This window comes from Suipraeoptans intestinalis, assembly GCF_034091795.1.
GTDB lineage: Bacteria > Bacillota > Clostridia > Lachnospirales > Lachnospiraceae > Suipraeoptans > Suipraeoptans intestinalis.
The window spans coordinates 57,672-110,449 of the sequence record NZ_JAXFXH010000002.1; the positions used below are offsets into that span (position 1 = coordinate 57,672).

Here is a 52,778-nt window from a genome sequence, read left to right on the forward strand (position 1 = left end):
CCCTTTTTTCTTATCAATCCCGTGTTTTCTTCCGTTTACCAGGCAATGGGCAACAGCAGGCTGCCTTTTTTGATCAACGCAACCGCTCTTTCGGCAAATCTGGCACTGAATCTTCTCCTCATCTTTGGTCCCGGTCCCTTCCCTGCTCTGGGGGTATTTGGCGCCGCTCTTGCCACTGCCCTGTCTCAGTGTCTTATGACGATTCTGTTTTTTCTCATCATGTTTCGCTCCAGGGAACTTCCGGTCAGGCTTCACCGGCAAGCCCCCATTGATCTCTCCAAGGCAAAGGAGATCGTCCGCATCGGGCTTCCCTACGGAATCCAGGAAGCTTTGTTTGCCCTGTTTTCCATTGTCCTTTCCCGCCTTGTGACATCTTTTGGCAACCAGGAAGTAGCCGCTTACCGGGTAGGCGCCCAGGCAGAAGCCATCTCCTGGCAGACCGCCGTCGGATTTTCCTCTGCCCTGACCGCCTTCGTCGGACAGAACTTTGGCGCCGGAAAGCCGGACCGGATCCGCGCGGCATACAAAAGCGCCCTCCTCCTGTCTGCTTCTGTAGGACTGTTTGCATCGCTTCTCTTTTTCCTTTTTGGATCGGAGATCTTTGCACTCTTTTTCCCCACAGAACCCTTTACCGTAGAGGCGGGCGCCTTGTATTTAAAAATATTAAGCTATTCTCAGATCTTCATGTGTATAGAGATCACTACTGCCGGTCTGTTTGGCGGTCTGGGAAATACCCGCATTCCCTCTGCGATCGGGATCGTCTTTACTTCTCTTCGGATCCCCGGTGCCTATCTGCTGTCTTCCTTTCTTGGTGTCCGGGGGATCTGGTGGATCATTACCCTTAGCAGCATTGTAAAAGGCATCTGCGCACTGCTTGCTGTTTTTTATCTGAAGCGCTTTCGTCCCCGGGTCTTTTTCTCTCCCAGAAGCTGACGCCCGATACAGGGTTCTATGCTATGACGACCGTTTCCGCATCCCTCTTTTCTTCTTCCCCGTATCGATCACGTCTCATACAGGTGTCTGCGTCAGAACAGAAGCTTCTGTTTACACTTCTCCTGTGGTCTGCGCGCAGAATCGGCGGGCGATCTCTACGATCAGTGCGGAGGCGTTCCGCATTTCCTCTATGGCTACCAGTTCAAATCTTCCGTGAGGATGATAGTCTCCTACGAAAAGATTCGGACAGGGCAGCCCCATGTAGGAAAGTCTGGATCCGTCTGTCCCTCCCCGGATCGGCTTCACCAAAGGTGTGATTCCCAGCTGCTTCATGGAATCCAGAGCCAGTTCTACAATTTCTTTGTGCGGCTCTACCATTTCCCGCATATTGTAGTAGGAATCCTTCATATCCAGCTCCAGGATGCCGCCGTACTTTTTGTTCATATAGTCCACTGTATCTCTCATCAGCTCTTTTTTCTTTTCGAACTTCTCCCGATCATGATCCCGGACCAGATAATCCATCTCCGTATAGTCAATGGTGCCCCGAATCTCATTCAGCATAAAGAATCCCTCATATCCTTCCGTATGCTCCGGGCGCTGCGCCTTTGGCAGCATTTGCTCCAGTTCCATCCCCACATACATGGAATTGATCATCATATTTTTAGCCGACCCGGGATGTACGCTTTTTCCCTGAATTTTTATCAGTGCAGACGCGGCGTTGAAGTTCTCGTATTCAAACTCTCCTTCTTCCCCTCCATCCAGTGTGTAGGCAAACTTTGCCCCAAAAGCTTCCACATCAAAATGATCCGCTCCTGCTCCGATCTCTTCGTCCGGCGTAAATCCCACCGCGATCTTTCCGTGTTTGATCTCCGGATGTGCCACCAGGTACTCCAATGCATCCATGATCTCTGCGATCCCCGCCTTGTCGTCTCCTCCCAGCAGCGTCGTTCCGTCTGTGGTGATCAGCGTCTTTCCGTGCAGCGCTTTCAAAGCCGGAAACTCTTCTTCCGTCATGACGATCTTATCATTCAGACGAATGTCTCCTCCCTCATAGGACAGGATCCTGGGATTTTTGCACTCTCCCCCCAGAGCAGGGCTGGTGTCCATGTGAGAAATAAATCCTATGACCGGCACCTCCTGGTCCACATTCCCGGCAAGGCTTCCGTACACATAGCCGTACTGATCCATCGTTGCCTCCAGTCCCAGTTCTAAAAGCTCGTCTCTTAAACGTTCTGCCAGCTTCAGCTGCTTTGCCGTGCTGGGAACCGTGTCACTTCTTCCATCCGACATGGTATCCATTGCAATGTACGACAAAAACTGTTCTACTAATTTTTCCATTGCCAAACCTCCTTGTGCTATTTCTCTCATTATAGCACTTCTTCCGGGGTTTCTCCAGAAACCGCGGGATTTTTTCTTTCTGCTTTTTCCGCAGTCTTCAAGTCTTCAGTTGGATGCAAAGTAACCTGTTCCCGAAGAAGCCCGCAAGGCCCCGCACTCTTTCCCATGTAACAACTGGTCTGACTATAAGATCCTCGTCAAATTTTTCTATACGATTTCTCTGTTTCTATTTTCCAAGAGTAAAAAAGAGGACATCTACACTCTGGCGTGCCATGTCCTCTTGCATGAAAAACTGATATTTATATGATTTTATTTTGTTGGTTTCGGTAAAGCGATATTTCTATGTGTAAGCAAATCCAATGGGAAGCCCTTGTATAAGGACTGTTCTATTCTTGCTTGCTTATTAATCTCATCCCGCATACTGCAAGTACCAACGAAACAACTGACATTGCCAGCATCGGAATCACCTCGATTCTTCCGCTAATAACTGAGTTTTGCAAATAATAGAGTGGCGATATCTGCGCAACGAGCTTCATCCAATTCGCCATATGTTCCATCGGAAATAACATCCCGGAAAACAACCCCAACGGAAAGATAATTCCTGTTGACACAATCCAGATATATCCCTCATTCTTCATTAGAGCTGATAAAAAAATGTACAGTCCTGTTGAAAGGAACAAGGTGACGATAAACAAAATACCAAGCTGAAAAATATCAGATTTTCCCAAATCAAATCCCGCAAATTTATAGAACAGCAGAATCAGTAAACTTGCAATCCCGTAGACAAATAGGATTGCCAGACTTTTGCCTAGGATATAGGAGCCGAGTTTTATCTTGGAATTTCTGACTCTTAAAATAATTCCATTTCTTTTTTCACTAATCAAAACCGTAGCGAGCAGGCCTGCCGCCGTTAATAATTTAAAGAATATAATTCCTACAGAATAACTGAGTTTCGGTCTTTCGTCAAAAGCCTCACCCATCGGATTACTATTTTCAATCATTGATATTAACGGATTATGAGAAATACTGCTGTAATATTGCAGGATATTTCCCTCTTTGTCCGTCTTTACAACCAATGTTCCTTGCGAAAGTCCGAGAAAATAGTCCCTTTCGTCGGCTTCCAACTTCATCATTTTAACATTTGCTATATTTGGCGCCTTTTCTCCGATATATCCCACAACGGGAACATCGGAATAGGCAAGCGTCATACTGACAAGCACAATCATAATAACAGGCATGATCACCATAGAAGAAATAAAGCCTTTGGTATTCTTGAGGATTCTAAGAGTAAATTTAAATGCTTGCCCCATTCTTCACTCTCCTTCCCATTATGGAAATCAATATTGACATAGGTATAAGAAGCATTGAAATCCATATCCACAGATCATTTCCCCAATTTACATGGATTAAATCTTTGAATATCAACCTGTTTGCCATTGTCAAAGGGGATATGTACATAAGCACATTCATACATTTCGTATTTGACAAAACAGAAGTCAAACTCAATGCTCCTCCGAAATAGCCCATCATCATTACAATCATCAAGACAGTATTGGAAAGCATTGCTCTATTAGAGACTAAAAGCCCTACAGACAAGCCTAAAATAATACTGATGACGGGAATACTGAAAAAGACACATGCAGACTTTACTGAAAAGCTGATGCCAAATAATATCCCATATCCAGTTGCATTCAGTGCAATCATAATAAGTGAAAAAACATAATGTGTAAAAAATTTTATCAAAACAAACTTCCCTTTCCCCACTACCCTGTCCCACACATGAAGCCTTCTTTCCTCAAAAATACTCAGCCCTGCTAAAACAGCATACATCATCAGCATAAAACCAAGTTCGCTTACTCCAAACTGGATTTTTGAATTCAACAACATCCCGTCATACATGATGATTTTTTTTGCGGTATTTACCGCCATGGTATTTTGACCATACTGTGATAAATACCCTTTGGTACCTTCACTCATAATAAAAGTAAGAAGCAGCGGCAAGAACATGATGACGAAATAGATCGGGTTTTTGATAATTCCTTTTATTTCCTTTTTCAGCATATCATTCACCGTCTTTACGCAAGACCTTTACAAAAACATCTGACAGATCTGCTTCCTTATTTTCTGCATCGGACATTTCTCCGATAAGCTTCTTTGTTGCTCCTTCCAATACAAGCTTCCCTTTATCTAAAAACACGATTCTGTCGCACAGATATTCAACCTCATCTAAATAGTGAGAGGTATAGATGATATTTAAGCCGCCATTTTTCAGTTCTTTAAGATATTCCAATATTTCCTTTCTGGAAATCGGATCAATTCCGACACAAACTTCATCACAAATCAGGAGTTTAGGATCGTGGACCAGTCCGGTTATCAGATTCAGCTTTCTTTTCATTCCACCAGACAACTTACTTGCCTTCGTCGATATCTTCTCCTTCAGTCCTGCTTTTTCAATTAGTGCAACGCTTCTTTCTCTTGCTTCTCCTTTGTCTACTTTATACACAGATGCAAAAAACAACATATTATCCATTACGGAAAGTTCCGGGTATATAGCCAGCTCCTGCGGAACATAGCCAATATCCCAAATGCTTAAATCAGTATAATTAAGTTCTCCGTCAAAGGATACGTTTTGGATGATGCAATTCATCAGTGTACTTTTACCTGCACCATTCACCCCCAATATCCCATAAGCATTTCCATTTTCAAAATGATATGAAAAATCTATAAGAGCAAGAGACTTTTTATATTTCTTTGTTACATGTTTTAGCTCCATCATATCTATACCTTTTCTATCGAAAAATGTTTTTTGCAGAATTTTTTAGAAATGTGAGTTCCTATAACCGAAACAACAATGATAGCTACTGCAATTACAGCCATCATGGGAATTGTCCTGAGCTCTTGCATTTTCATTGCATAGCCCTGTCCGTACATTTGCTTTACCATGTCTAATTGCTGTTCTCTCGTAATCATATAAGGAATTACAGTGCCACCTACATAATGGAAGAGCATAGCTAAAACAAAGGACAGACTAAGACCTTTAAATCTGTTTTTTGATTTTGATACCAGCAACTCGGCAATGATTCCTGCAGCAACCATCATCCCAATGTAATAGGGCATAATTCCACCTATCCCCCATATTACACAGTAAATTAACATGGCCCATTTCTTTTGAACTTTAGCTCCTGTCAATACAAATGGCAATGCTAAAAATAAGCTTTGTACAATTGGTGAAATCAGAATGGTATATGGTGTAAACAAGAAAGGCATTGGTATCAAGTACATAAATAGAATTCCTAATACTGAAAAAGCTGCTACTAACACTAAATCTTTCACTCTTAATTTGTTATCCATTTTATTCCTCCTGTCATTAAAAATGTGTAAACCGATATATATAGTACACACAACATATAATCGGTGATCTTGAAACTGGCTTCTGTCAATACTGTTCTTTTTTTACCTATGACCATCCCCTTTGTTTCAATTCCCAGTGATAAATTTTCTGCACTTCTTATTAAGCTGAAAACAACAGGGACAATGATAAATCTCCAGATCACTACCGGATTTTTATTTTTAATTAGCTTTCTGGTTTTAAGACTCATATAAGATATGGAAAAGTCGTATCGCAGCGCCGGAAATAATCTTATAAATGAAATAAGCGGTATGAGAATATAGTCTGTTATATTGGCCTTCTCTAATGCTTCTATGATTGTTATAAGTTTTGTATTGCCTGTTACATTTTTTAATGCATACCCGCACATCATGCCTCTTATGATAAAAATCTCAATAAAAGCCTGATAATATAAAGGGCAAACCATCCTCAGTTTGCTTAACACAAAATAAGTAACTGCCATTTTTACTGAAAGCATATAATTTTTATTAAACAAACATACTGTCGCTACTATTCCCATGAAATATATTGAATTTTGTTTTGACGGATAGAAAAATACAGCATTCGCAGCCGTAAAAAATACAATCAAATTCACAATAGGATTCACCTTTGAATATCCTGCTTTTTTGTTTTCTGCAGAGCCTTTGAGTTCCGCCTTCCTCACAGATTGAAGCTTACATATCATCTCACTAAAATCATTTTGATTGCTGAGTTTTCTATGTACAGTTGCTTTTCCATCCTCTAAAAGAATATATTCATCCGCAACTTTTGACAGAAGTTCCAAATCATGAGAAATCAAAAGTACAAATCTTCCTTCCTCCCTCATTTTTCTTATCAATGCACAGATACAATTCATTCTTTTAAAGTCTAACCCGCTGGTAGGTTCATCCAGGATCACAATCTTATCATTACTTGTATATGCCAAAAGCACCGCCAGTCTTAACGCTTGTCCTCCTGAAAGTTTAGACGGATGCCGATCTTCTAATCCATCCATATCCACCATTTTAAGAAGATTATGAATTTCCAAATCGCTTAATTTATTATTTTGAAGAAGAATCTCATCTTTCACCGAAGCCGTAACCATCTGATGATAGCTATCTTGCATACAAAAATATGAATGATCTATTCTTTCTTTTTTTGAAAGAATGCTGTTGTCAAAGGCAAAAACCGCTTTTCTGTTCTCAAGAAGTCCTGCAATCAATTTGCCTAATGTACTTTTCCCCGAACCATTCCTGCCGATAATCGCCGTTACCTTATTTGATTTGATTGATAAAGATATATGATTTAATATTGTTTTATCTTTGATATCGTAACTAAGATTTAAAATTTCCAATGCTCTTCTTGATTTTCTGTCAAAATCCTCTTGATTATTTGAGAAAAATATATTTTCACTTCTAACTTCAAATCCATCCCCTTTTATCAACGCTCCATCCTGCATCACATAAACCTTATCGCAGATATCTTTTAGATAACCGACCCTATGTTCCGCAATCACTATTGTTACTCTTCTTTTCTTAAGTTCATAAATATGTTTTTTTAACTCCTCTATCTCGTTCATATCCAAATTAGCTGTAGGCTCATCCATAATAACTATTTTGGGGGTTTTCATATAGGAGCTTAACACGCTGAGCGTCTGGGCTTCTCCACTTGATAAATTCAAAATATTTTTATGCAGCAGTAACTCCTGATACTGATCTTTTAGACAAGAAAATTTATCTTCTATTTCTTCTTTCCTATTGCCAATACATTTTGAAGAATACTTGCACTCATCGTCCGCATTGGAAAATAAAAATCCACTTTTAGGATTTTGCAGAATACTGCCGACGTATTTTGAATTGAGTCCAGCAAAACTGTTTTTATAATCATAAAAATCTGTTTGAAAACTACCCGTAGCTACCCCCTGAAATACACTGGGACAAAGTCCATTTATAACTCTCAGCAATGTAGTTTTCCCACATCCACTCAGCCCTGTAAGGACAACGCACTCACCCGTCGTTATCTGTAAATTTATCCCTTTCAAAGCCGGATTTATTTCTCCCTCATAAGTGAAACAGAAATCCCTGAACTCAATCACGTTTCCACCTCTTTCTTCAGTGAATATTTTATCTATTTCATTCATTGGACTGATTATAGCACCGTCCGGAAGCAAAGTCAATGAATTAAAATACATTTTAGTTCATTGACTTCCTCTCATGTACTTGCTAAAATATGGGTATAATTTCTCGATTGGAGGTGAACAGATGCCGGCTAATTTCACAAAAGAAGAAAGAGATATTTTACTAGAAAAGTTCTATAAGGAAGGATATATTCTTCTAAAAAAATTTGGATATAAAAAATTAAAGATCGTTGATATTGCCTCTTCCGTCGGAATTGGCACAGGGACTTTCTATCATTTTTTCAAGAGCAAAGATGCGTTTATCATTTGGCTTATAAAGAAGAGAAAATACGAAACAAGGGAACAGTTCTTGGCACTGTCCAAAGAATATCCAACCGGAATTCCCATGGAAGTTTTTGAACAATTTTTATTTGATACAATTTCATACAATAACATTTACAGATGCCTTACCCAGGATGATTACAATATCCTGCAAAAAAAATACGGACTTCTTGATAACCGAAATGAAAAAATAGAAGAAACTGCCACATTTATGATGCGTAAACTGGCAACCACCAAATCTATCAATGATTTTCTTCTATTTTCAGAAGCCTATACGATCATCATTATCGGCACTTCCGATTTGAATAAATTAAATCCTGAACTGACTGATACTGCTGTGAAACAGCTTATTCATTCGGTCTGTCAATTTTTATATTAATCTATCTATACACCCGTCCTTTGGAACATAGAAAACTATCATTGATATTGCAGCAGCTCTGTATGGAACCGTAAAATCAATCTCTTTTTTGCAGCACAGACAATACGCCAGTGGATCAAGGCCCACTGGCGTAAAAATCATTTTGAAGCTTCTAAAATAAAAGATGCATAAATAGTGCGCTGATGGGAATCGCCAGCACTGTCCTTTCAAAGAAACAAATCACCAGTTCCTTTAATGTGACCGGAATCTTGGTTGACAGCATCACAACGATCGTTTCAGAAAAGAATATGATCTGCACCATGGACACTGTTACAACCATATACCGCGCTTCCAGTGACAGCCGTCCCACTTTGTCGGCGATCAGAAGAACCGGCAGAAACATTTCGGCAATCCCAACCGGGAGGGACGGCGCGATCTGCGCCGCATCCGGCACTCCCAATAGCACCAGCAACGGTTCAAACAGCTTTCCGATCCAGTGAAATACCGGCGTATAGGTTGCTATGATCATAGCCACAATACCGGCTGCCGTCAGCAGGGAAATGACTTTCGGCAGAACAAAACAGCTGTCTAAAAGACTGGATCTGATCTCTCGAAAGAAATTCGGCGCAGTAGCCGCCTTCTTGATGGCCCGGGCGCCGCCGATCCTGACAACAGATTTCACAGGAATTTTTTCCGCCTGGATCTCTTCCCGAGTCTGTTCATGTCCATCCAGGTAAACCGATTGCTTTCTGGACAAGGGCGGAATCCTGCACATAAAGAAGCTGATGATCAGCGTGATCAGCATTGCGATAAAGTAGATCGGTAAAAAGTAGTCCGATAATCCGGCCGTTTCAATCACCTTATATGCGAATCCCACACTGACGGCGCTGAATCCGGTGGCGATCAACGCCGCTTCCTTTTTCGTATAGACGCCGCTTTTATAGAGCTTGCTGGTGATCAGAACTCCCACCGATGCAGAGCTGACAAAGGATGCAATGGCATTTACCGCGCTCCTTCCCGGCGTTTTAAAAACCGGTCGCATCAGCGGCTCCAGCAGACTGCCTATAAAATCCACGATCCCGTAATTCAGCAAAAACGGCATGAAGATCCCGCTTACCGGTATGATCAGCGCAACGTCCATGGCAATGGAATAAACCGTTTCCCCGATATCCGGACTTGTAATACAGGCAGGTCCCGTAAAGGATGGAACTGTGAAATGCAGCAGAAGGATCAATGTACAGACTCCGCCAAACAGGTAAAACAAAGGATGTATCACGGAATCTTCCGCATAATACCTGTACAGGAATGAATCCTTCCGCTTGCACAGATACTTCCCATAGATGCTGGCAAGGGCATTGCCCATAATTATGATCCCGCCCAGCCAGGATCCCAGAAGACCCAGGTTGGATTTGATGCTTTTATACACAATCCCAAACACTACGTCCGTCGTTCCCTTTATGGTAACGGGAACAAAAAAGATAAATACTGCGATCAGGGTAAAAATAACTGCTTTCACCGCGCCCTGTCTTTTCTGGCTATCTGACAATGTAAGCTGATCCAGCACCGCATTGTTGTTTAAATTTACATTGTTCTTATCGCTCTCCATAGGTTCCCTCCCTGCTCTATCCCTTCTTTTTTAAAGCAAGAATGGAAAGATACTCAAACACAAGATTTGCCGCAAGGTACGATGTGATCTCTCCGTGGTCATAAGCAGGAAGCACTTCCACCAAGTCAAATCCCACAAAATTCAGATCCTTCATGCTTCTTACCAGCTCAAGCGCCTCCAATGACGTAAATCCGCCCACTTCCGGCGTTCCCGTTCCAGGCGCATAAGCAGGATCTACAAAATCGATATCAAAGGTGAGGAAGCAGGGAGTATCTCCGATCCGCTCCAGCGCTGTCTGAATCAACGCCGGCATCCCCATTTCCCGTACTTTATGTGCCGGGATCAGCTTCATGCCCAACTCTGCCGCCATTTTGTGCTCATTTGGGTCGTAAAGGGAACCTCTCATTCCGATCTGAACAGAGTGGGCCGGATCAATCAGCCCTTCCTCCAGTGCTCTTCTAAAGGGCGTTCCGTGGTTGTACTTTTCCCCGAATACTTCATCACACAGGTCGGAATGCGAATCAAAGTGGAGCAGCGCCACCGGACCATGTTTTTTCGCTACGGCGCGCAGCTCTGCCAGGGTAATGGAATGATCTCCCCCCAATATGATGGGACAGGCATCTGCTTTTAATATCTCCGCCACTCCGGCTTCTATCGCCGCATACGTCGGGTGGATGTAGCCGGGCGTCACATTAAAGTCTCCCATGTCTCCTCCCTTTAAGCTGTCCATAATGTTTACCTGCATGATCACGTTGTTTGGTTTCATCATGGCAGAAATGTTACGGATCGCATTGGGGCCAAAGCGTGAGCCGGATCGGAAAGAGCTTGCCGTATCAAAAGGAGCTCCTGCAATTACGAAATCAAGTCCTTCTGCCGAATCCACTTTCTGCATCCTCATAAATGTTCCCATGTTACAAAATCTTGGCGAAGATAGTGCGCTTGCCGGTTGCTTATTCTCTGTCATAGTCAATCCCTCCTACATGAAATAAAATGATCTTGTTACATTGTTACGTTGTTAACAACTTTTGTTGTGTAGAGCATAGCATTAAATCTGCTCTCTGATATATACGAATCCTTGATAAGTTATATGAATTGTCATATAATAACCCCAGAAACTGTCGGTCTTCTTTCCTGGGTGGTGACAACTATGGACAGCAAATACTTTGAATATGTCATTGCAATATCCGAATGCGGCTCGATCAACAAAGCCGCACAAATCCTGCAGATCTCTCAGCCTAACCTGAGCGTCAGTATCAAAAATCTGGAGCAGGAACTGGGATTTTCAGTGTTTCAACGCAAAAAAACAGGAGTTCATCTGACAAAAGAGGGCGAACTTTTCATAAAGTCCGCCCAAAAGATCCTGGTAGAACTGGAAACCATAAAGAACATCCCGTTCCTCTTTACAGACAAGAAAAACATTTCCATCTCCTGTACCTATTCTTTCGATTTCATGAACTGTTTTTTGGATTTTAAAAAGAAAAATCCCTCCATTACTCATGAGGATCAGTTTAAAGAAACCGGCCTGATACAGACGATGCGGGATGTGATAGAGCAGCGGTATCGGATGTCGCTGTTTTACTGTTTCGATCAGGTCAGCCACGCTTACCACCAGTTTGCGGAAAGACACAATTTAAAGCTGATTCCCATTGCTTTAAACCGGCCGCTCATTCTTCTTGCCTCAAAAAGACATCCTTTGGCACGAAAGCGTGAGATCCTGTTTTCCGACATTCCGAATTATAAATTTATTATGTATGAGAATTTTAAATTTGACGAGTGGCTCCAGATCCTTGGCTTCAAAGACGATCATAAAATTTTGTACGTCTTTGATCGCGGAAGCCTGCTGGATGCGATCACCCGAAGCATGTACGTTACGGTTATGATGAAACGATATGCAGATACCTACAGCAAAGACTGTGTGGAACTTCCCATCATCCATGCGCCCGGCGGAATGAGCGCTTTCCTCCTGCACCATTCTGCCTATACGATGAATTCCCGGGAAAAATTGTTCATCAGACAGCTAAAGAAGCTGTTTTCGGAGGACAGGTCATAAACGCCGGGCTGCCGACTGACTCACAGACATGCCAAAGGCGGGGAAAAATCCCCGCCTGAACCTTCTGTCTCTTATCGACGTTCTGTTTTCTCACAGCCGTTTTTTCTTGAACAGATCAAATCCGCTGCAATACGCCATAAAATGTTGCATTCTGTTGCAACCATCCTTCTCCCGGAACCGCCGGTGCGATAGATGTAGTAGGAATCAAAATGAATGGAGTTGGCCTCTATCACGGTAAACGTTTCATTCCCCACGCCTTCCTTGATTTTTGCCGCAAACTCGGAAGCTCTGGCATCATAGTCAGCAAGCCATTTTTCCACATCCTTTTTTTGTTGAACCACTGACCTAGCTGCTGAAAGCGGCCGCGCCAATTCACATAGCTTACATCGTCCTCGATCATAACCGTAGGAGTTATGCTTTTGAGCTGCTCATAGACCTTATCATGCCGGACATTCATGATAATAAGATCCGGTTTTAATTCTGCGATTTTTTCCAGATTCAGATCTCCCGTTGACAAAGCGCCGGAGTAATTGCCAACCACCTCCATCTTCTTTTCGTCGAAAATCTGTTTCAAATGATCCGGGACGGATACCCCGTCAAACATACTGGTATTTGCCGAAGCAATTACGTTCATATTCAGAAGAAGCAACTCCTCTGTCAGACCTGCTACGTCAACGATACGCTGTGGGTCGGCGGGAATCGTCACCTTTCCCTTCATGTCCGTTACAACAACGGTATCCTTCGATTTCTGTGTATCCTTTTTGGATGTGGCACAGGCGGCCAGGGAAAGCACAAGGTAAGCATTATGGTTTTCTTCATTTTGATTTCCTCCAAACGATAGTCATATAGATTATATTTAACTAACTTTCAGGCAAAAAAATCATCAGTAAAACTGACAGAATCAGCATGCGCCGTCAGATTTATTTTTTCCGCCCGCAGAAGGTGATTTTTTGCTCCCTGACGGATGCCGGGGAGATCTCTCTGAAGAAAAATGCGCTTGACCGGTTAGAAATTTCTAACTGCAATAAACTTGTACCTTCTAAGGAACGAAACTTGCTCGTCTTCTGAAAACACCTCTTATTGAAAGGATGATACAAATGATTTGCACACCTTTTCGATATGAAGCCTCGGACATCTTTCCGCGCGGGTACTTTCCATATGCCCGGCGCTGCATATCACCATGTCCGCCAGCGTATTCGCAGACAAGGCCAAAAGGAAAACATCCACTCCCTTCTGTTTGAGCTGAGTTATACTCGAAAGGGTTCTATCACCGGAGAAGTCAACAATACTCTTGTAGAAGTGCAGCCCAGCCACGCATTGGTCGGATTTATGGGATCTGTCTGCGCATACGCAGAATATGACAAAGGCGAACATGTGCAGATGTACTCCATTTGGGCAATCCCCCATATGTTTGACGAATTTTGTGAGACTGTCAGCGGAAGATCCGACATCTCTTTTCAGGATTTCCAAAGCAGAGCCTACACATGCCATCATTGCAGAATGGATACGCGGGAGGAAAGCCTTTTGGAGGAGCCGGATGACTGCAAGCTAAAGAAAACCTTCAAGCTTCTTTTTGAGAAAACAGTCTATGAATATGTTCGCGAACAACGCCTTGAAAAAGCATTTAATTTCTTGGAAATCGGCGTAATAAGAAATAGCATCCACGATACCCCTGAGAAAGTTTGATGGATGCTATGTCTTGCACAGATTATTAAATTTTACTGAGGCCATCAGATTTTGCCATCCATAGCCCCACGCTTTCTTCTCAGTTTCTCATCCACCTCCCGAGTCACTTTTCCTATTCTTCTGGCTATAACATCATCTACATGATATCGTCCACATATTATTTTTTTCTCTTCTTTTCAACTGTTACATATTTTTGATTTCTACTTGATGGGCGATCGGGAATTGTCATTTGAAGTTCTCCTGCTTCATACAATGGTTTCAAGTATCTTTTTGCAAAGCTTTTGACATCCTTATATCCCATACACACTGTAATTTCTTTTTTACTTCTCGGCACTTTGCAATATTCTAAAATTCTGTTCTGCAGGCTATCCTGGGTGTTATCCTGGGTGTTATCCTGGGTGCTTGTATTTCTTCTATGGAAAATCACCGCAAACCCATATGCCTGCTGTTCAAATTCCACTCTACATCCTGCCGCTTTGCAAGTAGCATAAATACGCTTCAAGCCTGTTGCAAAGCTTTCCATATCTTTTGAGTAATATAACGTTCGTGTAATCAGTGGATTTCTTCTGACCGGTCTTTCATTTCCTTCAATAAACTTCTCTGGTGAAACACCAGCCGGAAATGCACCCGGATTATAAATCTCAATTCGATCTTTAAATATTGCCACCTCATTACTTTGCCTGGAGTCAAATATTTTATGTCCAAAAGAATTAATAATTGCCTCGCGAATCGCATCCAATGGTATTTCAGGAATTTCCTTTCTTGATAATCCATTTCCGATTTCAACACGCCAATCCATTGCATCAATGATGTACTGCTCTGCCTTTTTTGAAAGTTCCATAATGGAACCTGTAAACCTGCGGATATCCGTAAAGGTCAATCTCTCATTTGTTGCAAATTTTGCCATCTGAAGTTCATTAATACCACAATCACAAAATAATGCTGCTCCTGCATTTAACAAGTAATCACCCTGAATCAGTTCTAATTTATTCAATACTGTTTTTACATCTGTCTCCTCAAAACTGATTCTTCCTGCATCTTTTGCTTTTTGAAGATAAGTGTCAAAAGCATTTTTATCTATATCCTGAAGCGTATATTCAGAAACCTGTCTTTCCCACGAATATTTTACATTTTCCCGTTTGCGTATCATTTCATCATAAATGCCCTGTTCCATAATCAGATCTTCATCTGCAACTCGGATACGTGGAATGCTATACGCAAGATATGGCTGATGGCTTCCCTCAAAATCAACTTGAATACATTCCCTTTCTCCAATATAAACAGCCTTAATCTCCGGATAAATAGCAGGTGTAATGTGATTTCCAATTGCCTGACTTATCTTTCTCAGTGACTCATCTGTTATTACCTGTCCAATTACAGTGCCATCATTTTTCACGCCAAAGTACAAAACACCCTTTTTATGCTTGTTGAGAATTGCAGCTATAGATATCATTGCTTCTTTCATCTCGCCAGTACTTTTCTTATATTCTATTGTCTCAGTTTCCGGACCGATATTTACCAGACTCATTTTTCTTATCACCTTTATATTATTATATCTCCTATTTTATCCGATTTATATTTCATTATCAATCTTATTTTAATGTCATAAACCCTCACAACAAATCATCCACTCTCATATCACACATTCAAAAAAGCCACCCCTTACAGGGCAGCCAAGATTATAATTAATGATCCTACAATATTTACATTATTTTCTTTCCCACAGTTCTCTTGTAACTCACAATAAGATGTTTATGAATCGTCACAGACTTCTCTTCTTTCACCTCTTCAAGGTCAATTTCTCACTCTATCTCCTCTTCTGACTCCCATTGTGCTATTCCTATTCGTACAGGAATATGGAAACCCAATTAATCTAGAAGCCTTCGTCAGACATCTCAAAAAACTAATTACGAGAATTAACATATCTGTGGCTTTTCATTCGTTTTTAGTCAGGACCACCGGCTAAGCCGGTGGTCCTGACTTTGTCTGTGACACAACAAAAACCCTTGTAAATACAAGGGTTTTTTGTAATCGGAGTGACGTGATTCGAACACGCGACCTCTACGTCCCGAACGTAGCGCTCTACCAAGCTGAGCCACACTCCGATGGTAACTACGGATAGAGGACTTGAACCTCTACTAACAGAGTCAGAGTCTGCTGTGCTGCCATTACACCAATCCGCATCGTTTACCACGAACATTAACATTATATCAAACCTCTGAAAAAAAGCAAGAGAAATTTTTATTTATTTCCATTTATTTGACACAAAAATATCAACAGCCGATTTTCCCTCTCTATTTTCAAAATCTGATCCCGCCTTCTATCTGCAATTTGAGGGCCTTCACTCCCCTGACATTCCCTCTACTTTCATCCACTTTCAGACTCTATCGCTTTTTCTGAAAGTCATTGCTCCTAAACCGGATCCATTGTATAATAGCGCAAACACTATGACCTCAAAATCATTTGGAGCATGACAATCCATTGTTTACAGAAAGGAGCGCGCGTTTATGGAAAGCTTTGCAGTTTACGCATTCCCTTTTGGATTTTTAAAAATAGGATACAGGGAGGAAGTGGTTCTTTTTCTGGAAACACTGGAGCACTCAGACCACCCGGGGCAAAAAACCGCTTTTACGGAAAAAGTTTTCCGGGAAATCACAGAATATCTGGAGGGTAAACGAAAATCCTTTACCTTTGCTTACGAATTGCGGGGAACCGAATTTCAAAAACGGGTCTGGAGGGCACTGACGGAAATCCCCTACGGAGAAACACGAAGCTACAAGGAAATCGCCATCGCCATCGGAAACGAAAAGGCTTCCAGGGCAGTTGGTCTCGCCAACAATAAAAACCCTGTTGCCATCGTGGTTCCCTGCCATCGCGTAATCGGGTCAAATGGAAAACTGGTGGGCTATGCAGGCGGGCTTCCTATGAAACAGGCACTGCTGCAGTTAGAGCAGGTGCACAGCAGAAAAAACACACCCTCCTAAAAAAGAGGCCGCTGCACAGTTTGTGAGAATCTCTGCATTTATATATCCGAAGTATCTACATCTGCCGTGATCCGGATAGTGTAATCGGGATACTCCGTTCTCAGTTCTTTCTCCAGGATCTCTATCCCTTCCTGATGCCGGATGTCAAAGCTTAACACCACGTCAAATCGCATGTCTTTTTCTTTCAGATCCATGTAAAATCCGTGCAGCTGCAGTACCCAGTCGTGAGACAGCACGATGTTTTGTACCTTGTTTCGGATCCTGGAGGGTTCATTCTCCCGCGTATTGTAGGAATAGACTCCCACTCCGGTAAGGATCACTCCTGTCTGAGCATACACTCGCTCCTGCAGTTTTCTGGTCAGGACATCCACCTGTTCCACCTGCATGTTATCCGGCAGCTCCAGATGGACGGAAGCATAATTCTTGTTGGGTCCGTAATTGTTCAGGATCAGGTCATAAGCCCCCATCACTTCTTTTTCTTCTGTCAGGATCTGCTTGATCCGCTCTGTCATCTCCGGATCCGGCCTCTGGCCCAAAATCTCTCCCAATGTTTCCCACAGCATTTCAAAACCGGATTTTATAATTATGGCGGCGATGACCACTCCTACATAAGCCTCCAGGGAAACCTGGCAGACCATGTAAATGATGGCAGAAACAAGCACAGAAGCAGAAAGGACTGCGTCAAACAGGGCATCTGCACCGGAGGCTACAAGAGCCTGGGATTTTACTTTCTCTCCCTGTTTTTTTACATACCTGCCCAACAGTAGCTTTCCCAGGATCGCAGCTCCGATAATGATCAGAGACGTCATGGAATAGCTTGCCTGCTCCGGATGCAGGATCTTTTTGACGGATTCTGCCAGCGCAGTAACTCCCGCATAAAGGACGATCAGCGCAACGATCATGGCGCTTAGATATTCGATCCTTCCATAGCCCAGCGGATGCTTCTTATCCGGTGCCTTTCCCGCCAGCTTCGTCCCTGTGATAGTGATCACGGAAGACAGTGCGTCTGACAAGTTATTGACAGCGTCCAGCACCACAGCGATAGAATGTGACAAAAGCCCTACTCCCGCTTTAAAGCCTGCCAGCAAAAGATTGGCCGCGATCCCTACTGCGCTTGTCCGGATAATGATCCTGTCTCTTTCTTTTCGTTCCGTTTCCTGATGCTCCCCGTTTTTTCTCTCCATCTTTTCCTGATGCTCCTTTATTCTATGATATATGCCTTCACGATCTCTCCATAATAGGCCGTGTGAAAATCTCTGTTTGATCCGTGGAAGGAGGAATCCACATCCTGTGGATAAAAGGTCTCGATCTCTTCCGGGCGGATGGCATGGCGATCCTGCTCCTGTTTATAGATCACCTTACATTCCAGGGTCAGCGGCAGCTCCCGGATCCCCGGAACAGAAATCTTTTCCGCCTCTTCCAGCGTCAGTCCCAGTTCCTTTATTTTGTCTGTATCATATCCCGACTTCGTACCACAAACCCCGATGATCTTCCGGTCATACTCTCCCAGAGGAATATTGATGGTAAATTCTCCGTTTTCGTCCAACTGCCTCTTGGTAAATCGGCCTTCCCGCACAAAGGTAGTAAAGATCGGTTTGTTCCATTCGATTCCCAGGGTTCCCCAGGAGATCGCCATCGTATTGACTCTTCCTCCCGCCTTCGTGGTCAGTAGTACCCCGTTTTTTACTCCTGTCAAAATCTCATTTGCATACGAAACTACGTCTATTTCTCTTTTCATCCGTCATCCTCCTGCCGTTTTGTTTTTCTCGGTTTCTGCCCCGTTTTCCTGGCTTCTATTCCTAATTATAATCCTTTTTTTCAGAATGGCAACCGGGACTGCTTCTGAAAAACTGTTTTAGAAGCGTACTTTCTGTTGACTTTATCTTTGTAACGTGATATCATGCTACCTAATTAAAATTATGGAAAGGGGGAGTCACCGTGGACTACGAGTTGCTTTTGGATCATACAGAGCGCATCCTGCTGACGCTGCGCTCCTACTATCTGGAACAGGGGTATTCCAGATACCGCATGGAAACGTTTGAAGAATATGATCTGTACCGTCAGCACAAAGACTTTTTAATTTCAGACCAGATCATCAGCTTCACCGATCTGGATGGGACGTTGATGGCTCTGACGCCTGATGTAACACTGTCGGTTATCCGCCACACTCCCTTATCCTCTGATTCTCTGCAAAAGCTGTTCTACAGCGAAACCGTCTATCGTGGGCTTCCGGGAAGCACGCATTTTCAAGGGATCCCTCAGACAGGACTGGAATGTCTCGGCAGGATCGATACGGATTGTATCGGAGAGGTTTTGATGCTTGCAGCCAAAAGCCTTAGCGCCTGCCAGAGACCTTTCATCCTGACGATTTCCCATTTAGCGCTGCTTTCTGCCGCCTTGCGGCAGATCACGGAGGAGGATGCCATTCTGACCGCCCTGCTAAAATGCACCAGAGAAAAAAACTGTCATGGAATTGAGGAAATCTGCCGGAGCCATCAGATCCCCTGTCAGTACGCTAAGCCCCTGCAGGAATTGATCGCCACCTTTGGTCCTCCTTCCGTCGTGCTTCCCAGACTGGCTCCTTTGGCCAAGCATCTGGGCGCCTATGACAGCCTGTTGGAACTGCAGGAGTCTATCCATGCCGGATTTGGGAAGGACTCCGCCCGGGAACAGTTCTTTCTTTCCCGACTCCAGATTGATTTCTCCGTAATCGGAGATACCAACTACTACAACGGGGTTCTGTTTAAGGGATTTTTGGAGGGAATTCCCGAAAGCGTCCTGTCCGGCGGAAGGTATGATCATCTTGTGCAAAAGCTGGGGCGGACAGAGGGAGCCATCGGGTTTGCACTTTATCTGAATAAACTAAGAGGCGAAACCTGCACGCCCTGACCGGCAGCCGCCTGTGCCTGTTTTCTAAAGGAACACTCCACCGTTGAAGTATCCGCAGTTTCCGGCGGCGGCAACCTGTTTTTTGAAACATACTGTCTGCAACTTTGCATTTTTTCATATCTGCAAGAATGGAAGGAGGTCAACATCTTGGATTCTCTGTTAAATATTGCCCTTCCCAAGGGACGGCTGGGTCGGATCGTCTATAAACAATTTGAACAGGCCGGTTTTCCCTGTCCCGGTATCCTGGAGGATAACCGCACTCTGGTCTTTGAATATCCTCCGGCCAAAGTCCGGTACTTCTGGGCAAAGCCTTCCGATGTCGCCACCTATGTCTCCCGGGGCAGTGCAGATATCGGAGTCGCCGGAAAAGATATCCTGCTGGAATATGAGCCTGCCGTCTATGAACTTCTCGACCTTGGCATCGGTGCCTGCCGCATGGCAGTAGCCGCTCCCACAGGATTTTTAGACGACGGCTCCCGCCCGCTTCGGGTGGCAACCAAATTTGCCAACATTGCCGCCGGCTACTATGCTTCCCGGCGCCGGGACATTGATATCATCCGCCTGAACGGCTCCATTGAGATCGCTCCTCTTCTGGGGCTGTCTGACGTGATCGTAGACATTGTAGAAACCGGAAAAACCCTGAAAGAAAACCGGTTGGAGGTTATAGATACCCTCCTTCCCATCAGTGCGAGGCTGATCGCCAATCAGGCGGCCTTCCAGTTTAAATACCAGCAGATCCAAAAGATCGTACAGCAACTTTCCCTGCAAAAAAAGGAGGAACACCTATGATCCCTGTTATTTCCTATCCTGATGCCGCTACCTTGGACGCCCTGTTCTCTGCATCCCGTCTGTCCCCTGAAAATCGTGCGATTTCCGATTCTGTTTCCCGGATCCTTGGGGACATCCGCCAGTTCGGCGAGGAAGCGCTTCTTTCCTATACGGAACAGTTGGACGGCGTTCGCCTCTCCCGTCTGGAGGTCACAGAAGAAGAGATCAATTCTGCCTTGGATCAGATAGATTCCGATTTTCTGCAGGTATTGAAAACATCTGCCGCTCAGATCCGCTCCTTCCACAGTCACCAAAAGCGGAACGGGTTTTCCTTCTCTCCCGGAAAAGGGATCCTTCTGGGGCAGATGGTTACCCCTTTGGACCGGGTAGGGATCTATGTCCCGGGCGGAACGGCCGCCTATCCCTCCACCGTACTGATGAACGCCATTCCGGCAAAGATCGCCGGATGCCGGGAGATCTTTATGGCTACGCCTCCTTCTCCAAACGGGCAGATTTCTCCGGAGATCCTGGCCGCCGCCCGCCTGGCAGGTGTTACTCGGATCTTCAAGGCAGGAGGCGCTCAGGCCATTGGCGCCTTCGCTTACGGAACCGCTTCCATTCCCGCCGTAGATAAAATCACGGGCCCCGGAAACGCCTATGTGGCAGAAGCGAAAAGACAGGTATTTGGCCTGGTTGCCATTGATATGATCGCAGGTCCCAGTGAGATCCTGATAATTTCCGACGGACACAGCTCTCCCAGGCATCTGGCTGCCGATCTTCTTTCCCAGGCAGAACACGACAAAATGGCCCGGGCAGTGCTGATTACCACCTCTTCTCAACTGGCTTTACAGGTGCAGCAGTCTCTGGAGGAACAGCTCTTATGTCTTCCAAGGCTAGAGATTGCCAGGGCTTCCCTAAAGCAGCGTGGCTGCATCCTGGTGGTGAACGATCTGCCCGCTGCCATTCAGATTGCCAATCAAATGGCTCCGGAGCACCTGGAACTGTGTGTGGATTCCCCCTTTGATCACCTGCCGGATATCCGCCATGCCGGATCCATCTTCCTGGGGCGCCACTGTCCGGAAGCTCTGGGAGATTATCTGGCAGGTCCCAATCACACGCTCCCCACCGGCGGGACTGCCCGGTTTTTTAGCCCTCTGTCGGTGGATGATTTTGTAAAGACCAGCCAGTACACCTATTACACCAGGGAAGCCTTTTTACAGGCAGCGCCGTCTGTGGCAGCTTTTGCCCGGAAAGAGGGACTGGAGGCTCACGGGCGAAGCGCCCTGATCCGGAAGGAGGAAGCTTATGAGTAGATTTTTTACCTCCCGCTATCGTCACCTGACGCCTTACCAGCCGGGAGAACAACCCTGTTTTAACAGTTTCCTGAAACTAAATACCAATGAATCTCCCTTCCCTCCCACTCCACAGGTGCAGGAGGCAGCGAGAGAAGCCGCCGGAAAGCTGCACCTGTATTCCGACCCGGAATGCACCGCCTTAAGGCAGGCTCTGGCCACAACCTATCGGCTTTCCCCCCGGCAGCTTTTGTGCGGCAATGGATCGGATGAATTGTTGTATCTGGCTTTTCTGGCTTTTTGCGGTGAAGCCTGTCCTGCCGTGTTTCCTGATATTACTTACGGGTTCTACTCCGTATTTGCAGAAATGACCCGGGTTCCTTTTCGTACCATTCCCTTGCTACCGGATTTTTCCATCGACCTGTTTCATCAAGATCTGGATCAGGGAACCATTTTCCTGGCCAATCCCAATGCCCCCACCGGTCTTTGGATCCCGCCGGAGCAGCTCCGGGCATTTCTGGAGCGTCACTCCCGTCAGCTGGTGGTCGTGGACGAAGCTTATGTTGATTTTGCCGGGGAAAGCGCCCTCGGTCTTCTGGAACAGCACGCCAACCTCCTGGTCATACAGACGTTTTCCAAATCCCGCTCTCTTGCAGGCGGGCGTCTGGGATTTTGCGCAGCGCACCCGGACATCATCGCAGATCTGAACACCCTGCGGAACTCTCTCAATCCTTACAACGTCAACCGGATGACCATGGCCGCCGGGATCGCCTCGCTTTCCGATCCCGTGTCCTTTTCCCGAAACTGCCAACGCATCTGCCAGATCCGAGAAGCCTGCCGTCACGCTTTGGAAAAACTTGGATTTACCGTTACCGCGTCCAAAGCCAATTTTCTTTTTGCTTCCCACCCCGCTGTTTCCGGGAAGAAATTGTATCAGCAGCTAAAGGCTCAGGGAATTTTGGTCCGGCATTTTGACCAGCCCCGTATTTCCTCCTATATTCGGATCACCATCGGTACACAGCCTCAAATGGATCGGCTTCTGGACGCTTTGGAAACGATCCTTCTTACAAGAAAGGAGTCTTTATGAGAACCTGTCAGATCAAACGCACTACTACGGAAACTCAGATCCGGCTTCGTCTGAACCTGGACGGGGACGGCTCCTCCTCCATTGATTCCGGCTGCGGCTTTTTGGATCATATGCTGACTCTGTTTGCCAAACACAGCCGGATCTTTCTGGAGCTTTCCTGCAAAGGGGATACTCAGGTGGACGATCATCATACGGTAGAGGATATCGGGATCGTGCTGGGAAGCGCATTTTCCCAGGCTCTGGGAGATCGGCGCGGCATCCTGCGATACGGACACGCCATCCTTCCCATGGACGAAGCCCTGCTCCTGTCTGCCGTTGATCTGGACGGACGGGGACATCTTACCTGCGCTCTGGAAATCCCCACGGAAAAAGTAGGAACCTTTGACACCCAATTGGTGGAGGAATTCTGGCTTGCTTTCGTCCGCCACGCAGGCTGCTCCCTCCACATCCGCCAGCTTTCCGGAACCAATTCCCATCACATTATTGAGGGAGCCTTTAAATCTGTCGCCAGATCCCTGCGGACTGCCGTCCGGATAGATACGGCCTTTCCACAGGATCTGCCGTCCACGAAAGGGGTGTTGTCATGATCGCCATTTTGGATTACGGAGTGGGAAACCTGTTTTCTCTGCAAAGCTCTCTGGATTCTATCGGGGAAGCCTCCATCATCACCAGGGATCCCCGGCAGATCCACCAGGCAGACCGTCTGATCCTTCCGGGAGTCGGCGCTTTCTGTGATGCCATCGGCCAGTTAAAGCACTTTGGGCTGGATCAGGTCATCCGGCAGGAAACAGCTTCCGGCAAACCCCTTTTGGGAATCTGTCTTGGCATGCAGCTTCTGTTTCAGACCAGCATGGAAAACGGGATCCACCAGGGATTGGGATTGATTCCCGGCACAGTACGCCCCCTCTTCCCTGTAGTGCCTTCTTCCTGCAAGATTCCCCACATCGGCTGGAATCAGCTTCATCAGACGCGAAGCTCCGCCCTGTTCTCCCGGATTCTCCAGGATTCCTTCGTATATTTCGTTCATTCCTACTATGCCGCCGACTGCTCTGATTTTGTGATCGCTACTACCGATTATGGAATTCCTCTGACTGCCGCCGTTGCCTGCGGCTGCGTGTACGGCTGTCAGTTCCACCCGGAAAAAAGCGGCGCTGTAGGACTTGAGATCCTAAAAACATTTTGTCAGGAGGTAGACTGAGCATGTATATATTTCCAGCCATTGACCTTTATGAAAATCAGGCGGTGCGTCTTTATCAGGGTGACTACAGCCAAATGGACCGGTACAGCAAGGATCCTGTCGCCCTGGCCGGCCACTTTGTCCAACTGGGCGCCTCCCATCTCCACCTGGTAGATCTTATGGGCGCCAGATCCGGAACCTGCCCCCATCTGCCTCTGATCTGCCGGATCAAGGAACAGACCCGGGCCTTCTGTCAGGTAGGGGGCGGCATCCGCTCCATGGAAGTGATCGAGCAGTATCTTTCTGCCGGGCTGGACCGGGTGATCCTGGGAACTTCGGCAGTCACAGATCCTCAGCTTTTGAAAAGCGCCGTAGCTCGCTACAAAGACCGGATCGCCGTGGGAGTTGATATCCGGGACGGACAGGTAGCCGTGTCCGGCTGGAAGGCCTCCTCCCAAAGAACCACGGAGGAATTTTGCCGGGAACTGACGGATCTTGGAGTCCGTACCGTCATCTGTACCGACATTTCCCGGGACGGAGCCTTGCAGGGGCCTTCCTTCTTCCTGTACCGGCGTCTTTCTTCTCTGTTCCCGCTGCAGATCATCGCATCCGGCGGCGTTTCTTCTGTTGCTGACCTGCAGAAGCTGGCAGAACTGAACCTTTCCGGCGCCATTGTGGGAAAGGCATACTATACCGGCGCCATAGATTTGCAACATGCTTTGGAGGTGATTCGATGATCACAAAACGTATCATTCCCTGTCTGGATGTAAAAGACGGACGGGTGGTAAAGGGGGTAAATTTTGCCGGACTGTCTGACGTGGCTTCTCCCGTAGCGCTGGCCAAAGCTTACAGCCTGGCAGGCGCCGACGAACTGGTCTTTTATGATATCACCGCTTCCTCGGAACAGCGCCGTCTGTTTACGGACGTCCTCCGCCAGACAGCCCGTCAGGTCTTTATTCCGTTGACGGTAGGCGGCGGCATCCAGAGCCTGGAGGATTTTGATCGTGTCCTTCACTGCGGCGCCGACAAGGTCAGTGTAAATTCCGGCGCATTAAAGCGTCCTTCCCTCATCTCGGAGGCCGCCAAAAAATATGGAAGTCAGTGTGTGGTTCTGTCGGTAGATATCAAGCTTCTGGATGGCACCTACTACGTTTATGCCAAAGGCGGCCGGGAATATACGGGATTGGAAGCCCTCTCCTGGATCCGCCAGGGGGTGGCGGCCGGCGCCGGAGAGGTGGTGGTCAATTCTATCGACACGGACGGCGTGAAGCGTGGCTTTGATCTGGAGCTATTGTCTCTCGTGTCTTCTCAGGTGGACGTACCGGTCATCGCTTCCGGAGGAGCCGGTCACATTCAGGATTTTTTGAAATTGTTCCGGACTCTTCCCAAGGTGGACGCCGGACTTGCCGCCTCCATCTTCCATTTTGGAGAAGTGGCTATCCCCGATCTGAAACAGGCCATGGCAAAGAACGGGATCCCCGTTCGCCTGTAGATCGGATCTTTTACCCCCAAATATCTTCCTCTGCTCACGGAAAGGAGTGTTTTTATGATCGATAGTTCCACCCTGCAATTTGATGAGAAGGGCTTGATCCCTGCCATCGTCTGCGACGTAGCAACCGGCCAGGTACTGACTCTGGCTTACATGAACCGAGAAAGCCTGCAGATCTCTCTTGCGACAAAGCGCACCTGCTTCTGGAGCCGTTCCCGTCAGGAGCTTTGGCTAAAAGGAGAAACCAGCGGAAATTACCAGCATATTGTTTCCATCACAGCCGACTGTGACAGGGACGCTCTGCTGATCATGGTACGCCCCTGCGGCCCTGCCTGCCACCGGGGTACTTTCTCCTGCTTTGGAGATCCTTCTCCTGCAGACGAGGAAGGCCTTGATTCTTTTTCTCCCGGACAGCTTCTGCAGCTCATTGCCGAAAGGAAGCTCTCTCCCAAGGAAGGCTCTTATACCACTTATCTGTTTGAAAAGGGTCTGGATAAGATTCTGAAAAAAATCGGGGAGGAATGTACAGAGGTGATCATTGCCGCCAAGGCGGAGGATAAGAAAGAAACCATTTATGAAATCGCCGATCTGTATTATCACACCATGGTACTGATGGCAGAAGCCTGCATTTCTTTGGAAGACATCCACCGGGAGCTGGCCTCCCGTCATGTGATCGATCACAAGATCAAACAGGAAAAAATGACAAATTGACACTTTCTTTTTTCCGGGAGCGTTTTTCGCGTCCTGCATCGACTCTCCGCCAATTGGAATCGTCGCAGGATGTTGACAGACGCTCCCTTCCATTCGCTTACGCCTCCTGGCGTATCGAAAAAACAGCTTTGTTGCCGCATATGGATTACAGAACGGTAAACATATTGTAGAGCTTTAGGAGCCGGATATCCTCTTTGGATATTTTCAGCGTGGCGACGAGTTCCTCATCTTCCTTCAGCCGCTCTCGCGAAACCAGCATTTTTGTCGAAACCGGCATCATCGGTCGTGAAGACAGACCGGTCCACATTCCCCATTTGTATTTGAAATCAAGGGAGGCCGCAAGAATCTGTATCGTTCCCTTTTCAAGGAAAAGATGCTGATTTGTAAGCTGAATGATAGAAAGCGCGTCGTAATGCTCTATCGTTCCGGAGTATGTGTTCTCACATATGGGATAATGCTTGTAATCATCAAAGTTCATGTACATCATCACCCTCTGCATGTTTGTCCCGTCTGAGGGCATCACGTCAAAAACCATTCTGAGGATGGAGTTATTCCTGCCGTCATACCAGTATCCGTAGAATTGGGAGAGGTTCCGGAAAAACGGCGGGATCTTCTGATCGCCCAAAACCCTGTCATGACTTCTCTTCATGTACAGAAGCTGGTCTATATTTGCATCGAGCGCCGCCGCAATATCATAAAGTGTATTGATGTCTATCGATATCTCGCCCTTCTCATATTTCGACACCGTTGCCTTGCTCTTGTAGATTCGCTCTGCAAGATCATCCAGTGTCATCTTTTGCTTTTTTCTGAACGTTCTGATTTTATTACCGATTTCCTTACTTGCCTCATTCATGGTATGCCTTCCTAATCATAAGTGAATCTTGCGTCTCGCTAACGGTTTCATAAAAGTTTCATAAAAATTTCATAAAAATTGACTGCGGTCTAAATTGTTCATATTTTAGAACAATTTTCTTTATCATACAGTAAAACGCGGGTTTTTGTCAATTCTAACGATATTTCTTTAAAAAAAATCTATTTTGGCGACACATGGCATATTTGGAACGCTGGCGTCTTTTATGCTACTCTCAAGTAGTAAAAGTATGTAAGAACAGCATTCGGCGACAACACCGGTCTCTATGTAGGTATCACAAGATTCGTATCTGCAAGTATCGCATGGGGCGTAATGGCGACAGGCGCGGTCGGAACTGCCTTCCAGATACTGGGATATCAGAGCGATGCGATTACTTTCGGAATGAGGACGATCGGATTTATCGTTCTCATGGTAGTTCTCTTTATCATCAATGTCCTGGGAACAAAGATTTTCGAGTGGGTATCAAACCTCTCAACGATTGGTAAGTGTGTTGCACTCGTATTTGCAATTCTTGCAGGTATCGTAATCGCAGTGAAGACCGGAAACCACATGGGCGAGATAACTGCACTGGTAAATGACGCCGGAGAAAAGGTAGTTCCTCCGATGACGACCGCGGGATTCGTAACTGCCCTCGTAGCTGCCTTCTATGCATTCACGGGATTTGAAAGTGTAGCTTCCGGAGCCGGTGATATGGAAAAGCCTGAGAAGAATCTTCCCAGAGCCATTCCTGTCGCTATCGGAATCGTAGCTGCGATTTACTTCGGTATCATCCTGACAGCCATGCTGATCGATCCCGTCGCTATGGTCACAAGCTCGTCAGTGGTAGTGCTTGCCGACGTATTCAAGAGTACGGTTATCAGAAATGTCATCGTCATAGGTGCGTTCGTATCGATGTTTGGAATCAACGTCGCATCGTCCTTCCATACACCGAGGCTTCTCGAAGCCATGGCTCTGAGAAAGCAGGTGCCGGATGTTTTCGCCAAGAGAAACAGCAAGGACATTCCTGTAAACGCATTCATCATCACTGTGCTTTTCGCCATCGTAATTCCTATGGCTTTCTCGTATGACATGAAAGGTATCATGATCATTTCGACGATCGCACGTTTCGTACAGTTTGTACTGGTACCTGTCGCTGTCATCATGTTCTTCTATGGCAAGACGAAGAATCCCACCCTTGAAGGCGCCAAGAAGAATTTCGCAACAGATGTGGTAGTATCGGTGATCTCTCTGATACTCACCGCGCTCCTTCTGTTCAAATTCGACTGGAAGGGAAGCTTCTCTACCACAGCTGAAACAGGAACGTCCCTGAACATGTTTGCAATCGTAGCTATGCTCATAGGATACGTAATCATCCCTGTTCTCGTATACTTCTACGCTAAGGCTCACACCGACAAAAAGATTGCACAGTAACTATATTACGGAGATATAAAAATGGATAAAACAGTATATAACGCATTTGTGGAATTACTCGGTTCCGAACTTCGGCTGGCTATGGGCTGCACGGAACCAATAGCGGTGGCTTATGCCGCCGCGAAGGCAAGGGAAGTCCTTGGGCAGTTCCCGGAAAGAATAGAGATGTATTGCAGCGGGAACATCATAAAAAATGTAAAAGCCGTCACAGTGCCTAATTCCGGCGGCAGAAGAGGTCTCGAAGTCGCATCGATTCTCGGCGCGGCTTTCGGGGATGCCTCCCTGGAGCTTGAGGTAATCAGCAGGGTGAAGGATGAAGAAATAGCGCGGCTTCAAAAGCTGCTTGACAAGGACATCTGTCACTGCCATCTTGAGACGGGAAAGGACAACCTGTATATCCGGACGGAGGTATTTCATGGCGCCGACAGTGCTCTTGTAGAAATCGCGGAAAAACACACCTACATCACACGGATAGAGAAGAACGGGGAACGGATACTGTCTCAGGAACCGCTCCATCTTCTTAAAAGTGATATGTCCTTTCTGAATCTTAAGGACATATACACCTTTTCAAAGGAAGTCGATCTTAAAGACATCGATAATCTGATCGTCAGACAAATCGACTGCAATAGGAATATTGCAGAGGAAGGGATAGAGAAGCCTTACGGTTCACAGATCGGGAGAAGATATCTCGGTATGTATGGAGATTCAGATTATCGCTTCAAGGCGATTGCATACGCGGCTGCCGGAAGTGATGCGAGGATGAATGGCTGTGCTCTGCCGGTCGTGATAAACTCCGGATCCGGAAATCAGAGCATAACTATGAGCGTTCCTATCATCCTGTATGCGAGGGAAAAAGGAATAGCACACGAGGAGATGATACGTGGACTTGTATTTGCGGACCTCGTTGCGCTCCTCCAAAAGAAATACATCGGAGATCTCTCCGCCTACTGTGGAGCTACCTGCGCAGGATGTGCGGCGGTAGCCGGCATAGCCTTTATCGAAGGCAGAGATCTTAAGGTCATAGGAGAGACTATCGTAAACGCAATTTCAACAATAGGCGGAATGGTGTGCGACGGAGCAAAATCCTCCTGCGCCGCTAAAATTGCCATGTCACTCTCTACCAGCTTCCTGGCATATGATATGGCCTTGAACGGACTCAGCTTCAAAGCCGGGGAAGGACTGGTGGTGGACGACATTGAAGAGAGCATCGCCAGGATCGGAAGGATGGGACGCGAAGGAATGCGTTCAACCGATGAGGAAATCCTTAACATGATGCTCGGATATTAAAGGCGCAAAGAATGTAGGACACCTAAATCTGCATAGCACGGCCGGCAAACAAAAAAGCTCTTCCTTCTGAAAAGAACAGTCTGTTCTGTCTTTCAGAAAGAAGAGCTTTTGTTTCGGGGTTTTATCAATATCCCTCTTCCGGCTTCCTTCCGGTTTTACTTCCGTCTCTATTTCGCCTGATTGATGGCTTCCTCGATCCGTTCGCTCAGCACCTTTTCCTGGGATTCGTCATTCAATGCACCTACAATCGGTTTTCCTACGATCTTTCCGTTTTTATCCACTACCAGCGTTGTGGGGAATGCCATGATGGAACCTTTCAGCTTCTCCATCTCTTCTCCCTCTTTGATCTTCAGATTCGGGAAGGTCACATTACTGGACTTTAAGATTTTCATCACTTCTTTGTCTACTTCTTCTTTTCCTGCATCGGTACAGATTCCCACCATCTTTACGTTCTTTTCTGCCAGCTTCTGGCTCATTTTTTCCAGATCCGGCATCTCCTCGATACAGGACTGGCAGCCGGTAAACCAGAAATTCACCACTGTGGCTGCATTCTCCTTAAACATTGCTTCCGTATACTGCTGCCCTGCAAAATCCTCTGCCTTGAAAGTCGGAAATTCCTTCCCGGCCGCGGCCTCTTTGCTTCCACATGCCGCCAAAGACATCACCAGTATCACACCTGCCGCTACGCCTACTAATCTTTTCAACAATCCATTTTTCATCTTTTTTACCTCTCTTTTTTTGTTGTTACAGCTTTTTTCTGTTTTTCCATACCACCGAAGCCTTCCCCCCGGCTTCTTTTCTTTTTTCTTTGGAACAAGTTCCTTATCCCTGTGTTTTCTGTGATCCGCATGATTTCTTCTGCTTACAGCCGGAACATCTGGACAATGATGTGGAAATTGCCCCGGTAGGACACGCTTCTATACACTTTCCACATCGGATACATTCCAGTGCATCCTGATGTTTGGACATATCCACATCCATTTTACAGGTTCTCTTACATTTTCCGCAGTGAATACAAAGAGATTCATCCACGTGGTACTGGTAGAGGGACACCTTATTAAACAGAGAATAAAACGCTCCCAGAGGACAGATCCATTTACAGAACGGCCGATACAGGAATACCGACAAAATCGTAAATGCCAACAGGATGATCAATTTCCAGGTAAACAGCTTTCCAAGAGTCGCCCGTATGGCAGGATCTACGATAGACAGCGGGATGCCTCCCTCCAAAATCCCCTGTGGGCAGATATACTTACAGAAATAGGGATCTGACCCTCCTACTTTATTGACGATAAGTACGCCCAACAACCACACAGCTACCACCATGATGATATATTTCAGATATCTGAGAAACTTCAGCTTCTCGGTACTGAATTTTTTGGTCGGGATCTTATGAAGCAGATCCTGAAACCATCCAAAGGGGCAAAAGAACCCACAGATCAATCTCCCCACCAGGGCTCCAAACAGGATCAGGATTCCTGTGATGTAGTAGGAAAACCGGAACTTGGAGCTTCCTACCACTGCCTGAAAGGAACCGATGGGACAGGCTCCCGTCGCTCCCGGGCAGGAGTAACAGTTCAGTCCCGGAACACAGACCTGCTTTGCGCCTCCGGTATAAATAGTCCCCTTAAAGAAATTCCATACATGGATATTTGTCAGCAACGTGGCAATCCCCTGTACGATCCCTCTTCTGTTTCGCAATGCCGCAAAATAATTTTTTTCTTTCAACCAGTCAAATACTCTTCCCATTTATCCAATCCCCACGCATTCTAAACAAATTCTGACTGCCTTTGAAAAGACAGTTTCCACCTCTCCGCGATAGGCCCCGTATACAATGAAGAAGATTCCTATCGCCAGCACTGCTGCACTCATCCATTTTCTCGTTTTTACTCTCAATGACGTCACCTCCTGACGGTATCATAACACTTGGGGTATAAAGTTTCTGTTAAGAACCTAAATGTTTTTTCGTTTATAAGTACTTATGCCCTGTAAACGAAAAAATATCCCTTCACACTTTCCACAGGATCGTCCGTCTGAAGGGATATTTTTTCGGATATGGTCTTGGATATCCGCTGTCGTTCTATTTGTCTTTTCCTACTTCCGATCCGTTTCCGGTTTTGGGCAGACACACCTCAAACACACTGCCCCGGGGAAGATTGTCCGCGAGAGAAATAGTTCCTCCCAGCCGGCCCACAATATGCCGCACCAGCGCCAGACCGATTCCGTAGCCTCCCGTTTCCCTGTTTCTGGATTCATCCACCCGGTAAAACAGATCAAACACATGAGGCTTGTCCTCTTCCCTGATGCCTACTCCTGTGTCGGCAATCCGGATCTTTACCCGGTCCGGCAGATCTTCCGTGCTTACCTGCACATTTCCACCCTCCCTGTTATATTTGATTCCATTCTCCACCAGATTAAACAACACTCTTTCTATCAGTTGTTCATCCGTATGCGCTACTACATTGTCTCCCTCCAGGGAAAGCGCCACCTCTTTTTCCGCCGCCATATCCTCCAGGTCAAAGAGGATCTCATCCAGGATCTCCCTCAGATTCACCTCCTGCGTTCTCACTTCTTGCTTTTGGCTCAGCATCATGATTCCTTCCACCATATCGGACAGCCGTGCAATATTTTTCTGCATGGAATCTACGAACCGGCGGATTTCTTCCGGATCCTCTGTTTTCTTTTTCTTAAAGACGTCGATCTTGGCAGACAGAATAGCCAGAGGCGTCCGTACCTCGTGAGCCACATTGACACTGAATTTTTTCTGTCTTTCATAGCTTTCGTAGATCTCGCTGAAAGCTCCGTCTAGGACTCTGGACAACTCCTGGATCTCCATCCCTCCATTTTCGATCAGCACCTTGTTTTTTACATAGCTGGCCTGCTCCATATCAATCTCAGACACTTCGTCCGCCAGCTGTTTCAGCGGCTTCATCATCCGTGTGATCACCACATAAAAGATGGTTCCTCCCAAAAAAATGACCGCTAAAAAGATGAAAGAGGAATAGATCAGAAACTCGCTCTGGGGAGCTGCCTCCTCTGCCTGTATCACTAAAAATGTCCCGTCCCCGGACTCCTTCTCCACTTCTTCCAGATTCATTTCCAGTTGCGTGGCGATCTTGTCCATGATATGTCCCTGATAGATCCCAATGCAAAAATACAGGATCCCCGTCATGGCAAGAAAGATAACGATGACCGTCAGGATCAGCTTAAATACAATGGTCTTTCTCGTTTTTTTTGCAAAATCACTGATCTTCATCTATCATATATCCTTTCCCGATCACATTTTCGATCAAATTCTGCCCTGTGGCCGTTTTTATTTTTTTCCGCAGAGACGCCATATGTACCCGGACGGTGTTGCTGAAGCTGTCCACCTCATCTCCCCACACATGCTCCAGGATCTCATACTGCGTTACATGCGATCCCATATTCAGAAGCAGGTATTCCAGGATCCCCAGCTCTTTTTTTGTCAGCTTCAATTCTTCCTCTCCCACATACGCCCTCCTTTTTAATGTGTCGAATGAAAGGGCTCCGCAGCATAGAACCGCCTCTGTCTGGATTGCTTTTCTCCTTAGCAAGGACCGTATCCTGGCTTCCAGCTCCGCAAAATAGAAGGGCTTGACCATGTAGTCGTTGGCTCCAAAATCCAGTCCCTTCACCCGGTCGCTGACATCCGAACGCGCTGTCAGCAGGATGATATTCAACGTCTTATTGTATTCCCTTACCTTTTTCAGCACCTCAAATCCATCCATTCCCGGAAGATTAATGTCCAGGATCATCAGGTCATAGCTTTCCGTGTAGCAAAGCTCTTCTCCGTCCCTCCCATTGTCCGCAGTATCCACCACATAGCCGGACAGCCTGAGGCCTTCTGCAATGCTTTCCAATAACTGTACTTCGTCTTCTACGACTAAAATCTTCATGATACCCTCTCTTTTCTGGCAGTAACCTGCTTTTTTCCCCGCTTCTTTTCGGATCCCCCTTGACCGGATCCGGGAAGGCGCCTCCACCTTCCCGGCAAAACTACTTATCTTCCTTCTTTTTAAAGATAGCATTAACCCTCGAAAATTTCCACTGTTTCTATTGCCTTATCTGCACGCAGTTCTTTCTGTCGGGGCTGTCCGTCCCGGCAGGATCTGTTTGTCTCTGGAAAGAGGCTCCACCAGAATCTTAAATCCGTCGATCCCCACAGCGACCACCTCTGTTCCGGCGGAAATCTCCTCTTTTGCAACGACCTTGGTCTTTTTTCCTGCAAATTCCGCATAGCCCCCGAATCCCAGGGGAGTCAACGTCTTCCCCTGACAAAACAGATACGCCTGTTCTTTCCGGATACGGCTTCTCTCCACCTGGCTGCGGATCCCTATATGAAATGCAATGGTGATCAAAACGACAACTGCTGTCTGCAGGGGCGGCAATACCCATACGGATATGGCAATTGATACGATGATCGCACCATTGGCATTGGATCCTCCCGACTGGGACCGTCCGTACCAGAAAGGCATATCGTGATACTTCTCCAAGGCAGAGATACCCATGGCATAGAGGTACAAAACGATTCCCAAAACCCATAAAACTCCCTGTATCCTCTCTGGTGCAAATGCTGTCGTTCCGTCCGTATTGGTTGTCAGAAGCTCCAGTAGCTGTGGCATCACGCTTCTGATAAGGGTTGTAAATATCAAGATCCCCAGGATCTGTCCCCACTCCAGCACCGGCTTATGTACCTGGTTAAACAGATCGCTGATCTCCCCGGGATCTCCCATGCTGTCTGCCGCCAGCTCTTTGGCTTCTTCCTCCGAATATCCCTGTGCCATAAAATCTGCCGCACTGTCTTCCAGGTGATCTGTTAGCTCCCGCCGGATCGCCTGCCGGCAGGATCTGTTTTGAACCCTTCCACAGATCTTATCTAAACATATTTGCTCATTCATCTTTTCATCCCTCCATTACCAGATCCACCGCATGGTGAAAAGTATGCCACATTTCCTCTTTTTCTTTTACAAATACCCTTCCCACCGGCGTAATAGAATAATAGATCCTGGTCTTTCCCTCTGTTTCTTTCTCATAAGACGTCAGAAGCTTTTTTTTCTTCAGAGAATGAAGCAGAGGGTACAGCGTTCCTGCCTTTAACTCAAATACATTCTCCGAACGGTCCCGCAGCGTGCGGATCATCTCATATCCGTACATCTCCCGCTCTGACAAAAGCTTCAGGACAAGCATCGCCATGCTTCCGGAAAGCATGCTCTTATCGATCATCTGTTTTTCTGTTTTCTTCATGATATCCGCCTCCTTATATATATGATCTATATATTGATTATCTACATAATAAATCCTAAAAAAGGAAATGTCAAGAAGTCTCCTGCATTCCCTTTGTACAGCACTATGTATTACATGTCCTGCCGCCTTCTTTCCCTACCAGATTCCCATGACCGACTGCATCAGAAGACTTACTGCTGTGATCCCGCCCCAGCAGGCGGCTCCCAGAAGAATAGGCTTTCCTCCACTTTTTACCAGCTTGATCAGATTGCTGTTGAGGCCGATGGCCGCCATTGCCATGATGATAAAAAATTTAGACAGATCCTTGAGCGGCGTAAAAATCTCCGATGGAATGCCCGCCTGCACCGCTACCGTTGTGATCGCTGCCGCCAGGATGAAGTACAGGATAAACATGGGAAATGCCTTGCGCAAACGGAACCCGCCTGCACAGGTTCCATCTTTTTCCCTCTGCTTCGCACGGACAAAACTTAACAGCAACGTGATGGGAATGATGGCCAGCGTTCTCGTCAGCTTCACCAGAACGGCCTTATCCAGAGTTTCGCTTCCCAGCTTCCACATACTGTCCCAGGTGGAGGCAGCTGCCGTCACAGAGGAGGTGTCATTGACTGCCGTACCTGCAAAGATCCCGAAGGCATTGCCGCCTGTCGTGTCAAATCCCACTGCCACTCCCAGCATCGGAAACAAAACCGCCGCCAATACATTAAAGAAAAAGATAACAGAGATCGCCTGCGCCACTTCGTCGTCCTCCGCCCCAATGACCGGCGCCGTAGCGGCAATAGCGGATCCTCCGCAAATAGAAGATCCTACTCCGATCAACGTAGAAATATTTCCGGGGATCCTAAGTGTTTTATGCAGGATCCACGCCAGGAACAAAGAGGTACTGATGGTGCATATGATAATAGGCAGAGACTGTTTTCCCGTTTCCAAAACAACGCCCAGGTTCATGCCAAATCCAAGAAGGACCACTGCCGCCTGCAGCACAAATTTGGAGGTGAAACGAATCCCCGCCTCCGCTTTCCCCTTGTCATTCCATACCAATGCCAGAAGCATCCCCAGTAAAATAGCAAAGACTGCGCCTCCCACGACGGGAAACTGCTTCCCCAAAAGCCAGGACAAAACTGCTATCACAAAGCAGGTCAGCATCCCCGGTCCGTTTTTCTTGATGCGATCCATTTCAACCCTCTCCTTTTCTTTCTCTTTCTGATTTTCTTTTTAACCCTTTTGATTTTTTTGCAGAGCGCTTATCTCGCACACTGCCTTCCCTGGATTTTCCCATGTACTTCCCTTGGATCCAGACGAAAAAAGAAGCAGCCTTTTGCCAGACATTTCTGTGCTGCACTGCTTCTTTCTGATTCTGTTTTTCTGATGAAAGATCTATGCGATCCCTTCCAATACTTCCTCCGCAATATTTCTTGCGTGATCGGAAATACGCTCCAGGCAGACTAATGCGTCCAAAAAGACGATTCCTGCCTCTGCCTCGCACTGATTGTTGGCCAGACGTTTGATATGCCTGGTACGAAGCTGTACCTCCAGCGCATCTGCCTGGGTTTCTTTTTCCACCACCCGCAGCGCCCTGTCCTTGTCATTTTCCTGAAACGCCTTGTAAGCATAGAGATAGCTGTCCACACAGACCTCTGTCATCTCCTGCAGCTGCTCTCTTCCTGTGTCGGAAAAGCTGAGCTTCCTTTCCATGATCGTTTCTGCAAACTCAGAAATGTTTTCACAATAGTCGCTGACCCGTTCCATATCCGATACGATCTGCAGCAAATGTGAGATCTCCTGGTGCTCCTTTTCACTGATCTGCAGAGAACTCAGCTTGATGGCATAGTCGGTGATTCCGGCGCAAAGGCGATCCACCGTTTTTTCTTCCTCCCGCAAAAAGCGGATATCCTGTTCCTTCGGTGCAAACAGTACATTCTTGGCCACAAGCAGGGACTCCTCCACGATCTTTCCCATGCGGTCGATCTCTTTGACCGTTGCCTGCAGTGCGATGCTGGGCGTTTCCAGAACACGTTCGTCCAAAAGCACCGTGCTCTTTTCCTGCTCCCCTTCTTTGACTCTGCCCAGTTTCTTTGCCAGGCGGATGATCCAGTTGGAGGCCGGGAACAGCAGAACAGTCGTACCAATATTGAAGATGGTATGTACCAAACTGATCTGTGTCTGGGTGATCACACCCGTTCCTGCCGCCACATTGATCAGCTTAAAGTATACGATAGCTACCACTGAAAAAATGATCGTCCCTATGATATTGAACAACAGGTGCATCAGCGCCGCCGTCTTTGCCGTCCGTTTTGCTCCCAGACTGGCAAGAATCGCGGTGATACAGGTACCAATATTCTGTCCCATGATGATGTAGATGGCCGCGCTGAAAGGAACCAGTCCTGCTGCCGCAAGACTCTGCAGGATTCCCACGGAAGCTGAAGAGCTCTGGATGATCGCTGTCACGACCGTTCCTGTGAGGATTCCTAAAAACGGATTATTGCCCAGTGTTACAAACAGGCTGCGGAATCCTTCGGACTCCCTTAGCGGATCTACGGCTGCGGACATGGTAGAGATTCCGATAAACAGCAGACCGAATCCGATGATGATGCTGGCTACTTCCTTGGAAGATCGTCTCTTCCCTGTCAGCATGATGACCACGCCGATCATCAGCGCTACCGGCGCCAGCGTGGAAGGACTCAGTACTTTTGCCCATTCCACGGAAGATACCAGCCACCCGGTTACGGTGGTTCCGATGTTGGCGCCCATGATCACTCCCATTGCCTGGGTCAGATTCATGATTCCTGCATTGACAAATCCGACCACCATAACGGTCGTAGCAGAAGAGCTTTGGATCACTGCCGTGATGGCCGCCCCCAAAAGGACCCCCATCAGCTTGTTTTTCGTCAAAGCCTCCAGCAAGGATTTCATCCGGTTGCCCGCTGCATTTTCCAGCCCCTGTGCCATGATCTGCATCCCGTAAATGAACATCCCCAGTCCCCCGGCAAAGGGTACGATGATACTCAAATAATTCATTCCTTTTTTCCTCCTTCATTGCGAAAACGACTAATTCCCCAGCTTTTCTTTTGCTGTGGCTCCGGCCTGCGTATCGCCGTAGGCATCTGCCAGTCTCTGATATTTTGCCTGCGCCGACTCAGTGTCGCCTTTCCCCTCATAGGCCTGTGCCAGAAGCAGCAGGGCCTGTCCATCACTGTATCCTTCTTCTATTTGAACCACTCTTTCCAGATTGGTGATGGCTGTATCATAATTGGCCACCTGCATATTCGCTTTCGATGTGGTATACAGACGTTCGCACGCTCTCGGATAGAGCACCCCCGCCATCTCCTCGTAGATGCTTCTTCCCGCCGTTCCCAGTGCAGCCGGGTTGACTTTTAAGAGTTCATCGATCATAGCTTCATCGCTCATGCTGTTGCTCCTATAATAGGATTCTATATTCATCACGATCTCATAGCTGGACTGGGTGGATGCCGCCGTGGCCTGCGCGTTTTCTGTCTCCTCGCTGTTGGCTCGGTAGCCTTCCAGATCCTTCTTCAGTGCCCGGATCTGCGCTTCCTGCTCTGCGATCTTATCGCCAAATTCCACTGCCTGCTTGTTGGTCTGATTCTGCCTGGAACCGGAAATGGCCGGCATGACCAAAAGCCCCATGATCGCAGTTCCCACCAGGATCCCCAGCAGGATATTGACGATCGAATGATAGCCGCCTCTTTCCCTTTGTCCTGCCGGAACAGGCTGGATGATGGTTTCATTTCCCACATGGTAGGTAACCGTCTCCCTGCGTTTCCCCTTCATGGACACGGGCCTGGTCTTTCTCACCTGGTTCAGCTCATGCATATAGGACAGGGTGATCTCATCCGTGGTATCCAGCTTGTATGCGGATCGGATGGCCTGTCTCGCCAGGGAATACTGTTCTCCATGCAGATACAAGAGTCCCATCAGCTGATAGGCTTTCACAAAGCCGGGATGTGCCTGTACCGCTTTTTTCAACTGGATCAGCGCCAGATCCTCCGCATTCTGCCAGCAGTATTCCAACGCACGGTTATATCGCTTGACCGCCTGGTTGACAGCCAGAAGCTCGGCCTTTGATTCCTTTATCGTTTTTATAAAATAATTTGCAATATTGTCTTTTGGCTGGATGTTCTTGCTGAGGATCCATTCTGTCAGAGCCTCTGCCACGTCACCCCTGCCGTAGTAGACCAGTCCCAGAAGATTCCGCGCCGCAACATTGGTCCCGTCATACTGCAGACTCTTTTTCAGGGCTGTAGCTGCCCCCGTCAGGTCGCGGATATTTGCCTTTTTCAGGCCCTCATTGTAACAAATATGGGATTGGTACAAGATCTTGGTCGTATATTCCATGATTTTCCCTCTGACCCTTCTACTTGGTCTTTTCCATGACTTCCAGCAAAATATCTGTCATATCCGTCAGATCCTCCTGGTGTACGGCATCTTCAATATCCTCCACCTCAAGACTTGGCTGAAACCTTTTTAACTCTTCCTCAAAATTAAGCATATCCTTTGCCTCCTGTCAACCACTTTTTTATCATACCTGCCAGATAGAGAGACCCTACAGCGTAGACTCTTCCTTCCTTCCCGCATCTTTTGTCCGCCTCCCTGAGACTTTCCGCCAGTGTCTGCTTTCCGATCACTTCTTTTGTGGTACAGGTCCGGAATATCTCTTCCAGCTCCTTCACCGGCACGCCTCTTTCCTCTTCGATCTGCGTCACTACATACGCTTTTACCTGCGCTCTCTCACAGAGGAGACGGATCATTCTTCTGTAGTCTTTGTCCCTTACCGCCGAAAACAGAAGGACTGATTCCGCCAGCCTTTCGGGCTCTGTCAGGGACAGGCTCTCTAAAAACGCCTCGATCGCCGGGGGATTATGAGCTCCGTCCACCGTAAGTCTTGGCGTCAGCTCTTCCATTCTCCCCTCCCACGTCACCGCCTCTATGGCTTCTTTCCATCCCGCCCTCCGGGCTGCTTTCGTCTGTAGCAGACTCTCCGCTGCCCGCAGCGCCAGCTCCACATTCCTTATCTGATACAAAGCGCCGGAGGAGATCCGGTAGAGAACACTTTCATCATAAGCATTTCGCCTAAAAAAAGCAATCTTATTCTCTTTGGATCCCTGCAAAACATCATCCGAATCCGTTACGCTTTCCCAGGTCGCCTTTTTCGCTTTCGCCGCTTTTTCTATGACTTTTGCCGCTTCTTCCTGATTTCCATCGAAGATGACCTTCCCGCCGTCTTTTATGATCCCTGCCTTTTCTCCTGCAATGGCAGAAATACTGTCTCCCAAAATCCCCGTATGGTCCAGTCCGATGGAGGTGATCACCGACAGATGGCAGCCCTCCAGCGCATTCGTGGCGTCCAGTCTGCCTCCCAGACCCGTTTCCAGAATCAGATACTCCGCCTCCGATTCCTGGAATACCAGCATGGCGATCCCAAATAAAAATTCAAAATAGGAAGGATGTCCCAGTCCTTCCTGCTCCATCTCTTTCGCCACAGTCTTCGCTTTGTGATACCCCTTTAAAAACTGCTCCTCCGACACCAACTTCCCATCCAGACGGATCCGCTCTCTGAGGCTGACCAGATGCGGAGAGAGAAACAAGCCCGTCCGTTTTCCTTCTGCCAGCAGGATCGCCTGAAGGTAAATGCAGACAGAACCTTTTCCGTTGGTCCCTGCCACATGTACGATGGTTTTATCCACTTCCAAACATGAAAGTCTCCGCAGAAACTCTCTCGTGTGTTCCTGCGGATGCTTTGTAGTAAACTTGGGCAGCTCTTCTATATAGGACTCTGCCTGCCCAAAAGATTCTATGATATCCATTATTTCTTTTCCTCGTGTAACTGGCTGACCCAGGACTTGCTAAGGTCCGTGCCGGTTCCTTCCTGTACTTCCAGTCCGCCGTTTTTATAAATATATTCATTGGAAGAGCGGAATACTGTGTCGCTGGATCCCATCTGCCGTATGACAATCACATCGCCTTCTGACAGCTCTGATTCGTTCAACTCGATCCTGGTATTGTTCAAAAAGGTACTTTTTTGCTTTTCTCCATTGATATACACCTTGCTGGATTTGGTAAAATTTGTACCGTAAAGGCTGTACCCTGCTCCCAGATGGGGAATGATCTTATCCAGGGTCACATCCCTCATTCCCATGATCATATGCCCCTCCTTTGTGGGCGTATGATCCCGGTAGGTGTACTGCTTTCCATAAAGAAGATCATACTGGAGCAGTTCCAGATCCGGCAGATACTTCTTAGTTTTTCTTCTTTCCTGATGGTAGTTAAACACGGTTCCGGAATGGATCCCCAGTCGGTCAAACACGTCTGCCGCTATCTGATACGCAGGAATGTTCCTGTCCTCTTTCGTCAATCCGATATTGTCCCAGATCACATAATTGGTATCATACAGGTACCGTCCTTTCAGATCCTCCGCCTTCAGCCCCAGCGTCGGCAGATGATCCCCATAGAACACGATCACCGTAGGTTCCTTTCTCTTTTCCACCTGCTTTACCAGGTTTCCTGCAAACTGATCCATTTCATAGACCTGATTCACATAGTATTCCCAACGGTTTTTCAATGCCTCATCTTCAATTCCTTCTACTTTGATCCTGGGATTTTCCAATACCTTTTCCGCCGGATAATCCCCATGTCCCTGTACGCTGACAGTAAACACAAAATCCTGCTGCTCTGTACTGTTCATCGCATCCTCAATATGCTGGAGCAGTACGTCGTCCTTGGCCCAGCCCTTCTCCGTCGTCTGCAGGATGTTCATAAATTCTTTGCTGGTAAAGGAATCAAATCCTATGTTATTAAACACTCTGGAACGGCTGTAAAAATTCCCTCCGTTATTGTGAAGCGCATGGGTTCCGTACCCCAAAGCTGCCAGCGCCGTCGCCGCACTTTCACAGGTATTATCTTTTAGCATGGTCTTGTACGGATACTCTCCCGGCCCAAAAAAACGCAGGTTCATTCCCGTCAACACCTCAAACTCCGTATTGGCCGTTCCGGCTCCGATAGACGGTACCTTAAAGTATCCGGTAGAATACTGCTGCGCCATTTGATGAAGATTTGGTGTCACATCCTCAGAGGTGGTAAAAAATTCCACTTCCTCGATGTCAAAATAGGATTCCAACTGCACAAACAGGATGTTTGGCATCTGGCTTTTATTATCTGCTTCGTTCTTATTGATCGCGCCATTCTCCGTAATCCTGTCTATTTCCTTTTCGTTGTAGTTGTTGGGCTCTGTGATCCCCGTATTGAACACACTGGCCATAAAGCAATAGGGAAGTCCGTAGTCCTCATAGGCAAAAGCGATGTTCCCAAAATAAGTAGACACCACCCGCTTCTCGATCGCCAGATCTGTGATCCAGATATATCCGACAATGCACAAAGCAATCCCCAGAAGCGCCGGGATTCGCCGGAGTTTTCCCTGATACTGTCCGCCTCTTTTCCACATGGAGATCACCCAGGCCACCACAGCGGCGATTCCGATCACCAGCACCATCAGCTCAAATCCATTGAAATAATTATTGATCAGCGTAACCCCGTCTTTTGCCACCTTCAGATCCTGTGCATTAAAAGGTGTGACTCGCTTCATCAGCATGTATCCGTTGGAAACTCCGATAAATCCCCACAATACACTGATAATGATTCTGGCAAAAACTCTCCGTTTCACCAGATACACCACAGAAAAAGTGCAAAAGATCATAAACGCATTATACAGAAATACCAGCGGCACTCCCGTCATGTACTGAAAAGCCTCTATGAGGGAATGCCTGGACACCGCTTCGATCCCCAGATTGATCCCACAGGCCAAAAGCGCATGGAAGAAAAGAGAGAAACGGTTCATAAATCCGTATATCTTTTGCATTTGTTTCCCTCTTGGACTGTTTCTTCTTTCCTCCAGGATCCTCTCCCTGCGCTCTTTTCGCAGCCTTCTGTATTCCTTGATGTCTTCAATTTTTAAATGTCTGCATGTTTCCCAGATCTTTTTCAGGTCAATAGGACGCTTGAATTTCTTTTTCATTCTATCCCCTTCGGGCTATCTTCCTTCCAGCCCTTTTAATCTTTCTGCTACCTGATCCGCCATCTGCCTGTAGGTTTCCAGCTTCTCTCTTTCTGCCTGGACTTTTTCCTGCGGCGCCTTGCTTATAAATTTTTCATTCTTCAGCATGTTGGAGGCCCGCAGAATCTCTGCCTGAAGCCTTGTCTGCTCTTTCAACAGCCTTTGCCTTTCCTGTTCAAAATCGATCAGTTCCTCCAATGGAAGATATACCGTAGCCTCCGGAACTACTATGGATACCGCGTCTTCGGAAATATCCGGTCTGCTTTCACATACCACGAAGTCGCTGGCAGAAGCCATCATTTTCGCCGATTCTTTCAGCGTTTCCAGACCGGCTCTCATCTCTGCATCCTCCGATACCACAAAAACGCTGGCCTTTCTGGAATTTGGCACATTCATTTCCGCACGGATATTTCTGACGCCACGGATGATCTCCTGGAATCTTCCCAAAATTTCTGCTTCTTTTTCAAACTCCCAGGAGGCTTCATACTCCGGCCAGGTGGACATCATCAAAGATTCTTCCTGAGAAGCCACGCTTCTGTAGATCTCTTCCGTCACAAACGGCATATATGGGTGCAGAAGCTTCAGGGAACGCTTCAGGACCTCCCGCAGGGTCCACAACGCATCATTGGCGCCTTTTGCATCTTCCTCAAAATGGTAGATCCTGTATTTTGCCAGTTCGATATACCAGTCGCAGAACTCATCCCAGATAAAGTCGTAGATCTTGGACAGGGCGATCCCCAGCTCAAATTTATCCAGATTGTCCGTCACTTCTTTTGTCACCTGACTGCATCTTCTCAAGATCCATTTATCATCGGTACGCAAAGACTGCAGATCAGGTGTGCGAATCTCCTTGTCTTCCATGTTCATCAAAATAAACCGAGATGCATTCCAGACTTTGTTGGCAAAATTTCGGCTTGCTTCTACCTTTTCCTGATAAAAACGCATATCGTTTCCCGGCGCATTTCCGGTTATCAGCGTCATTCGCAGGGCATCCGCCCCATATTCCTCGATGATCTCCAGCGGGTCGATTCCATTTCCCAGAGATTTGCTCATCTTCCTTCCCTGGGAATCTCTCACCAGTCCATGGATGAATACGGTATGGAAAGGAGATACCCCCGTATGGGCATACCCGGAAAATACCATCCGGATCACCCAGAAGAAAATAATATCATATCCCGTCACCAGCACGTCCGTGGGGTAGAAATAATCCAGATCCTCCGTCTGCTCCGGCCAGCCCATAGTGGAAAACGGCCAAAGCGCCGAGCTGAACCAGGTATCCAACGTATCTTCATCCTGGGTAAACCCGGTGTGTCCGCACGCTTCACAGACAGCAGGCTCCTTGGATGACACCACCATTTTCCCACAGTGTTGGCAGTAGTAGGCCGGAATCCTATGTCCCCACCAGATCTGTCTGGAAATACACCAGTCCCGGATATTTTCCAGCCAGTGCAGGTAGATCTTGTCAAACCGCTCCGGAACAAATTTCAGTTCTCCATTTTTTACCGCCTCAATAGCAGGCTTTGCCAATTCTTCCATTCTGACGAACCACTGCTGCTTGATCATGGGCTCTACTGTCGTATGGCATCTGTCGTGTGTTCCTACATTATGGGAATGGGGAACGACCTTCACCAGATATCCCTGCTCCTCCAGATCTTTCACGATTCGCTTTCTCGCCTCATAGCGATCCAATCCTGCATAGATTCCCCCCTGCTCGTTGATGGTGGCGTCATCATTCATCACATGGATCTCCGGAAGCCGGTGTCTTTTTCCTACTTCAAAATCGTTCGGGTCGTGAGCCGGTGTGATCTTCACCGCTCCCGTTCCAAACTCCCTGTCTACATATGCGTCTCCTACTATGGGGATCTCTTTATTGACCAATGGTAACAGCGCCGTTTTTCCGATCAGGTGCTGATACCTCTCATCCTCCGGATGGACTGCGATCGCCGTGTCGCCCAGCATCGTCTCCGGTCTGGTGGTTGCGATTTCCAGATACTCTTTTGTCCCCGTAATGGGATAACGGATATGCCAGAAGCTGCCTTCCTGTTCTTCATGCTCTACTTCTGCATCAGAAAGGGAGGTCTTGCAGACCGGACACCAGTTGATGATCCTTGGCCCTTTATAGATATAGCCCTTTTCGTACAGGCGGATGAAAACCTCTTCCACTGCTTTGGAGCATCCTGCATCCATGGTAAACCGTTCTCTGTCCCAGTCACAGGATACCCCCAGTTTTTTCAGCTGCGCTTCAATGGTTCCCGCATATTCTTCCTTCCATTGCCAGGTCCTCTCCAAAAACTTTTCCCTGCCCAGTTCTTTTTTATCGATCCCTTCTTCCTTTAGCTGGTTTGTCACCTTTACCTCTGTGGAAATGGCTGCATGGTCGGTTCCCGGGATCCAAAGTGCATGAAAGCCCTTCATCCTCTTGTAGCGGATCAGGATATCCTGCAGGGTGTTGTCCAGCGCATGTCCCATATGCAGCCTTCCTGTAATATTCGGCGGCGGCATCACTGTGGTAAACGGTCGTTTGCTGCGGTCTACTTCCGCATGGAAAAACTTCTTTTCGCACCACTCTTCATATAATTTCGCTTCGATCGCTTTTGGATCATAAGTTGTATCCATCTTTTTTCCCATTTTCTTTTTCCTTTCTCCTCAAATATCTTCTGCTATTCCCTTTAGATCCCTCTTCAGATATCGGCGGGCCCTTTTGCAACGCCCTCCATACCGCCGCAGTGCTATCCGGCAGAACATGTTTTATTTCACAGAAGGTCTTCCCATAAAACGCAGAAGAAATCCCGCATCGCAGGGCGTGATCCCATGAAATAAAAAATACCCTCTACAATGTCTGTAAAGGGCGACGAATCGCGGTACCACCTTTTTCATGCGGACCTTCTCCGCACACTCATCCTGTTCTTTAACGGGAACGACTCGCAGCCGGTTCGTCTTCCAGATTCACCGACCGGGCTCCGAAGCTACCTTCCATATCTCTGTCCTTTGGATTTCCTTTCAGCCTGTGGGAATTCCTCTCTGAAAAAGGGATGATATGTACTCCTCTTCTTCACTGCCTTTTGCAATCAATTACTGAATATGATAGTCATCCTGCCTTTGTTTGTCAAGCGACTTCATGGAATTTTAAGGATCCTGTTAAAAACCAAACTTATATTGTGTCCCATTTCTCACCATGCTATAATTTTTTTATCAAACAGGCCACGACAGTGAAGGCTTTCCCCACGGATCCCGCCCTGTGGTTTTTTCATTCCAAAGCCTATGGCGCCCGCTTACGACCTGCCTTTCTTGCGCAGGCCTTTTGTTTTTTACCGATAATCTACCTTATAGCAAAGGATGACCTTTATGGAAGAAACTTCACATTTAAAAGCCCTTGTCCAAAAGCTGGCGGATACCCAGCAGCTGGATCGGGAGGAATGGGTGACGCTGCTTCAGGGGCAGTCTCCCGAATTTTCGGAATATCTGTTTGCTCTCGCCAGAAAAGTCCGCCAGAAGCATTATGGCACGGACGTCTACGTGCGGGGACTGATCGAATTTACCAACTACTGCAGGAACGACTGCTATTACTGTGGGATACGAAAAAGCAACCCCACCGCCTCCCGGTACCGTCTGAGTCCGGAGGAAATCCTCTCCTGCTGCCGCATCGGCTACCGGCTGGGATTCCGTACCTTTGTACTGCAGGGCGGAGAAGATGGATATTATACCGATGCCCGCCTGGTTCCTCTAGTGGAGCGGATCAAGACGTCCTATCCCGACTGTGCCATTACCCTGTCTGTAGGAGAACGTGACCGTAACAGCTATCAACGGCTGTTTGATGCGGGAGCCGACCGTTATCTGCTCCGTCACGAAACCTTTCAGCATACACACTACAGTAAGCTGCATCCTGCTTCTTTGTCTGCCGGACACCGGCAGGACTGCCTCTGGACTTTAAAAGAGATCGGGTATCAGGTCGGAACCGGATTCATGGTGGGTTCTCCCTTTCAAACCGACCAACATCTGGCAGAGGATCTGCTGTTTATTACCCGCCTGAATCCTCAGATGGTGGGGATCGGACCTTTTATCCCCCATCATGCCACACCTTTTGCAAAAAAATCGGCAGGTACTTTGGAAAAGACTCTGTTTTTACTGGCGCTCTTAAGGCTCCTGCTGCCCAAAGTCCTGCTACCGGCCACCACCGCCTTAGGCACGATTCATCCCAAAGGCAGGGAACTGGGGATTCTGGCCGGCGCTAATGTAGTAATGCCCAACCTTTCTCCCACTTCTGTGCGAAAGGATTACGCTTTATATGACAACAAGATCTGTACCGGCGACGAAGCCGCAGAGTGCCGTGTCTGTCTGGAAAGACGGGTCAACTCCATCGGATACCAGATCACAACTGCCAGAGGAGATTCCCTGAACCTGGATTCCTACTCTGCCGCTATCAATCCCATAGACTCAAAAGGAGGATACCCTTATGTATGACGTTCATTCCAAACACGCAGAAGATTTTATCAATCACCAGGAGATTTTGGATACGCTGGCCTATGCCGATGAAAACTGCCACAACACGGCTCTGATGGAAGCTCTGATCCAAAAGGCAGCGCTCAGAAAAGGACTTTCTCACCGGGAAGCCTCTCTTCTTCTTGCCTGTCAGGATCCACAGCTTAACGAAAAAATCTTCCGCCTTGCTCAGCAGATCAAGAAAGATTTTTACGGCAACCGCATCGTTTTGTTTGCCCCGCTGTATCTTTCCAATTATTGTGTCAATGGCTGTACCTATTGTCCCTACCATCTGAAAAACAAGACGATCCGGAGAAAAAAGCTGACCCAGGAGGAGATCCGTAGAGAAGTCATCGCACTCCAGGATATGGGACATAAGCGTCTTGCGCTGGAAGCCGGAGAGGATCCCGTTCATAATACCATGGACTACTATCTGGAATCCATCGAGACGATCTACAGTATCCGGCATAAAAACGGAGCGATACGCCGTGCCAACATTAATATCGCCGCCACGACCACAGATAATTACCGCCTGCTAAAAGAAGCCGGCATCGGTACTTATATCCTGTTTCAGGAAACTTACCATAAGGAAAGTTACCTGAAGCTGCATCCTGCCGGTCCCAAGCACGACTATGATTATCATACGGAGGCCATGGATCGCGCCATGGAAGGCGGTGTGGATGATGTGGGGATCGGAGTCCTCTTTGGATTGGACAAATACCGCTATGAATTTGCCGGACTTTTGATGCATGCCGAGCATCTGGAGGCTGCCTTCGGCGTCGGTCCTCACACCATCAGCGTTCCCCGGCTCAGAGATGCAGACGACATTGATTCTTCTTCCTTTAAAAACGGAATTGACGATGCAACCTTTGAAAAAATCGTAGCCTGTATCCGGATCTCTGTTCCCTACACCGGCATGATCGTCTCTACCCGCGAGAGTAAAGATGTTCGCCAACGAGTCCTACAGCTAGGGATCTCCCAGATCAGCGGCGGCTCCAAAACCAGCGTAGGGGGATACTACCAGCCGGAAACCGACGAAGACAATTCCAAGCAGTTTGATATCAATGACGACCGTACTCTGGATGAGGTGGTACACTGGCTGATGGAAATGGACTATATTCCCAGCTTCTGCACCGCCTGTTACCGGGAGGGTCGGACCGGCGACCGGTTTATGTCCCTCTGCAAAAGCGGCCAGATCCAGAACTGCTGTCACCCCAACGCACTGATGACCCTTCAGGAATATCTGATGGATTACGCCTCACCTTCCACCAGAGCTTTGGGAGAGACCATCATCGACCGGGAGGTTGCCAATGTTCCTAATCTGAAAGCCCGCTCTGTCGTACTGGAAAACCTCCGGCTGATTCGGGACAATAACCGCCGGGATTTTCGTTTTTAGTCCGGGAATGTTTTGACTGCGCAGGTATTTTATTCAGAAAGTGTTTCACCCAGAAAGGAGTGTTTTATGAGTCTCAATCAAACCCCTTCTGCCAACCGCATCCACATTGGGATCTTCGGTCGGCGAAATGCCGGGAAATCCAGCTTGTTAAATGCACTGACGAGCCAGTCCCTTTCTATCGTATCTCCTGTGAAAGGAACCACCACCGATCCCGTCCAGAAAACCATGGAGCTTCTTCCTCTGGGGCCGGTGGTGCTGATCGACACGCCGGGACTGGACGACGTGGGGGAACTGGGCGAAAAGAGAGTTCAAAAAGCGTTTCAGGCGCTAAACAAAACGGACCTTGTGCTTCTGGTGGCAGACTATTCCGAAGGATTGTCCGCCTGTGAATATGATTTATTGGAAGCTGTCCGCAAAAAGCAGCTCCCCTGTATCCTGGTTTGGAACAAATGGGATCTGGCAACAGTTTCTTCCGGTGAGAATGTCTGTTCTTCCCAAAAGCCTGCTGCTTCCGGGAACCTTCCCGCGGCTGCTCAGAACCTTCCCTCTATCTGCGTCAGCGCTTCCCTGGGCTGGCACATCCGGGAACTGAAGGAGTTGATCGGGAAAACGTTTCCTCAAAAGCAACAGGCTCCTTTGATCCGAGATCTGGTACGGCCTTCTGACCTGGTGGTGCTGGTCATCCCCATCGACACCTCTGCTCCTAAAGGGCGCCTGATCCTGCCCCAGCAGCAGGTGATCCGGGATCTGCTGGACGGAGGCGCTGTTTCCGTAGTGGCATCCGACGCGGAGCTTCCGCAGGTACTGGCCTCTTTCCAGAAGGATCCTGCCCTTGTCGTCTGTGACAGTCAGGTATTCCATAAGGTGTCGCCGGCAGTTCCTCTTTCTGTTCCTCTGACTTCCTTTTCCATTCTCTTTGCACGTTACAAGGGCTGCCTTCCTTCCCTGGCAAAGGGCGCTTCCTTCCTGGATGATCTGGAAGACGGCAGCCACATTCTGATCTGTGAAGGCTGCACGCACCATCGTCAGTGCGAAGATATTGGAACAGTCAAGCTTCCCGCCTGGATCCGCCGGCACACCAACAAGGAGTTTCAGTTTTCCTTTACTTCCGGCACCGAATTTCCTGCGGATCTAAACTCCTACGACTTCATCATCCATTGTGGCTCCTGCATGCTTCCGGATCGTGAATTTCAGCATCGTGTCCGCTGCGCCAAAGATGCCGGCGTCCCCATCACCAACTACGGAACTGTGATCGCTCACATGCGGGGAATCCTGGAAAGAAGCCTGGAGCCCTTTCAGCATTTACTGTAAAGAACCCTCTCCATTTTGCCGTGGAAAATGGAGAGGGTTCTTTGTTCATACAGAAAACAGGTAAGTCGCCGTTTTCCGTAAACACCAATATAAGTGATGTATCTGGATCTGTCAAGATTTCCTGCTTTCTGCCGAAACCTCCGGCTTCTGCCGTCTGTCCGCAAATCTTCCCAAAAGATACACGCCCGGCAGGATCATCACGTAATTCATCAGGCTGATCCCTTTTATAATCGCTTCCGTTTCCAGAAACGGCGGGAGGGCAGACAGAAAATTGTTCAAAATATGAAGTCCGATCACATACCTCAAGGATCCTGTCTTTTGATACACGATAGCGATCCCCACTCCCATTATCATTGTATACACTACCTGCACCGGTTCCTGATGCCACAAGCCAAACAGAAGTCCCGACCCGATCACAGCAAACCACCCTTCCCTGATTTCTGCAAGATATTGATACACGATTCCTCTGAACAAAAGCTCCTCCACAATCGGCCCAACCAATACTACCGACAGAAACACCCAGATATAAGGCTCTCCCAACTGTTCTTTCCCTACCGTCTGAAATCGCTCCATGCTATCCCTGATAAATGGAACTTTGTACAAAACCTCTTCGGCAAAGTTAAGCCACAGACTGCTGATTCCTCCTAAGCCAAATGTAATCACCGCCACCTCTAATGCCTTCTTCCATACCGGTTGCTCTTTGACTCTCTCATCTTCTGTCTGTTTTGTCCACCGGGAAGGCTCTTTCACATCCTTGCCTTCTGCTTTTTTCATCTGACTTTCTTGCCCGCTCTGCTCCTTGCTCCGTCTCTGCTCTTTCAGACAAAACACCCACAGTCCATAGATGCCCAGAAGCCAGGCACATCCGACCGTATCCCAAAGATAATACTGTTGGCTCCATGCTATCCCTTCTTTCGGCAGCACCTGTGCCAGGAAATCAGCCGTATATCCAACAAGCACCATAACTATTTCATAGCAAAATACGGCAACTCCCAGCAGCAGTACCAGGCCGACCGTTTTCCCCATTCTTTTTCTCTCTCCCATGCTTTTCTTTCTTATCCCGTCACAAGACAGAACCAGCTTTTCCCTTCCTCTCCGCTTTTTGCAGGATTTCTGTTTGAACCTTTCCTCTCTCGTCCTCTTTTTCCTCTTCTTTTGCTTTCACCCCGCAGACTGCAAGCTTCCCTGTTTTCTGCCTTCCTGTAGCTTTAGAGGACTACCGGGTCTGCTTTTGCGGCTGCCGCTCAAACACATATTCCTTTGCGGAAGAAAGCTCTTCCCGGAACCGAAAGTCCAGTCGTCCAAATTTTTTCAGCGCTTCCGGCTCTTCCACCTGATGCTCTGCCATATACCGCACCATCTCTCCTCGCGCCATCTTTGCATAGGTTCCTTTTGTTATTAGCTTTTCTCCTGCCTTTTCACAAAAAGTCACCGTCAAAAACCGGTCCCGCACCTCCAGATAGGGCTCCACACATCTCGAATATTCTTTAGAAGCAAGGTTCAATATAAGCTCCCCTTTTTCTTCTTTCCCTCTGCATCCTTCTCCCTTTGCCACCGATTCATACAGCTTTCTTCCCCAAAATTCGTATAAGTGTCTGTTTGCTCCGATCTTTCCCCGCGCCTGCATCTCCAGGCGGTAGGGCGTTACCCCGTCCATGGGCTTTAACACCCCGTAAAAACCGGACAGGATCCTTAGATGTTTTTGCAGGTAATCCAGTTGTTTCTCTTCAAATACGCTGGGTGCCATGTACTGAAATGCCAGGCCCTCATAGGCTAAGACGGCCGGAGTCAGATCTTTTTCCAGCTCCATGCTTTTTAGACGTTCCACATTCTGGCGGGCGATATTGTCATTGCATTTCCAAAGAGCTTTCAGCTCCTCATAAGATTTTTCCCGCATCCATTCCAAAAGTTGTTTCGTTTCCTGAAGATATTCCGGAAGCCCCAGATGATCCAGTTCATCTGTTTTGATCTTCATCCTTTTTGCCGGTGATAATATGATCTTCATCCTTTGTCCTCTCCAAACAAAAGAAGGTGATCTCACTCTGTCAGCGAACACCTTCTCTTTTTCTTCTATTCTTTCTTTTTGATTATATCATATCTCTTCCCTAGGAAACCAGATTTCTTCGGATTATTTTGTATCATTTTTCCATCTGTCTTTTTGGAAGCGCCGCCGTACTTTTGAGGATCTATCTTGTGGCTCAGGATAAGCCAGATTCCCATGATTCCGTTGGATACGGCCAAGACCATTACTGCAAAGATCGGTCTTACCACTACCAAATTACGAAATGCAAATTTCCAGATAGATGCCGAATCGTAACGTATAAAAAATAACCTGTAAAAGAAATCTTTTACAGGTTATTAAACTCCCCGAGTTGGGTTTGAACCAACGACCCTTCGGTTAACAGCCGAATGCTCTACCGCTGAGCTATCGAGGATCATTCTTCTATTCTCCATGTACCTTCAAAACCACATACAAGTTAAGCATCCGTCTCCTACCGATT

General features: G+C 47.2%; 48 protein-coding genes, 3 tRNA genes, 1 pseudogene and 1 other annotated feature (1 of these 53 only partly in view). Of the genes and pseudogenes, 20 read left to right on the forward strand and 32 right to left on the reverse strand.

The window, feature by feature from the left end; translation table 11 throughout:
• Positions 1-933, forward strand: the 3' portion of a protein-coding gene (locus tag SOW26_RS00370) for an MATE family efflux transporter (protein WP_320651686.1). It extends 486 nt beyond the left edge of the window; 933 of the gene's 1,419 nt are visible here — the last part of the coding sequence; the start codon falls outside the window, past its left edge; its stop codon occupies positions 931-933.
• A gap of 111 nt (positions 934-1,044) precedes the next feature.
• Here SOW26_RS00370 and pepT read toward each other — a convergent pair whose 3' ends face one another.
• The 6 genes from pepT to SOW26_RS00400 all read right to left on the reverse strand — a co-directional run bounded on the left by pepT (position 1,045) and on the right by SOW26_RS00400 (position 7,829).
• Positions 1,045-2,271, reverse strand: a complete 1,227-nt coding sequence (gene pepT / locus SOW26_RS00375; RefSeq protein WP_276959808.1) for a peptidase T — start codon at positions 2,269-2,271, stop codon at positions 1,045-1,047.
• Positions 2,272-2,657: 386 nt separating this feature from the next.
• Entirely contained in the window at positions 2,658-3,581 is a 924-nt protein-coding gene (locus tag SOW26_RS00380; RefSeq protein WP_276959807.1) for an ABC transporter permease, read from the reverse strand.
• Positions 3,565-4,332: a hypothetical protein gene (locus tag SOW26_RS00385; RefSeq protein WP_320651687.1), complete on the reverse strand. Its 768-nt coding sequence runs from the start codon at positions 4,330-4,332 to the stop codon at positions 3,565-3,567. Before SOW26_RS00385 ends, SOW26_RS00380 begins: the two co-directional genes overlap by 17 nt.
• 1 nt (position 4,333) lies before the next feature.
• Positions 4,334-5,047, reverse strand: a complete 714-nt coding sequence (locus SOW26_RS00390) for an ABC transporter ATP-binding protein (RefSeq protein ID WP_154477819.1) — start codon at positions 5,045-5,047, stop codon at positions 4,334-4,336.
• Positions 5,048-5,049: 2 nt separating this feature from the next.
• A complete protein-coding gene (locus SOW26_RS00395; RefSeq protein WP_154477817.1) occupies positions 5,050-5,622 on the reverse strand; it encodes an MptD family putative ECF transporter S component in 573 nt (190 codons plus the stop codon).
• Positions 5,607-7,829, reverse strand: coding sequence for an ATP-binding cassette domain-containing protein (locus SOW26_RS00400; protein ID WP_320651688.1), 2,223 nt, complete (start codon positions 7,827-7,829; stop codon positions 5,607-5,609). The genes SOW26_RS00395 and SOW26_RS00400 overlap by 16 nt, the downstream gene beginning before the upstream one ends.
• 70 nt (positions 7,830-7,899) lie before the next feature.
• Here SOW26_RS00400 and SOW26_RS00405 point away from each other — a divergent pair, with 70 nt between their 5' ends.
• Positions 7,900-8,475, forward strand: a complete 576-nt coding sequence (locus SOW26_RS00405; protein ID WP_320651689.1) for a TetR/AcrR family transcriptional regulator — start codon at positions 7,900-7,902, stop codon at positions 8,473-8,475.
• Positions 8,476-8,626: 151 nt separating this feature from the next.
• Here the strand turns inward: SOW26_RS00405 and SOW26_RS00410 are convergent, their stop codons facing one another.
• Both SOW26_RS00410 and speB read right to left on the reverse strand, forming a co-directional pair.
• Complete coding sequence (locus tag SOW26_RS00410) at positions 8,627-10,060, reverse strand: YjiH family protein (protein ID WP_320651690.1); 1,434 nt, start codon at positions 10,058-10,060, stop codon at positions 8,627-8,629.
• Positions 10,061-10,076: 16 nt separating this feature from the next.
• On the reverse strand, positions 10,077-11,024 hold the full coding sequence (speB, locus tag SOW26_RS00415; RefSeq protein ID WP_276959802.1) for an agmatinase: 948 nt from the start codon (positions 11,022-11,024) through the stop codon (positions 10,077-10,079).
• A 183-nt stretch (positions 11,025-11,207) separates the two neighbouring features.
• Here speB and SOW26_RS00420 point away from each other — a divergent pair, with 183 nt between their 5' ends.
• A complete protein-coding gene (locus SOW26_RS00420; protein WP_276959801.1) occupies positions 11,208-12,110 on the forward strand; it encodes a LysR family transcriptional regulator in 903 nt (300 codons plus the stop codon).
• A gap of 229 nt (positions 12,111-12,339) precedes the next feature.
• Here SOW26_RS00420 and SOW26_RS00425 read toward each other — a convergent pair whose 3' ends face one another.
• Complete coding sequence (locus SOW26_RS00425; RefSeq protein ID WP_320651691.1) at positions 12,340-12,828, reverse strand: ABC transporter substrate-binding protein; 489 nt, start codon at positions 12,826-12,828, stop codon at positions 12,340-12,342.
• 401 nt (positions 12,829-13,229) lie between these two features.
• Between SOW26_RS00425 and SOW26_RS00430 the strand changes: the two genes are divergently transcribed.
• On the forward strand, positions 13,230-13,796 hold the full coding sequence (locus SOW26_RS00430; protein WP_320651692.1) for a hypothetical protein: 567 nt from the start codon (positions 13,230-13,232) through the stop codon (positions 13,794-13,796).
• 157 nt (positions 13,797-13,953) lie between these two features.
• Here SOW26_RS00430 and SOW26_RS00435 read toward each other — a convergent pair whose 3' ends face one another.
• The 3 genes from SOW26_RS00435 to SOW26_RS00445 all read right to left on the reverse strand — a co-directional run bounded on the left by SOW26_RS00435 (position 13,954) and on the right by SOW26_RS00445 (position 15,979).
• Positions 13,954-15,324: an ATP-binding protein gene (locus tag SOW26_RS00435; protein WP_320651693.1), complete on the reverse strand. Its 1,371-nt coding sequence runs from the start codon at positions 15,322-15,324 to the stop codon at positions 13,954-13,956.
• A 503-nt stretch (positions 15,325-15,827) separates the two neighbouring features.
• A tRNA-Pro gene (locus tag SOW26_RS00440) sits at positions 15,828-15,901 on the reverse strand.
• Positions 15,902-15,908: 7 nt separating this feature from the next.
• Positions 15,909-15,979: transfer RNA gene (locus SOW26_RS00445), tRNA-Gln, on the reverse strand.
• Between the two features lie 324 nt (positions 15,980-16,303).
• Between SOW26_RS00445 and SOW26_RS00450 the strand changes: the two genes are divergently transcribed.
• A complete protein-coding gene (locus tag SOW26_RS00450) occupies positions 16,304-16,780 on the forward strand; it encodes a methylated-DNA--[protein]-cysteine S-methyltransferase (RefSeq protein ID WP_276960077.1) in 477 nt (158 codons plus the stop codon).
• A gap of 38 nt (positions 16,781-16,818) precedes the next feature.
• Here the strand turns inward: SOW26_RS00450 and SOW26_RS00455 are convergent, their stop codons facing one another.
• Both SOW26_RS00455 and SOW26_RS00460 read right to left on the reverse strand, forming a co-directional pair.
• Complete coding sequence (locus SOW26_RS00455) at positions 16,819-17,964, reverse strand: cation diffusion facilitator family transporter (protein ID WP_276960076.1); 1,146 nt, start codon at positions 17,962-17,964, stop codon at positions 16,819-16,821.
• A gap of 17 nt (positions 17,965-17,981) precedes the next feature.
• The gene (locus SOW26_RS00460; RefSeq protein WP_320651694.1) at positions 17,982-18,518 is read right to left on the reverse strand and encodes a flavin reductase family protein; all 537 of its coding nucleotides are present in this window, start codon (positions 18,516-18,518) and stop codon (positions 17,982-17,984) included.
• A 200-nt stretch (positions 18,519-18,718) separates the two neighbouring features.
• Between SOW26_RS00460 and SOW26_RS00465 the strand changes: the two genes are divergently transcribed.
• From SOW26_RS00465 to hisIE, 9 genes are all read left to right on the forward strand, one after another.
• Entirely contained in the window at positions 18,719-19,669 is a 951-nt protein-coding gene (locus tag SOW26_RS00465; RefSeq protein WP_276960074.1) for an ATP phosphoribosyltransferase regulatory subunit, read from the forward strand.
• 147 nt (positions 19,670-19,816) lie between these two features.
• The gene (hisG, locus tag SOW26_RS00470) at positions 19,817-20,458 is read left to right on the forward strand and encodes an ATP phosphoribosyltransferase (protein WP_276960073.1); all 642 of its coding nucleotides are present in this window, start codon (positions 19,817-19,819) and stop codon (positions 20,456-20,458) included.
• Positions 20,455-21,750, forward strand: coding sequence for a histidinol dehydrogenase (hisD, locus tag SOW26_RS00475; RefSeq protein WP_320651695.1), 1,296 nt, complete (start codon positions 20,455-20,457; stop codon positions 21,748-21,750). The genes hisG and hisD overlap by 4 nt, the downstream gene beginning before the upstream one ends.
• Positions 21,743-22,816, forward strand: coding sequence for a histidinol-phosphate transaminase (hisC, locus tag SOW26_RS00480; protein WP_276960071.1), 1,074 nt, complete (start codon positions 21,743-21,745; stop codon positions 22,814-22,816). Before hisD ends, hisC begins: the two co-directional genes overlap by 8 nt.
• Complete coding sequence (gene hisB, locus SOW26_RS00485; protein WP_276960070.1) at positions 22,813-23,403, forward strand: imidazoleglycerol-phosphate dehydratase HisB; 591 nt, start codon at positions 22,813-22,815, stop codon at positions 23,401-23,403. The genes hisC and hisB overlap by 4 nt, the downstream gene beginning before the upstream one ends.
• The gene (gene hisH / locus SOW26_RS00490) at positions 23,400-24,014 is read left to right on the forward strand and encodes an imidazole glycerol phosphate synthase subunit HisH (protein WP_276960069.1); all 615 of its coding nucleotides are present in this window, start codon (positions 23,400-23,402) and stop codon (positions 24,012-24,014) included. The genes hisB and hisH overlap by 4 nt, the downstream gene beginning before the upstream one ends.
• 2 nt (positions 24,015-24,016) lie before the next feature.
• Positions 24,017-24,730, forward strand: coding sequence for a 1-(5-phosphoribosyl)-5-[(5-phosphoribosylamino)methylideneamino]imidazole-4-carboxamide isomerase (gene hisA, locus SOW26_RS00495; protein WP_154477789.1), 714 nt, complete (start codon positions 24,017-24,019; stop codon positions 24,728-24,730).
• Positions 24,727-25,485, forward strand: a complete 759-nt coding sequence (hisF, locus tag SOW26_RS00500) for an imidazole glycerol phosphate synthase subunit HisF (protein WP_320651696.1) — start codon at positions 24,727-24,729, stop codon at positions 25,483-25,485. The genes hisA and hisF overlap by 4 nt, the downstream gene beginning before the upstream one ends.
• Before the next feature lie 54 nt (positions 25,486-25,539).
• The gene (gene hisIE / locus SOW26_RS00505) at positions 25,540-26,193 is read left to right on the forward strand and encodes a bifunctional phosphoribosyl-AMP cyclohydrolase/phosphoribosyl-ATP diphosphatase HisIE (RefSeq protein ID WP_320651697.1); all 654 of its coding nucleotides are present in this window, start codon (positions 25,540-25,542) and stop codon (positions 26,191-26,193) included.
• 145 nt (positions 26,194-26,338) lie between these two features.
• On the opposite strand, the gene SOW26_RS00510 is transcribed toward hisIE, so the two are convergent.
• On the reverse strand, positions 26,339-27,046 hold the full coding sequence (locus SOW26_RS00510) for a helix-turn-helix domain-containing protein (RefSeq protein ID WP_154477783.1): 708 nt from the start codon (positions 27,044-27,046) through the stop codon (positions 26,339-26,341).
• 258 nt (positions 27,047-27,304) lie between these two features.
• Here SOW26_RS00510 and SOW26_RS00515 point away from each other — a divergent pair.
• Positions 27,305-28,474: pseudogene (locus SOW26_RS00515) on the forward strand (APC family permease); the annotation flags it as partial.
• 21 nt (positions 28,475-28,495) lie between these two features.
• Complete coding sequence (locus tag SOW26_RS00520) at positions 28,496-29,761, forward strand: L-cysteine desulfidase family protein (RefSeq protein WP_320651698.1); 1,266 nt, start codon at positions 28,496-28,498, stop codon at positions 29,759-29,761.
• 167 nt (positions 29,762-29,928) lie between these two features.
• Here SOW26_RS00520 and SOW26_RS00525 read toward each other — a convergent pair whose 3' ends face one another.
• From SOW26_RS00525 to SOW26_RS00590, 14 genes are all read right to left on the reverse strand, one after another.
• The gene (locus SOW26_RS00525) at positions 29,929-30,480 is read right to left on the reverse strand and encodes a TlpA family protein disulfide reductase (RefSeq protein WP_154477775.1); all 552 of its coding nucleotides are present in this window, start codon (positions 30,478-30,480) and stop codon (positions 29,929-29,931) included.
• A 103-nt stretch (positions 30,481-30,583) separates the two neighbouring features.
• Entirely contained in the window at positions 30,584-31,510 is a 927-nt protein-coding gene (locus SOW26_RS00530; protein ID WP_154477773.1) for a 4Fe-4S binding protein, read from the reverse strand.
• Positions 31,511-31,633: a CD1871A family CXXC motif-containing protein gene (locus tag SOW26_RS00535; RefSeq protein WP_206671433.1), complete on the reverse strand. Its 123-nt coding sequence runs from the start codon at positions 31,631-31,633 to the stop codon at positions 31,511-31,513.
• Between the two features lie 208 nt (positions 31,634-31,841).
• On the reverse strand, positions 31,842-33,017 hold the full coding sequence (locus tag SOW26_RS00540; RefSeq protein ID WP_154477769.1) for a sensor histidine kinase: 1,176 nt from the start codon (positions 33,015-33,017) through the stop codon (positions 31,842-31,844).
• Complete coding sequence (locus SOW26_RS00545; RefSeq protein WP_154477767.1) at positions 33,004-33,678, reverse strand: response regulator transcription factor; 675 nt, start codon at positions 33,676-33,678, stop codon at positions 33,004-33,006. Before SOW26_RS00545 ends, SOW26_RS00540 begins: the two co-directional genes overlap by 14 nt.
• A gap of 165 nt (positions 33,679-33,843) precedes the next feature.
• Positions 33,844-34,680 carry a permease prefix domain 1-containing protein gene (locus SOW26_RS00550; RefSeq protein WP_154477765.1) on the reverse strand — a complete coding sequence of 279 codons (837 nt, stop codon included), beginning with the start codon at positions 34,678-34,680 and terminating at the stop codon, positions 33,844-33,846.
• Positions 34,681-34,684: 4 nt separating this feature from the next.
• A complete protein-coding gene (locus tag SOW26_RS00555) occupies positions 34,685-35,026 on the reverse strand; it encodes a PadR family transcriptional regulator (RefSeq protein WP_235899376.1) in 342 nt (113 codons plus the stop codon).
• A gap of 135 nt (positions 35,027-35,161) precedes the next feature.
• Entirely contained in the window at positions 35,162-36,199 is a 1,038-nt protein-coding gene (locus SOW26_RS00560; protein WP_154477763.1) for a YeiH family protein, read from the reverse strand.
• A gap of 201 nt (positions 36,200-36,400) precedes the next feature.
• Positions 36,401-38,041 carry a Na/Pi cotransporter family protein gene (locus tag SOW26_RS00565; protein WP_154477761.1) on the reverse strand — a complete coding sequence of 547 codons (1,641 nt, stop codon included), beginning with the start codon at positions 38,039-38,041 and terminating at the stop codon, positions 36,401-36,403.
• 30 nt (positions 38,042-38,071) lie between these two features.
• Complete coding sequence (locus SOW26_RS00570) at positions 38,072-39,379, reverse strand: tetratricopeptide repeat protein (protein ID WP_276958549.1); 1,308 nt, start codon at positions 39,377-39,379, stop codon at positions 38,072-38,074.
• A gap of 19 nt (positions 39,380-39,398) precedes the next feature.
• Positions 39,399-39,533: a hypothetical protein gene (locus SOW26_RS00575; RefSeq protein ID WP_276958548.1), complete on the reverse strand. Its 135-nt coding sequence runs from the start codon at positions 39,531-39,533 to the stop codon at positions 39,399-39,401.
• Entirely contained in the window at positions 39,526-40,848 is a 1,323-nt protein-coding gene (locus SOW26_RS00580; RefSeq protein WP_320651699.1) for a bifunctional folylpolyglutamate synthase/dihydrofolate synthase, read from the reverse strand. The genes SOW26_RS00575 and SOW26_RS00580 overlap by 8 nt, the downstream gene beginning before the upstream one ends.
• On the reverse strand, positions 40,848-43,052 hold the full coding sequence (locus tag SOW26_RS00585) for an LTA synthase family protein (RefSeq protein WP_154477755.1): 2,205 nt from the start codon (positions 43,050-43,052) through the stop codon (positions 40,848-40,850). Before SOW26_RS00585 ends, SOW26_RS00580 begins: the two co-directional genes overlap by 1 nt.
• A 15-nt stretch (positions 43,053-43,067) precedes the next feature.
• Complete coding sequence (locus SOW26_RS00590) at positions 43,068-45,719, reverse strand: valine--tRNA ligase (protein WP_154477753.1); 2,652 nt, start codon at positions 45,717-45,719, stop codon at positions 43,068-43,070.
• A gap of 213 nt (positions 45,720-45,932) precedes the next feature.
• Positions 45,933-46,156, reverse strand: a binding site (T-box leader).
• A gap of 271 nt (positions 46,157-46,427) precedes the next feature.
• Here SOW26_RS00590 and hydE point away from each other — a divergent pair.
• From hydE to hydF, 3 genes are all read left to right on the forward strand, one after another.
• Positions 46,428-47,552 carry a [FeFe] hydrogenase H-cluster radical SAM maturase HydE gene (gene hydE, locus SOW26_RS00595; RefSeq protein WP_320651700.1) on the forward strand — a complete coding sequence of 375 codons (1,125 nt, stop codon included), beginning with the start codon at positions 46,428-46,430 and terminating at the stop codon, positions 47,550-47,552.
• On the forward strand, positions 47,545-48,966 hold the full coding sequence (gene hydG, locus SOW26_RS00600) for a [FeFe] hydrogenase H-cluster radical SAM maturase HydG (protein WP_276958545.1): 1,422 nt from the start codon (positions 47,545-47,547) through the stop codon (positions 48,964-48,966). The genes hydE and hydG overlap by 8 nt, the downstream gene beginning before the upstream one ends.
• 66 nt (positions 48,967-49,032) lie before the next feature.
• The gene (gene hydF, locus SOW26_RS00605) at positions 49,033-50,277 is read left to right on the forward strand and encodes a [FeFe] hydrogenase H-cluster maturation GTPase HydF (protein WP_276958544.1); all 1,245 of its coding nucleotides are present in this window, start codon (positions 49,033-49,035) and stop codon (positions 50,275-50,277) included.
• A gap of 111 nt (positions 50,278-50,388) precedes the next feature.
• Here hydF and SOW26_RS00610 read toward each other — a convergent pair whose 3' ends face one another.
• Both SOW26_RS00610 and yaaA read right to left on the reverse strand, forming a co-directional pair.
• Positions 50,389-51,321: a CPBP family intramembrane glutamic endopeptidase gene (locus SOW26_RS00610; protein ID WP_276958543.1), complete on the reverse strand. Its 933-nt coding sequence runs from the start codon at positions 51,319-51,321 to the stop codon at positions 50,389-50,391.
• A gap of 172 nt (positions 51,322-51,493) precedes the next feature.
• Entirely contained in the window at positions 51,494-52,282 is a 789-nt protein-coding gene (gene yaaA, locus SOW26_RS00615; RefSeq protein WP_276958542.1) for a peroxide stress protein YaaA, read from the reverse strand.
• A 186-nt stretch (positions 52,283-52,468) separates the two neighbouring features.
• Here yaaA and SOW26_RS00620 point away from each other — a divergent pair, with 186 nt between their 5' ends.
• Positions 52,469-52,594: a hypothetical protein gene (locus SOW26_RS00620; protein ID WP_320651701.1), complete on the forward strand. Its 126-nt coding sequence runs from the start codon at positions 52,469-52,471 to the stop codon at positions 52,592-52,594.
• A 46-nt stretch (positions 52,595-52,640) separates the two neighbouring features.
• On the opposite strand, the gene SOW26_RS00625 is transcribed toward SOW26_RS00620, so the two are convergent.
• Positions 52,641-52,712 (reverse strand) — tRNA-Asn (locus SOW26_RS00625).
• Positions 52,713-52,778 lie beyond the last annotated feature (66 nt).

Bases quoted from the DNA above. Each gene is read 5' to 3' on its own strand.
- pepT (WP_276959808.1), bottom strand. From the start codon at position 2,271: ATGGAAAAATTAGTAGAACAGTTTTTGTCGTACATTGCAATGGATACC.
- SOW26_RS00380 (WP_276959807.1), bottom strand. From the start codon at position 3,581: ATGGGGCAAGCATTTAAATTTACTCTTAGAATCCTCAAGAATACCAAA.
- SOW26_RS00385 (WP_320651687.1), bottom strand. From the start codon at position 4,332: ATGCTGAAAAAGGAAATAAAAGGAATTATCAAAAACCCGATCTATTTC.
- SOW26_RS00390 (WP_154477819.1), bottom strand. From the start codon at position 5,047: ATGATGGAGCTAAAACATGTAACAAAGAAATATAAAAAGTCTCTTGCT.
- SOW26_RS00395 (WP_154477817.1), bottom strand. From the start codon at position 5,622: ATGGATAACAAATTAAGAGTGAAAGATTTAGTGTTAGTAGCAGCTTTT.
- SOW26_RS00400 (WP_320651688.1), bottom strand. From the start codon at position 7,829: ATGTATTTTAATTCATTGACTTTGCTTCCGGACGGTGCTATAATCAGT.
- SOW26_RS00405 (WP_320651689.1), top strand. From the start codon at position 7,900: ATGCCGGCTAATTTCACAAAAGAAGAAAGAGATATTTTACTAGAAAAG.
- SOW26_RS00410 (WP_320651690.1), bottom strand. From the start codon at position 10,060: ATGGAGAGCGATAAGAACAATGTAAATTTAAACAACAATGCGGTGCTG.
- speB (WP_276959802.1), bottom strand. From the start codon at position 11,024: ATGACAGAGAATAAGCAACCGGCAAGCGCACTATCTTCGCCAAGATTT.
- SOW26_RS00420 (WP_276959801.1), top strand. From the start codon at position 11,208: ATGGACAGCAAATACTTTGAATATGTCATTGCAATATCCGAATGCGGC.
- SOW26_RS00425 (WP_320651691.1), bottom strand. From the start codon at position 12,828: ATGAAGGGAAAGGTGACGATTCCCGCCGACCCACAGCGTATCGTTGAC.
- SOW26_RS00430 (WP_320651692.1), top strand. From the start codon at position 13,230: ATGAAGCCTCGGACATCTTTCCGCGCGGGTACTTTCCATATGCCCGGC.
- SOW26_RS00435 (WP_320651693.1), bottom strand. From the start codon at position 15,324: ATGAGTCTGGTAAATATCGGTCCGGAAACTGAGACAATAGAATATAAG.
- SOW26_RS00450 (WP_276960077.1), top strand. From the start codon at position 16,304: ATGGAAAGCTTTGCAGTTTACGCATTCCCTTTTGGATTTTTAAAAATA.
- SOW26_RS00455 (WP_276960076.1), bottom strand. From the start codon at position 17,964: ATGGAGAGAAAAAACGGGGAGCATCAGGAAACGGAACGAAAAGAAAGA.
- SOW26_RS00460 (WP_320651694.1), bottom strand. From the start codon at position 18,518: ATGAAAAGAGAAATAGACGTAGTTTCGTATGCAAATGAGATTTTGACA.
- hisD (WP_320651695.1), top strand. From the start codon at position 20,455: ATGATCCCTGTTATTTCCTATCCTGATGCCGCTACCTTGGACGCCCTG.
- hisC (WP_276960071.1), top strand. From the start codon at position 21,743: ATGAGTAGATTTTTTACCTCCCGCTATCGTCACCTGACGCCTTACCAG.
- hisB (WP_276960070.1), top strand. From the start codon at position 22,813: ATGAGAACCTGTCAGATCAAACGCACTACTACGGAAACTCAGATCCGG.
- hisH (WP_276960069.1), top strand. From the start codon at position 23,400: ATGATCGCCATTTTGGATTACGGAGTGGGAAACCTGTTTTCTCTGCAA.
- hisA (WP_154477789.1), top strand. From the start codon at position 24,017: ATGTATATATTTCCAGCCATTGACCTTTATGAAAATCAGGCGGTGCGT.
- hisF (WP_320651696.1), top strand. From the start codon at position 24,727: ATGATCACAAAACGTATCATTCCCTGTCTGGATGTAAAAGACGGACGG.
- hisIE (WP_320651697.1), top strand. From the start codon at position 25,540: ATGATCGATAGTTCCACCCTGCAATTTGATGAGAAGGGCTTGATCCCT.
- SOW26_RS00510 (WP_154477783.1), bottom strand. From the start codon at position 27,046: ATGAATGAGGCAAGTAAGGAAATCGGTAATAAAATCAGAACGTTCAGA.
- SOW26_RS00520 (WP_320651698.1), top strand. From the start codon at position 28,496: ATGGATAAAACAGTATATAACGCATTTGTGGAATTACTCGGTTCCGAA.
- SOW26_RS00525 (WP_154477775.1), bottom strand. From the start codon at position 30,480: ATGAAAAATGGATTGTTGAAAAGATTAGTAGGCGTAGCGGCAGGTGTG.
- SOW26_RS00530 (WP_154477773.1), bottom strand. From the start codon at position 31,510: ATGGGAAGAGTATTTGACTGGTTGAAAGAAAAAAATTATTTTGCGGCA.
- SOW26_RS00535 (WP_206671433.1), bottom strand. From the start codon at position 31,633: ATGAGTGCAGCAGTGCTGGCGATAGGAATCTTCTTCATTGTATACGGG.
- SOW26_RS00540 (WP_154477769.1), bottom strand. From the start codon at position 33,017: ATGAAGATCAGTGATTTTGCAAAAAAAACGAGAAAGACCATTGTATTT.
- SOW26_RS00545 (WP_154477767.1), bottom strand. From the start codon at position 33,678: ATGAAGATTTTAGTCGTAGAAGACGAAGTACAGTTATTGGAAAGCATT.
- SOW26_RS00550 (WP_154477765.1), bottom strand. From the start codon at position 34,680: ATGAATGAGCAAATATGTTTAGATAAGATCTGTGGAAGGGTTCAAAAC.
- SOW26_RS00555 (WP_235899376.1), bottom strand. From the start codon at position 35,026: ATGAAGAAAACAGAAAAACAGATGATCGATAAGAGCATGCTTTCCGGA.
- SOW26_RS00560 (WP_154477763.1), bottom strand. From the start codon at position 36,199: ATGGATCGCATCAAGAAAAACGGACCGGGGATGCTGACCTGCTTTGTG.
- SOW26_RS00565 (WP_154477761.1), bottom strand. From the start codon at position 38,041: ATGAATTATTTGAGTATCATCGTACCCTTTGCCGGGGGACTGGGGATG.
- SOW26_RS00570 (WP_276958549.1), bottom strand. From the start codon at position 39,379: ATGGAATATACGACCAAGATCTTGTACCAATCCCATATTTGTTACAAT.
- SOW26_RS00575 (WP_276958548.1), bottom strand. From the start codon at position 39,533: ATGCTTAATTTTGAGGAAGAGTTAAAAAGGTTTCAGCCAAGTCTTGAG.
- SOW26_RS00580 (WP_320651699.1), bottom strand. From the start codon at position 40,848: ATGGATATCATAGAATCTTTTGGGCAGGCAGAGTCCTATATAGAAGAG.
- SOW26_RS00585 (WP_154477755.1), bottom strand. From the start codon at position 43,052: ATGAAAAAGAAATTCAAGCGTCCTATTGACCTGAAAAAGATCTGGGAA.
- SOW26_RS00590 (WP_154477753.1), bottom strand. From the start codon at position 45,719: ATGGGAAAAAAGATGGATACAACTTATGATCCAAAAGCGATCGAAGCG.
- hydE (WP_320651700.1), top strand. From the start codon at position 46,428: ATGACCTTTATGGAAGAAACTTCACATTTAAAAGCCCTTGTCCAAAAG.
- hydG (WP_276958545.1), top strand. From the start codon at position 47,545: ATGTATGACGTTCATTCCAAACACGCAGAAGATTTTATCAATCACCAG.
- hydF (WP_276958544.1), top strand. From the start codon at position 49,033: ATGAGTCTCAATCAAACCCCTTCTGCCAACCGCATCCACATTGGGATC.
- SOW26_RS00610 (WP_276958543.1), bottom strand. From the start codon at position 51,321: ATGGGAGAGAGAAAAAGAATGGGGAAAACGGTCGGCCTGGTACTGCTG.
- yaaA (WP_276958542.1), bottom strand. From the start codon at position 52,282: ATGAAGATCATATTATCACCGGCAAAAAGGATGAAGATCAAAACAGAT.